Annotated in this window: 56 protein-coding genes (1 of these 56 running past the window's edge); 34 read left to right on the top strand and 22 right to left on the bottom strand. The window is 64.9% G+C overall.

What is annotated here, in order from left to right:
* Positions 1–667 carry the 5' portion of a sigma-70 family RNA polymerase sigma factor gene (locus tag AC4D2Q_RS11815; protein WP_490946632.1) on the bottom strand. Its footprint begins 383 nt before the window's first position, so the window shows 667 of its 1,050 coding nt (coding positions 1–667); its start codon is at positions 665–667; its stop codon lies beyond the left edge, outside the window.
* A gap of 144 nt (positions 668–811) precedes the next feature.
* Between AC4D2Q_RS11815 and AC4D2Q_RS11810 the strand changes: the two genes are divergently transcribed.
* The 3 genes from AC4D2Q_RS11810 to AC4D2Q_RS11800 all read left to right on the top strand — a co-directional run bounded on the left by AC4D2Q_RS11810 (position 812) and on the right by AC4D2Q_RS11800 (position 5,173).
* Complete coding sequence (locus tag AC4D2Q_RS11810) at positions 812–1,402, top strand: GNAT family N-acetyltransferase (protein WP_490946631.1); 591 nt, start codon at positions 812–814, stop codon at positions 1,400–1,402.
* Between the two features lie 231 nt (positions 1,403–1,633).
* Positions 1,634–4,132, top strand: coding sequence for a leucine--tRNA ligase (gene leuS, locus AC4D2Q_RS11805; RefSeq protein WP_490946630.1), 2,499 nt, complete (start codon positions 1,634–1,636; stop codon positions 4,130–4,132).
* 63 nt (positions 4,133–4,195) lie between these two features.
* Positions 4,196–5,173 carry a DegV family protein gene (locus tag AC4D2Q_RS11800; RefSeq protein WP_490946629.1) on the top strand — a complete coding sequence of 326 codons (978 nt, stop codon included), beginning with the start codon at positions 4,196–4,198 and terminating at the stop codon, positions 5,171–5,173.
* Positions 5,174–5,211: 38 nt separating this feature from the next.
* On the opposite strand, the gene AC4D2Q_RS11795 is transcribed toward AC4D2Q_RS11800, so the two are convergent.
* A complete protein-coding gene (locus AC4D2Q_RS11795; protein WP_490946627.1) occupies positions 5,212–5,706 on the bottom strand; it encodes a hypothetical protein in 495 nt (164 codons plus the stop codon).
* A 396-nt stretch (positions 5,707–6,102) separates the two neighbouring features.
* Between AC4D2Q_RS11795 and bsh the strand changes: the two genes are divergently transcribed.
* The 5 genes from bsh (at position 6,103) to holA (ending at position 12,148) form a co-directional block, all read left to right on the top strand.
* A complete protein-coding gene (bsh, locus tag AC4D2Q_RS11790) occupies positions 6,103–7,050 on the top strand; it encodes a choloylglycine hydrolase (RefSeq protein ID WP_490946626.1) in 948 nt (315 codons plus the stop codon).
* A 123-nt stretch (positions 7,051–7,173) separates the two neighbouring features.
* Complete coding sequence (locus AC4D2Q_RS11785; protein WP_490946624.1) at positions 7,174–8,124, top strand: ComEA family DNA-binding protein; 951 nt, start codon at positions 7,174–7,176, stop codon at positions 8,122–8,124.
* Between the two features lie 176 nt (positions 8,125–8,300).
* Positions 8,301–8,489 (top strand): hypothetical protein, encoded by a 189-nt coding sequence (locus AC4D2Q_RS11780; protein ID WP_490946623.1) that lies wholly within the window; start codon positions 8,301–8,303, stop codon positions 8,487–8,489.
* Between the two features lie 5 nt (positions 8,490–8,494).
* Positions 8,495–11,044, top strand: a complete 2,550-nt coding sequence (locus AC4D2Q_RS11775) for a ComEC/Rec2 family competence protein (RefSeq protein WP_490946622.1) — start codon at positions 8,495–8,497, stop codon at positions 11,042–11,044.
* A 69-nt stretch (positions 11,045–11,113) separates the two neighbouring features.
* Positions 11,114–12,148: a DNA polymerase III subunit delta gene (holA, locus tag AC4D2Q_RS11770; RefSeq protein ID WP_490946621.1), complete on the top strand. Its 1,035-nt coding sequence runs from the start codon at positions 11,114–11,116 to the stop codon at positions 12,146–12,148.
* Positions 12,149–12,295: 147 nt separating this feature from the next.
* Here the strand turns inward: holA and rpsT are convergent, their stop codons facing one another.
* Entirely contained in the window at positions 12,296–12,556 is a 261-nt protein-coding gene (gene rpsT, locus AC4D2Q_RS11765) for a 30S ribosomal protein S20 (protein ID WP_490925646.1), read from the bottom strand.
* A 240-nt stretch (positions 12,557–12,796) separates the two neighbouring features.
* The gene (locus AC4D2Q_RS11760; protein ID WP_490946619.1) at positions 12,797–13,471 is read right to left on the bottom strand and encodes a type II toxin-antitoxin system PemK/MazF family toxin; all 675 of its coding nucleotides are present in this window, start codon (positions 13,469–13,471) and stop codon (positions 12,797–12,799) included.
* A 177-nt stretch (positions 13,472–13,648) separates the two neighbouring features.
* On the opposite strand from AC4D2Q_RS11760, the gene lepA reads away from it, so the two are divergent.
* Entirely contained in the window at positions 13,649–15,502 is a 1,854-nt protein-coding gene (gene lepA, locus AC4D2Q_RS11755; RefSeq protein ID WP_490925644.1) for a translation elongation factor 4, read from the top strand.
* Positions 15,499–16,731, top strand: a complete 1,233-nt coding sequence (hemW, locus tag AC4D2Q_RS11750) for a radical SAM family heme chaperone HemW (protein ID WP_490946618.1) — start codon at positions 15,499–15,501, stop codon at positions 16,729–16,731. Before lepA ends, hemW begins: the two co-directional genes overlap by 4 nt.
* Positions 16,732–16,855: 124 nt before the next feature.
* Here the strand turns inward: hemW and AC4D2Q_RS11745 are convergent, their stop codons facing one another.
* Positions 16,856–17,272, bottom strand: a complete 417-nt coding sequence (locus AC4D2Q_RS11745; RefSeq protein WP_490926018.1) for a DUF4870 domain-containing protein — start codon at positions 17,270–17,272, stop codon at positions 16,856–16,858.
* A gap of 159 nt (positions 17,273–17,431) precedes the next feature.
* Entirely contained in the window at positions 17,432–18,274 is an 843-nt protein-coding gene (locus AC4D2Q_RS11740; RefSeq protein WP_490946617.1) for a DUF3097 domain-containing protein, read from the bottom strand.
* 201 nt (positions 18,275–18,475) lie between these two features.
* On the opposite strand from AC4D2Q_RS11740, the gene hrcA reads away from it, so the two are divergent.
* From hrcA to AC4D2Q_RS11725, 3 genes are all read left to right on the top strand, one after another.
* Positions 18,476–19,489: a heat-inducible transcriptional repressor HrcA gene (gene hrcA, locus AC4D2Q_RS11735; protein WP_490925641.1), complete on the top strand. Its 1,014-nt coding sequence runs from the start codon at positions 18,476–18,478 to the stop codon at positions 19,487–19,489.
* 134 nt (positions 19,490–19,623) lie between these two features.
* Positions 19,624–20,769 carry a molecular chaperone DnaJ gene (gene dnaJ / locus AC4D2Q_RS11730; protein WP_490946616.1) on the top strand — a complete coding sequence of 382 codons (1,146 nt, stop codon included), beginning with the start codon at positions 19,624–19,626 and terminating at the stop codon, positions 20,767–20,769.
* Between the two features lies 1 nt (position 20,770).
* Entirely contained in the window at positions 20,771–21,535 is a 765-nt protein-coding gene (locus tag AC4D2Q_RS11725; RefSeq protein WP_490946615.1) for a 16S rRNA (uracil(1498)-N(3))-methyltransferase, read from the top strand.
* Between the two features lie 61 nt (positions 21,536–21,596).
* Here AC4D2Q_RS11725 and AC4D2Q_RS11720 read toward each other — a convergent pair whose 3' ends face one another.
* Complete coding sequence (locus AC4D2Q_RS11720) at positions 21,597–22,538, bottom strand: GerMN domain-containing protein (RefSeq protein WP_490946614.1); 942 nt, start codon at positions 22,536–22,538, stop codon at positions 21,597–21,599.
* Between the two features lie 249 nt (positions 22,539–22,787).
* Between AC4D2Q_RS11720 and AC4D2Q_RS11715 the strand changes: the two genes are divergently transcribed.
* From AC4D2Q_RS11715 to AC4D2Q_RS11680, 8 genes are all read left to right on the top strand, one after another.
* Positions 22,788–23,837, top strand: coding sequence for a PhoH family protein (locus tag AC4D2Q_RS11715; protein WP_490925637.1), 1,050 nt, complete (start codon positions 22,788–22,790; stop codon positions 23,835–23,837).
* Complete coding sequence (gene ybeY, locus AC4D2Q_RS11710) at positions 23,834–24,307, top strand: rRNA maturation RNase YbeY (RefSeq protein ID WP_490925636.1); 474 nt, start codon at positions 23,834–23,836, stop codon at positions 24,305–24,307. Before AC4D2Q_RS11715 ends, ybeY begins: the two co-directional genes overlap by 4 nt.
* Positions 24,304–25,641: a hemolysin family protein gene (locus AC4D2Q_RS11705; RefSeq protein ID WP_490946613.1), complete on the top strand. Its 1,338-nt coding sequence runs from the start codon at positions 24,304–24,306 to the stop codon at positions 25,639–25,641. Before ybeY ends, AC4D2Q_RS11705 begins: the two co-directional genes overlap by 4 nt.
* Complete coding sequence (gene era / locus AC4D2Q_RS11700; protein ID WP_490925634.1) at positions 25,634–26,563, top strand: GTPase Era; 930 nt, start codon at positions 25,634–25,636, stop codon at positions 26,561–26,563. Before AC4D2Q_RS11705 ends, era begins: the two co-directional genes overlap by 8 nt.
* 124 nt (positions 26,564–26,687) lie before the next feature.
* Positions 26,688–28,211 carry an LCP family protein gene (locus AC4D2Q_RS11695; protein WP_490946612.1) on the top strand — a complete coding sequence of 508 codons (1,524 nt, stop codon included), beginning with the start codon at positions 26,688–26,690 and terminating at the stop codon, positions 28,209–28,211.
* Between the two features lie 165 nt (positions 28,212–28,376).
* Positions 28,377–30,119 carry a 2-isopropylmalate synthase gene (leuA, locus tag AC4D2Q_RS11690; RefSeq protein WP_490946611.1) on the top strand — a complete coding sequence of 581 codons (1,743 nt, stop codon included), beginning with the start codon at positions 28,377–28,379 and terminating at the stop codon, positions 30,117–30,119.
* Positions 30,120–30,195: 76 nt separating this feature from the next.
* Complete coding sequence (gene recO, locus AC4D2Q_RS11685) at positions 30,196–30,948, top strand: DNA repair protein RecO (protein WP_400928740.1); 753 nt, start codon at positions 30,196–30,198, stop codon at positions 30,946–30,948.
* 3 nt (positions 30,949–30,951) lie between these two features.
* Complete coding sequence (locus AC4D2Q_RS11680; RefSeq protein ID WP_490946609.1) at positions 30,952–31,746, top strand: isoprenyl transferase; 795 nt, start codon at positions 30,952–30,954, stop codon at positions 31,744–31,746.
* On the opposite strand, the gene AC4D2Q_RS11675 is transcribed toward AC4D2Q_RS11680, so the two are convergent.
* Positions 31,743–32,744 carry an alpha/beta hydrolase gene (locus AC4D2Q_RS11675; RefSeq protein WP_490946608.1) on the bottom strand — a complete coding sequence of 334 codons (1,002 nt, stop codon included), beginning with the start codon at positions 32,742–32,744 and terminating at the stop codon, positions 31,743–31,745. The two genes, AC4D2Q_RS11680 and AC4D2Q_RS11675, sit on opposite strands and share 4 nt — an antisense overlap.
* Before the next feature lie 104 nt (positions 32,745–32,848).
* On the opposite strand from AC4D2Q_RS11675, the gene AC4D2Q_RS11670 reads away from it, so the two are divergent.
* Entirely contained in the window at positions 32,849–33,928 is a 1,080-nt protein-coding gene (locus AC4D2Q_RS11670; RefSeq protein ID WP_490946607.1) for a quinone-dependent dihydroorotate dehydrogenase, read from the top strand.
* Between the two features lie 119 nt (positions 33,929–34,047).
* Here the strand turns inward: AC4D2Q_RS11670 and AC4D2Q_RS11665 are convergent, their stop codons facing one another.
* The gene (locus AC4D2Q_RS11665) at positions 34,048–34,647 is read right to left on the bottom strand and encodes a DUF3043 domain-containing protein (protein WP_490925627.1); all 600 of its coding nucleotides are present in this window, start codon (positions 34,645–34,647) and stop codon (positions 34,048–34,050) included.
* Between the two features lie 150 nt (positions 34,648–34,797).
* Between AC4D2Q_RS11665 and AC4D2Q_RS11660 the strand changes: the two genes are divergently transcribed.
* The 7 genes from AC4D2Q_RS11660 to AC4D2Q_RS11630 all read left to right on the top strand — a co-directional run bounded on the left by AC4D2Q_RS11660 (position 34,798) and on the right by AC4D2Q_RS11630 (position 41,738).
* A complete protein-coding gene (locus AC4D2Q_RS11660; protein WP_490946606.1) occupies positions 34,798–36,207 on the top strand; it encodes a dipeptidase in 1,410 nt (469 codons plus the stop codon).
* Between the two features lie 174 nt (positions 36,208–36,381).
* On the top strand, positions 36,382–36,774 hold the full coding sequence (locus AC4D2Q_RS11655; protein ID WP_490925625.1) for a HesB/IscA family protein: 393 nt from the start codon (positions 36,382–36,384) through the stop codon (positions 36,772–36,774).
* A 209-nt stretch (positions 36,775–36,983) separates the two neighbouring features.
* Positions 36,984–37,838: an aa3-type cytochrome oxidase subunit II gene (gene ctaC, locus AC4D2Q_RS11650; RefSeq protein WP_490925624.1), complete on the top strand. Its 855-nt coding sequence runs from the start codon at positions 36,984–36,986 to the stop codon at positions 37,836–37,838.
* Between the two features lie 9 nt (positions 37,839–37,847).
* The gene (gene ctaD, locus AC4D2Q_RS11645) at positions 37,848–39,569 is read left to right on the top strand and encodes an aa3-type cytochrome oxidase subunit I (RefSeq protein ID WP_490925623.1); all 1,722 of its coding nucleotides are present in this window, start codon (positions 37,848–37,850) and stop codon (positions 39,567–39,569) included.
* Positions 39,566–39,967 (top strand): cytochrome c oxidase subunit 4, encoded by a 402-nt coding sequence (locus tag AC4D2Q_RS11640; RefSeq protein WP_490925622.1) that lies wholly within the window; start codon positions 39,566–39,568, stop codon positions 39,965–39,967. The genes ctaD and AC4D2Q_RS11640 overlap by 4 nt, the downstream gene beginning before the upstream one ends.
* A 232-nt stretch (positions 39,968–40,199) precedes the next feature.
* Complete coding sequence (locus AC4D2Q_RS11635; protein WP_490925621.1) at positions 40,200–40,997, top strand: GntR family transcriptional regulator; 798 nt, start codon at positions 40,200–40,202, stop codon at positions 40,995–40,997.
* A 180-nt stretch (positions 40,998–41,177) separates the two neighbouring features.
* A complete protein-coding gene (locus AC4D2Q_RS11630) occupies positions 41,178–41,738 on the top strand; it encodes a hypothetical protein (protein WP_490925620.1) in 561 nt (186 codons plus the stop codon).
* 98 nt (positions 41,739–41,836) lie between these two features.
* Here the strand turns inward: AC4D2Q_RS11630 and qcrB are convergent, their stop codons facing one another.
* The 4 genes from qcrB to ctaE form a co-directional block, all read right to left on the bottom strand.
* The gene (gene qcrB, locus AC4D2Q_RS11625; protein ID WP_490925619.1) at positions 41,837–43,522 is read right to left on the bottom strand and encodes a cytochrome bc1 complex cytochrome b subunit; all 1,686 of its coding nucleotides are present in this window, start codon (positions 43,520–43,522) and stop codon (positions 41,837–41,839) included.
* Positions 43,523–43,524: 2 nt separating this feature from the next.
* Positions 43,525–44,556, bottom strand: coding sequence for a cytochrome bc1 complex Rieske iron-sulfur subunit (qcrA, locus tag AC4D2Q_RS11620; RefSeq protein ID WP_490925618.1), 1,032 nt, complete (start codon positions 44,554–44,556; stop codon positions 43,525–43,527).
* A gap of 86 nt (positions 44,557–44,642) precedes the next feature.
* Complete coding sequence (gene qcrC / locus AC4D2Q_RS11615) at positions 44,643–45,434, bottom strand: cytochrome bc1 complex diheme cytochrome c subunit (protein ID WP_490925617.1); 792 nt, start codon at positions 45,432–45,434, stop codon at positions 44,643–44,645.
* Between the two features lie 81 nt (positions 45,435–45,515).
* Complete coding sequence (gene ctaE, locus AC4D2Q_RS11610; protein ID WP_400928784.1) at positions 45,516–46,154, bottom strand: aa3-type cytochrome oxidase subunit III; 639 nt, start codon at positions 46,152–46,154, stop codon at positions 45,516–45,518.
* 159 nt (positions 46,155–46,313) lie between these two features.
* Here ctaE and trpD point away from each other — a divergent pair, with 159 nt between their 5' ends.
* Positions 46,314–47,360: an anthranilate phosphoribosyltransferase gene (trpD, locus tag AC4D2Q_RS11605; RefSeq protein WP_490946605.1), complete on the top strand. Its 1,047-nt coding sequence runs from the start codon at positions 46,314–46,316 to the stop codon at positions 47,358–47,360.
* Between the two features lie 149 nt (positions 47,361–47,509).
* On the opposite strand, the gene AC4D2Q_RS11600 is transcribed toward trpD, so the two are convergent.
* From AC4D2Q_RS11600 to AC4D2Q_RS11580, 5 genes are all read right to left on the bottom strand, one after another.
* Complete coding sequence (locus tag AC4D2Q_RS11600; protein WP_490925615.1) at positions 47,510–47,791, bottom strand: Lrp/AsnC family transcriptional regulator; 282 nt, start codon at positions 47,789–47,791, stop codon at positions 47,510–47,512.
* Positions 47,792–47,872: 81 nt separating this feature from the next.
* The gene (locus AC4D2Q_RS11595) at positions 47,873–48,310 is read right to left on the bottom strand and encodes a DUF3054 domain-containing protein (protein ID WP_490946604.1); all 438 of its coding nucleotides are present in this window, start codon (positions 48,308–48,310) and stop codon (positions 47,873–47,875) included.
* Positions 48,307–48,912, bottom strand: a complete 606-nt coding sequence (locus AC4D2Q_RS11590; RefSeq protein ID WP_490925613.1) for a TetR/AcrR family transcriptional regulator — start codon at positions 48,910–48,912, stop codon at positions 48,307–48,309. The genes AC4D2Q_RS11595 and AC4D2Q_RS11590 overlap by 4 nt, the downstream gene beginning before the upstream one ends.
* Positions 48,913–48,945: 33 nt before the next feature.
* Entirely contained in the window at positions 48,946–49,641 is a 696-nt protein-coding gene (locus AC4D2Q_RS11585) for an ABC transporter ATP-binding protein (protein ID WP_490946603.1), read from the bottom strand.
* Positions 49,638–50,783 carry an ABC transporter permease gene (locus AC4D2Q_RS11580; RefSeq protein ID WP_490925611.1) on the bottom strand — a complete coding sequence of 382 codons (1,146 nt, stop codon included), beginning with the start codon at positions 50,781–50,783 and terminating at the stop codon, positions 49,638–49,640. The genes AC4D2Q_RS11585 and AC4D2Q_RS11580 overlap by 4 nt, the downstream gene beginning before the upstream one ends.
* Before the next feature lie 173 nt (positions 50,784–50,956).
* Here AC4D2Q_RS11580 and AC4D2Q_RS11575 point away from each other — a divergent pair, with 173 nt between their 5' ends.
* A complete protein-coding gene (locus AC4D2Q_RS11575) occupies positions 50,957–52,168 on the top strand; it encodes a lysylphosphatidylglycerol synthase transmembrane domain-containing protein (protein ID WP_490946602.1) in 1,212 nt (403 codons plus the stop codon).
* Here the strand turns inward: AC4D2Q_RS11575 and AC4D2Q_RS11570 are convergent.
* Together AC4D2Q_RS11570 and AC4D2Q_RS11565 are read right to left on the bottom strand one after the other, a co-directional pair.
* Entirely contained in the window at positions 52,071–52,859 is a 789-nt protein-coding gene (locus tag AC4D2Q_RS11570) for an SDR family oxidoreductase (protein WP_490946601.1), read from the bottom strand. The genes AC4D2Q_RS11575 and AC4D2Q_RS11570 overlap by 98 nt on opposite strands.
* 154 nt (positions 52,860–53,013) lie before the next feature.
* Entirely contained in the window at positions 53,014–53,361 is a 348-nt protein-coding gene (locus AC4D2Q_RS11565; RefSeq protein WP_490946600.1) for a UBP-type zinc finger domain-containing protein, read from the bottom strand.
* Between the two features lie 224 nt (positions 53,362–53,585).
* On the opposite strand from AC4D2Q_RS11565, the gene AC4D2Q_RS11560 reads away from it, so the two are divergent.
* A complete protein-coding gene (locus tag AC4D2Q_RS11560) occupies positions 53,586–53,783 on the top strand; it encodes a PLDc N-terminal domain-containing protein (RefSeq protein WP_490946599.1) in 198 nt (65 codons plus the stop codon).
* 32 nt (positions 53,784–53,815) lie between these two features.
* Here AC4D2Q_RS11560 and AC4D2Q_RS11555 read toward each other — a convergent pair whose 3' ends face one another.
* Both AC4D2Q_RS11555 and AC4D2Q_RS11550 read right to left on the bottom strand, forming a co-directional pair.
* On the bottom strand, positions 53,816–54,664 hold the full coding sequence (locus tag AC4D2Q_RS11555) for an SDR family NAD(P)-dependent oxidoreductase (RefSeq protein ID WP_490925606.1): 849 nt from the start codon (positions 54,662–54,664) through the stop codon (positions 53,816–53,818).
* 134 nt (positions 54,665–54,798) lie between these two features.
* Positions 54,799–55,383, bottom strand: a complete 585-nt coding sequence (locus AC4D2Q_RS11550; RefSeq protein WP_490925605.1) for a TetR/AcrR family transcriptional regulator — start codon at positions 55,381–55,383, stop codon at positions 54,799–54,801.
* 56 nt (positions 55,384–55,439) lie between these two features.
* Between AC4D2Q_RS11550 and AC4D2Q_RS11545 the strand changes: the two genes are divergently transcribed.
* A complete protein-coding gene (locus AC4D2Q_RS11545) occupies positions 55,440–56,921 on the top strand; it encodes an MFS transporter (protein WP_490946598.1) in 1,482 nt (493 codons plus the stop codon).
* Between the two features lie 340 nt (positions 56,922–57,261).
* Positions 57,262–57,671: hypothetical protein (locus tag AC4D2Q_RS11540; protein ID WP_490946597.1), on the top strand; the 410-nt coding region annotated here is incomplete at its 3' end.

Below are 57,671 nucleotides of genomic sequence, written 5' to 3'. Positions count from 1 at the left end.
CTTCGGTCAGCCGGCGCAGCAGCAGTGCATGTTCGGCCGGCTGAGCGGTGCCGGTTCCAGTCCCGGAATCCGCGGAAATCGCAGCCAAGCCGGCCCCGGTGCGGGCTGCCTGCAAAGTTGCCCGGCCGCGGTGCAGGGCCGACTTCACCGCCCCGGTGCTCGTATCCAGCATCCCGGCCACCTCAGCCAGCGGATAGGCAAACACGTCCTTGAGGACCACGCACGCACGTTCACGCGGCGGCAGCAGCTGCAGCAGGTGCCGCAGCGCTGCTTCCACCTCCAGGCTCACCAGCGGGTCCGCGGCCGTATCGTCCGGAAGGTCTGCGCCGGAGCCGGTCCACTCCAGCGCGGTCCTGCTGCTGCGGCGCAGGGAGTCTATCCAGGTGTTCGTGGCAATCCGCACCAGCCAGGCCTGCGTATTCCGAATCGGTTCGTGCCGCTGTGACGCCTCCGCCAGGGCCTTGGTCAGAGTTTCCTGCAGCAGGTCCTCGGCATCCCACACCGTGGAAGTCAGGCTGCGGCAGTACGCGTACACCGAGGCCCGCACCGGCTCCAGTGCTACCAGGAAATCGCGGCGTGCCTGCCGCAGATCCCTCCTGTTTTCCGCGAAAGCTGCGCTCTCTTCCGCCGTTCCGGTATCCAAGGCCGTTCCCGTTCCGAGTGTCATTGCCGGTATCCCCTCTCTCCCCGCCGAGGCGGTGCCTGATGCAAAGCATGGCACTGCGCCATGTTCTTAACCGGTAGACGCACTGGGCGGCCGAAAAGATACGGAGCGGACGGAACCTCTGTGAAGGCATGGCAGAATCGCCGGATGGAACTGCACACGCCCCGCCTCCTCCTGCGCCCTTACCGGGAAGCGGATGTGGCTGCCGTGCACCGCTTCGCCTCCGACCGGCGGCTGACCGAATACGTCGAATGGGGTCCCAATACCCTGCAGGACAGCCGCGACTTCCTGGCTTCCTGCCTCGCCGAGGAGCAGCAGACTCCCCGGCTGGCCTTCACCTTTGCGCTGACAGCGCCCGACGGCGGCGAAGGATTTCGCGGCGACGGAGCCGGCGGCGAAGGATCCGGCGAGCCGTTCGGCTCCGTGGGGCTGACACTGAACGGGGCCGGTACAGGTACCGGATCCGGCACCGCAGGGTCCACGGGGGAAGTCGGGTACGTCCTGGCCGCCGACCACTGGGGCCGAGGCTACGCCACGGAAGCCGCGGCCGCCGTCGTCGGCTTTGGCTTCGGCACGCTGGGACTGAACCGGATCACCGCCACCTGCCGGCCGGCCAACGCTGCTTCGTCCCGGGTGCTGGAGAAGACCGGAATGGTGCTGGAAGCCCGGCTGCCCGCGCACAAACTCATCCGGGGCCGGTGGGAAGATTCGCTGCTGTATGCGATCGCTTCGTCATAGGCTGTGGCGCGGCTGCCGCAAAGGGGCGGCTGTTGTAAAGTGGAAAGATGAACGTTTCCCTCCTCCTTAGGTAGCCGCGCACCGTCCGTGCGCGGCCCAGCCCCTTGCCTGCCGAGGGGCTTTTGTGTGTCTGGGGGAGAGCGTGGCGAAACTTGAGTTTTAAGCGGCGGGACCGGCACGGACCGGCGACCGCGGATCAACAGGATTTCTTTGAGGACAGAGGCGACAACAGTGAGTACGCAGTCACAGACGGATGAGTCTGAAGAGGCCGTATACAGTTTTGCGGACATCGAGCAGAAGTGGCCGGCGGTCTGGGACGAGCTCGGTGTGTTTCAGCCCGCCGACGACGGTTCCAAGGAACGCCGCTACGTGCTGGACATGTTCCCGTACCCCTCCGGTGACCTGCACATGGGCCACGCCGAAGCGTTTGCCATGGGCGACGTCGTCGCCCGGTACTGGCGCCAGCTCGGCTACGACGTGCTGCACCCGATCGGCTGGGACTCCTTTGGCCTGCCCGCTGAAAACGCGGCCATCAAGAACAACGCGCACCCCAGCGACTGGACCTACCGCAACATTGACACGCAGGCTGCGTCGTTCAAGCGCTACGCCATCAGCGTTGACTGGTCGCGCCGGATCCAGACCTCAGACCCGGAGTACTACCGCTGGACGCAGTGGCTGTTCAAGCGTTTCTACGAGCGGGGCCTGGCCTACCGCAAGAACTCCCCGGTCAACTGGTGCCCGAAGGACCAGACCGTGCTGGCCAACGAACAGGTTGTCAACGGAGCCTGTGAGCGCTGCGGCACCCAGGTCACCAAGAAGTCGCTGAACCAGTGGTACTTCAAGATCACTGATTACGCGGACCGCCTGCTCGATGACATGGAGCAGCTCAAGGGCCACTGGCCCGAGCGTGTGCTGGCCATGCAGAAGAACTGGATCGGCCGCTCCGAAGGCGCGCACGTCCGGTTCACCATCGAGGCCGACGGCGACAAGCCGGCCGAGCAGGTCACCGTCTTCACCACCCGCCCGGACACCCTGGCCGGAGCCACGTTCTTCGTGGTGGCTGCCGATGCTCCGCTGGCGGTTGAGCTGACCACCGACGAAAACATGGACGCCCTGCAGGATTACCGCGAGCAGGTCAAGGCCCTCTCGGACATTGAGCGCCAGTCCACCGAGCGCACCAAGACCGGTGTCTTCACCGGCCGCTACGCCGTGAACCCGCTGAACGGTGAAAAGCTGCCCGTCTGGGCCGCCGACTACGTGCTGGCCGACTACGGCACCGGCGCCATCATGGCCGTGCCCGCGCACGACCAGCGCGACCTGGACTTCGCCAAGACCTTTGACCTGCCGGTCAAAGCCGTCCTGGACACCGGCGAAGAGGATCCGGCAGAGACCGGCATCGCCACCACCGGTGAAGGTACCCTGATCAACTCCGGCAAGCTGGACGGGCTGCCCAAGTCCGAAGCCATTCCCGCTGCCATCGAGATGCTCCAGGAGCAGGGCACGGGCGAAAAGTTCGTGAACTTCCGGCTGCGTGACTGGCTGCTCTCCCGCCAGCGCTTCTGGGGCACGCCCATCCCGATCATTCACTGCGAGAACTGCGGCGAGGTTCCGGTCCCGGACGATCAGCTGCCCGTCACCCTGCCCACCGGGCTGAAGGGCGAGGCGCTGGCGCCGAAGGGCACCTCCCCGCTGGCTTCCGCCGAGGACTGGGTCAACGTTTCCTGCCCCACCTGCGACGGCCCGGCCCGCCGCGACACGGACACCATGGACACCTTCGTGGACTCGTCCTGGTACTTCATGCGCTTCGTTTCCCCGCACTACACCGACGGACCGTTTGATCCGGAGGCTGCGAAGAACTGGATGCCCGTGGGCCAGTACGTGGGCGGCGTCGAACACGCCATCCTGCACCTGCTCTACGCGCGCTTCTTCACCAAGGTGGTCCATGACATGGGCCTGCTGGAAGCCAGCGAGCCCTTCAGCTCGCTGCTGAACCAGGGCCAGGTCCTGAACGGCGGCAAGGCCATGTCCAAGTCCCTGGGCAACGGCGTGGACCTGGGCCAGCAGCTGGACAAGTACGGCGTCGACGCCGTGCGCCTCACCATGATTTTCGCTTCCCCGCCGGAGGACGACGTCGACTGGGCGGACGTTTCGCCGTCGGGCTCCGCGAAGTTCCTGGCCCGCGCCTGGCGCCTGGGCCAGGGCGTCACCAGCGAACCCGGCGTCGACTTCGCCAAGGGCGACAAGAAGCTGCGCGCGCTGACGCACCGCACGGTTGCCGACGCCACCGAGCTGCTGGAGAACAACAAGTTCAACGTGGTGGTGGCCCGGACCATGGAACTGGTCAACGCCACCCGCAAGGCGATCGACTCCGGTGTCGGCGGAGCGGACCCCGCGGTCCGCGAAGCCGCCGAGACCGTGGCGATCATCCTGAGCCTGTTCGCCCCGTACACCGCCGAGGACCTGTGGGCGCTGCTGGGCCGTCCGGCCTCCGTGGTCAACGCCGGCTGGCCGGCCGTGGATGAAACGCTGCTGGTCCAGGACACGGTCACCGCCGTCGTCCAGGTGCAGGGCAAGGTCCGCGACCGCCTCGAGGTGTCCGCAGACATCAGCGAGGAAGACCTGCGCGAACTGGCGCTGGCCTCCGACGCCGTGCAGAAGGTTCTGGACGGGCGCGGAATCCGCACCGTGATTGTGCGCGCGCCGAAGCTCGTGAACATCGTTCCGGCGTAGGCTGGCGCTTCAACAGGAAGCACGGCGCGGCTGCAGCGCGGCGCGCGGCGATACGAGGGGCGGATGAACGTGGACTGGCTGGACAAGCTGAGTGCGCGCGCAAAACGGAGGCGGCTTCGGGAAACCGGTGCCGCCCCCGTGCCCCGCGTGGGCGTAGTTACGGATTCCGCCGCCGCGCTGCCGGCTAACTGGGCACGTTCCGCCGAGGTCACCGATCTGGTGCGCGTGGTGTCCATGCCGGTCATGATTGGCGACCAGATTTACAGCGAGGGCACCGACCGCCTGGTCGGTGCCCTCGCGCTGGCTTTGGCGCAGGGTTCCGACGTGCGGACCTCACGTCCGGCTCCGGGCCAGTTTGAGGCTGCCTACGCAGAACTCGCCGCCCTGGGCTGCAGCTCGGTGGTTTCACTGCACATGTCCGGGGAATTGTCCGGAACCGTGGATTCCGCCCGGCTGGCGGCCCGCTCCGCCCCTCTCCCGGTCACCGTGGTCGATACGGCCAGCGTGGCGATGGGTCTGGGTTTCGCCGTGACGGCAGCTGCCGAAACAGCGCGCGACGGAGGTTCGGCTGCGGCTGTGGAGGCCGCGGCCCGCGCCGCCGCCGCCTCCAGTGCCATCCTCTTTTACGTACCCAGCCTCGATCAGCTGCGCCGCGGCGGCCGGATCGGGGCAGCAGCAGGCTGGTTCGGCACCCTGTTTGCCGTCAAGCCGATCCTGGTGGTGAAGGCGGGCAAGGTGGTTCCGCTGGAACGGGTACGTTCAGCGCCCCGGGCACTGGCCCGGCTCACCGAACTGGTCCAACAGGAAATCGCCGCACGGACTGTCCCGGTGCGCGTGGCCGTGCACCACTTCGGGAATGAATCCGAGGCCGAACGGCTGGCCGGGGCCATTGAGGAAACATCTCCGGACGTTGAGCTGACGATCTGCTCGCTGCCGGCAGTCCTGGCCGCCCATGCAGGACTGGGGGTTTTGGCGGTGGCGGTATCCGGGGACTCCGGCGTTTCACCGCAGGTACGGGCTGCCGGGCCGGATCCGGGGTAGGGCGCTCTGCCTTCGCCGCGGGCCTTCAGACAGCGGTCTTAGCCGCGGGCCTGAACCGGGTTGGCGAACGGCAGCCTGCCGTGAACCTGCAGGAACTGCGCATGGTAAGCAGCCAGCGCACCGTTGAGTTCCTCCGCCGGCAGTTCCTTCCACGCCAGCAAAAGGTCCTCCGCATCCGCTAGCTGCCAGATCAGCCTCCCGTCCCAGTGCCCGGTGGGCCGGCCGTTTCCGAAGTCCACAAATTCGGAGATCTGGCGGCGGAGCCCGCGGTTGCCCTTGCTGCCCGGGCTGGCTTTGCCGATGAACAGGACATCTGCGTCCGGCACCCATTCGGCCGCGAGCCGGCCCTTCGGAAGGGACGGGTTTTTCTTCTTGAAAGTCCCGGCAGTGCTTTGGGGAAGGAACCGGGGCTCAAATCCGGCGGGCCGCAGCACCATGAAGATCCCCTGACGCTGCGGAATCCGGTTGATGTCGAGGGCCGCAATGGGCCGGAATCCGGTGAACCCGTCGGCGGTGAGGGATTTCTTGTTCAATGGCTGGGGGCTCCTGGATCTGGACGGGTGGGTTCTGGACGGGTGGGTTCTGTACGCGGGATGTGGCTGGCGGAGCGCCTTTGCTGCGGGGCGATTCGCACCTTCGATGTTACCGGGCCGTGCCCTGCCCGCTTCCACTGATGGCGTGTAGCTTCGTGGCCCCTGGCCCCTGCCACTCGCGATCCAGGAACGCACTCGGTGAATACGATCCGTCGGGTCCGCGTTTGACCCATCCCTCTGACACCTGCAGGGGGTCCGGACCTAAGCTGAACGGGGCAGGACGGATACGGGTTGGACGCCGGCCCGATCATTTCTGATTACCCTCGAGCGCCCTGCGCAGGGCCAACGGACAAGCGAGGCTTTGGTCAGAGTTTCGCGCTAACAGGGAGCATCAATATGTGCACAGGCATCAGGTACACAGACGGCAACGGCAACCTCTATTTCGCCCGCAACCTCGACTGGACGTCGGACTTCGGGGAACGGGTGGTGGTGACCCCCACCGGTTATGCCACCAAGTCTCCGTTCGGTGCGGTGCCGCGCATCCAGCACGCCGTGATCGGCATGGGCATCGTGCAGGAGGATACCCCGCTGTACTTCGACTGCGGCAATGATGCGGGCCTGGCTGTCGGCGGCCTGAATTTTCCGGGATACGCGCAGTACGCTCCGGGGCCGGTTGAGGGCAAGACGAACGTTCCCGCGTTCGAGTTCCCGCTCTGGGTTGCCTCCCAGTTCACCACTGTTGACGAGGTAGAGGCGGCGCTGGAAAACGTCGTCATCGTGGACCGGCCGATCAATGACAAGTACCCCAGCTCGCTGCTGCACTGGCTAATCGTCGACAAGACCCGTGCCATCGTGGTGGAGCACACGCGCGAGGGCATGAATGTCTTCCACGACGACGTCGACGTCCTCACCAACCAGCCCGGGTTCGGCTGGCACCATGAAAACCTCCGCAACTACCTCAACACGTCCCCGGACTTCCCGGAGGAGGTTGTGATTAACCAGGCGCATCTGACGCCGTTCGGATCCGGGTCCCTCATGCGCGGGATACCGGGCGATTACTACTCTCCGTCACGGTTTGTGCGTGCGGCCTATGTCAACGCGCACTACCCGCGGAAGACGACTGAGGAAGAGAACGTCAGCCGTGCCTTCCACACCCTGCAGCAGATCGCGATGGTGGAGGGCAGTGCCGCCATGGGTTCCGGCGAGTTCGAGAAGACCACGTACACCGGGCTCTTCTCCTCCCGGACCATGACCTATTACTGGAACACGTACGACGACCCGGCTATCCAAAGCGTGGCCATGGCGGACCACAAGACAGACGGAACGGAGATTGTGGTCGTTTAACCTGGAGTTCTCCGATGCAAGGCATCCTGCACAGGGCGCCTTGCATCCAGGCAAAGCAGTTGATCTGCACAGGTCACGTCCGCGCCGTTTGGGGCAGCTCAGTGCCGCCCTAACTTTACCTGCATGGCAGAACACCGCTGGGACACCGCCCCCTCCGCATCGAGGCTGAACCCTCCGTGGCCGGCTTCCGGGGCTGGGGAGCAGGAACCGCCTCCGGTCTCTGTAGCCGAGGAATCTCCGGGTGAAGCGGACGCCCCGGGTAATGTCCCTGCACCGCGGCGCTGGATGATGTCCTTCCGTGCCGCTGCCCTGGCGGTTTGTCTGCTGGTGGGGATTACCGCCGGCCTGGCGGTCTTCAAGGGGGCCGGGGCGGATACCGAGGTCAGCAGTGTTAATCTGGCTGCTGACGGTCCGGAGGCCGGAGACCCCTCAGCAGGTACCGGTACGGGCTCCGCCGCAGATGCCGACGGGGATGGAACCGCCGGAGGTCCCGCCGGTTCCGGAGCCGGCGCTGAGGGCGCGTCCCGGAGCGAGCCGACGGGGGTTTCCACTGAATCGGCAGCGGGGGAGTCACCCACCGGTCCATCGATCCTGGTCATCCATGTCGCCGGAGCCGTGGGCCGGCCCGGTGTCGTCCAAGTGCCCTCCGGCAGCAGGACCGTCGACGCCGTGGATGCTGCCGGGGGAGCAGCGGCTGATGCGGACCTCACTGCGGTGAACCTCGCGGCGCCGCTGCAGGACGGGATGATGGTCATCGTTCCCCGGGAAGGTGAAACCCTTGAAAACCCGGCACCCGTCGCCGCTCCGCCGGCTGGCGACGCAGCCGGCAACGGAACGGGGCCAGGCGGAACCGGGGGTACGGCGCCGATTCCCGGATCGGGTGCCCTGGTCAACATCAACTCGGCATCCCTGCAGGAACTTGATGCCCTCCCTCGGGTGGGACCCGTCATCGCGCAGCGGATCATCGACTGGCGGGCCGATCACGGGAAGTTTGCCCGGCCTGAAGACCTGGATGCAGTTCCCGGCATAGGAGAAGCGATGCTGGCCGCGCTGCTTCCTCTCATCGCGGTCTGACAGCTGCCCGGTGACAAGGGGACACGGGTCTCAGGGGCCCGGAGAAGCTGCCCGCACAGGAACAGGGCAACCGCTGCGGCGTGATCTTCACCAGTCCAGCCGGTGGCAGCGATACACCAGTGCAGCTATTCGCGGTCCCGGATCGGGCGAAACAGGGCCGGGCGAAGCAGGATCGGGTGAAACACGAACGCCTTCTGCGGACAGCCCGCTACCCGCGGGACACCCTGGATCCGGCATCCGGCCCCCGCGATTCCTCCACGGAGTACTTCGACACCAAGACCGCCTCGCGGGCCTTGGGCAACACCTTCGTGCCCGGGCACCGGAGCGGCCGGCCGAGAGCCGAATCCGTCCGCTGCTGGAGTTGAGGCTTGTGCCGGCAGCGGCAGCGTCGTGGGGCACGGCGGCGCTCGCGGTCCGTTCAGACAGCGGCGACGCCAAGACTGTTGGGGCCGTCCTCGCCGCCGTGTCGCTGATCCTTGTGGTGCTCGTTCTCGTTTCGGGGAGAGATCAGGTCCCGGGTGTGAGAACCAGCGGCTGGCGTCTCATCTTCGGAACTGCTGCCCGGGCTGCCGCGGTACCTCTGGCAGCCGCGGCGCTGGTCTGCGTGTGCTCCGGCATTCTGCTCGCTGAGCGCACTGCCGGTCCCGTGGCGGCCGCCATAGCTGACGGTAGTTCGATCACAGGCACATTCCGGGCGACCACAGACTCGCGTGCCACAGCGGCCGATCGTTTCAGCGGAGGCCCCCGGTACGTCACGGAGGCCGTGCTGGAGGAAGCAAACGGAGACGGCAGGAAGTTCTCCGCCGCGGCAACCGTCCTGGTCCTGGGCGGCAGCGGTTACGGACAAGTTCAGTTGGGAGACCGGTTCCGTGCAGCCGGGACCCTGCAGGCCACCGAACCCGGGGAACGGTCAGTGGCACTGCTGTTCGCGAACGGGCAGCCGGAGGTGCAATCGGCAGGCGGCTGGTACGGAGAGACGGCGCGCATCCGGGCAGCCTTTACCGCTTCTGCCCGGCAACGTGCGGGGAGCATCGGCATTGATGCGGCCGGCCTGCTCCCGGGTATGGTTCTGGGGGACCGGAGCGCCCTGGATGACTCGGTGGCAACCGCCATGAAAAACACGGGCCTGACTCATATTGTTGCCGTCTCCGGAGCCAACTGTGGATATCTGCTGGCCTTCGTTTTTCTCCTGGCCAGGGCGGCGAGACTACCGCGCGGGGTGGCTGCTGCCGCCGGTGTCACAGCCCTGCTGGGATTTGTTCTGGTGGTACGCCCTGATGCCAGCGTCCTGCGGGCGGCGGTCATGGGCAGCCTCGGTACGATCGCTGTGCTGTCCGGGCGAGGAAAGCTCCCCGCTGCGCTGCTGAGCCTTTCCATCACGGTCCTGCTGGCCGTTGATCCCTGGCTCAGCGGCAGCTACGCGTTCATCCTCTCGGTTTTGGCGACGCTGGGGCTGGTGCTGCTCGGACCGCGGCTGACCGAGGTCCTCGCCCGCGGCCTGCCGTGGCCGGTGGCAGCAGCCCTGGCCGTGCCGCTGGCCGCCCAGTTTTTCTGTTCTCCGGTCCTGGTGCTCCTGCAGCCGCAGGTTCCGGCGTTCTCCCTGCCAGCCAACGTGGCCGTCGCGCCTGTGGTGCCCCTGGTGACAGTGGTCGGCATGCTCGCAGCGGTCGCCGCGGCGTCAGTGCCGGCAGCGGCGGGGCCGCTGGTGGTCCTCTCAGGGGGCGGTGCAGCATGGACGGCCGGGGTCGCGAAGTTCTTCGACGGGCTGCCCGGATCGCTGTTGCCGTGGCCGCCGGGCACAGCGGGGGTGCTCCTCATGGCGGCCGCCGCCGGTGCCGGTGTCTGGCTGTTGTGGCGTGTCGGACCACCCGGTGAGGGGAAACAGGGTGCTGTGGCAGCGGTGGCAATGACCCGCCGCGGCGCAGCCTCCGCGACACACCCGGCGCGCGGGGCAGCAAACGCCGGGCAACAGGCCGTGCTGCGGGCAGCGCCAGCACGGATCCGGGCGGCACGGCCGCGCTGGCTCGCTTTCGCAGCAGCGTTCCTGGTCCTGCCCGCGCTGGGTGCCGCTGCGTGGACGCATCTGCGACCCGGTGCGGTGTCTGCCGAATGGATAGTCGCCGCCTGTGATGTGGGGCAGGGGGACGGGTTGGTGGTGCGCACGGCGGAGCACCGAGCCGTGGTCATTGACGCCGGGCCCGATCCGGAGATGATGGACCGCTGCCTCACCCGGCTGCAGGTGGAGGTCGTCGACCTGTTTATCCTTTCTCATGCCCACTTGGACCATTACGGCGGAGCCTCGGGTGTGCTGCGCGGCCGCACGGTACAGCAGATCGCCTATTCGTCGGCGGAGCCGGATCTGCCCGCCCCGCTTCAAGAAGTTCTGGAAGGCTCAGGAGCCGAGATGACCCGGTTGACCGAGGGCATGGGAACCCGGACCGGTGCTGCTGACTGGGACGTCCTGTGGCCGGAGGTTGGCAGTGCGCCCGCCAACGAAAACGATGCCAGCTCCGTGATTCTGATGACCGTGGACCCCGCGGCGGCACTGACTGAGAACGGCCAGCAGACGCCGGCTGATGACGGCACCCGATTAACGATTCTGCTGACCGGAGACATTGAAGAAGATGCGTCCGCCGTCCTGCTCTCCCGGCATGCCGAGTTACGAAGTGCGGACGTGGACGTCCTCAAGATTCCCCATCACGGTGCCCGCAACGGCGGTACAGCACTGATCGATGCGCTGGCCCCGCGGCTGGCGCTGATCTCAGTCGGTGCAGACAACGACTATGGGCATCCCGGACCGGAAATCCTTCAAGCGCTGAGTTCAAACGGGACGGTTGTGGCCCGAACGGATCAGCTGGGCTCGGTCAGCCTCACAGTGGACGGGTCTACGCTGCACATTGCCCGGATGGCCGGGCCGTGAAGGCGGGCGGGTAATCTTGAAGTGTTTCCGTTTCCCTAAACGTTTCCCCATCCCAGGAGTCTGTTCGCTGTGAATCCGGCCGTCCCGTCCAAGCGCAGCCCCGCGAAATCCGCCGGCAAGTCCGCAGGAAAGATCGTTTCCTGGCGCGAGGTGGAACCGGCGCCCGTGGTGCTGCTCAGCGGTCCCGAGGACTATCTGGCCGGGCGGGCCCTGGAACGGATCCGCGCCACACTCCGCCAGACGCAGCCGGACACGGAAATCGTCCGGCTGGATGCTTCTGCCTACGCCGGCGGGGAACTGACGCTGCATTCCAGCCCGTCGCTGTTCGGCGAGGCAAAGCTGATCGAAGCCTCCAACCTGGCCGCGATGAACGATGAATTCCTGACGGACACTCTTTCTTATCTGACCGATACCGCACCCGATACCGTGCTGGTCCTGCACCATGGCGGCGGCAACCGCGGCAAGAAACTCCTGGATGCGGTCAAAGCCGCCGGCGCTCCGGTGGTGGAATGCCAGCCGTTCAAGAAAGACGCCGAGAAGCTGGACTTCGTCTCCCAGGAATTCAAAGCCGCACGCCGCCGCATCGATCCTGCTGCCGCGCGTGCCCTGGTTGCCGCAGTGGGTTCAAAGCTGGCGGACCTGGCAGCAGCCTGCCGGCAGCTGATCAACGACGCCACCGGGGAGATCACCGAGGAACTTGTCGAGAAGTACTACGGCGGCCGGGTGGAAGCGACAGCCTTCAAGGTTGCCGATGCGGCGCTGGCAGGCCGCGGCGGACAGGCTCTGTCCATGCTCCGCCACGCGCTGGACACCGGCGTGGACCCCGTGCCGCTGGTCGGTGCGCTGGCCATGAAGGTCCGCGCCGTCGCCAAAGTGGCAAACCTGCGCGGTTCCTCCGCCTCCATGGCCAAGGAACTGGGCATGGCACCGTGGCAGGTGGACCAGGCCCGGCGGGATGCCCAGCACTGGTCCCAGGAGTCGCTCATCAAGGCCGTGCAGGTGCTGGCCGAAGCAGATGCCCAGGTCAAGGGTGCCGGACGCGATCCGGTGTACGCCGTCGAGCACGCGGTTACCGTGATTTCCCTGGCCGCCGCCGGCCGCTGAGGCTGCAGGGCCGGCGGAAACGCCGGTCCTGCCGGCGCCTGCCCGTCCCGGCCCGCCAAACGGGTGGCAACACGGCCGCTTAAAGCAGTCTGGCCGGCCCCCGAGGGGACCGGCCAGACTGATGAAGACTAAAGCAAAAACAACGGCTTAGAGCGCGCGGACCTTCTTGGAGATGGCCGACTTGCGGTTGGCAGCATTGTTCTTGTGGATGACACCCTTGCTGACAGCCTTGTCCAGCTTGCGGCTGGCAGTGGCCACAGCTGCTACTGCTGCATCCTTGTCGCTGGCCTTGATGGCTGCGTCAACGGAGCGGATTGCGGTCTTCAGCTCGGACTTCACCGAGTTGTTACGCATGCGCGCCTTCTCGTTGGTGAGGATGCGCTTCTTCTGGGACTTAATATTGGCCACTTATATAAACTCTCTTTGTATTGCGGACTTGGTCGGTGAGGGAATTTCAGCCCAGACATTGACTGAGCGGCGTGGGGATACCGTAATGGCGCCTGAACTGAAGTGCCCGTCGACCTGCGCGGACACACAGCAATAAATGTTAGCAGAACTTAGCCCCGAAGGCCCATTGACGGTGGAGGGCGGCCGACGGCGTTTCTCCTCCCGGGTGCGCGGCCGGGCTCCGCGGCGCATCTCTGCGGGTCAGTTCCGGGCGGAGAAACGCTGGGCAACGCGCTGAAACGCAGCTGCAGACATCACGGAACCCTGCCGCCGGACAGCGGCCGGATCCAGCTGCAGCACGCGGTCCAGCTTGACCTCGCTCGGCCGGCCCTGGGCATCCCAGGGCCCGGATCCCACATCCACATAGTCCGGATCCGATTCCCGGGCATTGTTGCGGTCACGGGTGGTCATCATCAGGGCCAGCAGTTTCGAGCCGCTGCGGCCGATCAGCAGCACCGGACGGTCCTTGCCCTGCGAGTAGTCATCCTCGTAGGGAACCCACGCCCACACCACTTCGCCCGGATCCGGTGCCCCGTCCGGCGAGGGAGCATAAACAGGGGTGACCTTGCCCCGGTAGTCGCCGGGGTAAGTGCCCGGGGCAGCAGGCTTGCCGGCAGGGGAGGACGTGGTGCCGGCGGATCTGCCGCCGGATTTTGACGCAGGCTTCGGAGGCGCCGACCTCGGAGCGGAGGACTTCGGAACAGAAGACTTCCGAGCAGGGGATGAAGGTGCGGACTTAGGCCGGGCGGGCGTGCTCCGGGTGCGGGGCTGTCCGGTCCGGGGAGAAGTCCCCGTCCCGGAACCGGTTTCGGGACGGGTCAGCAGGCGGATGGCCGTGCGGGCCAGGGAAAGAAGGGAGCGGCTTGAGAAGGGCATCACCCCACGCTATTACGTTCTGCGGTTCCAGCGCGGGCTGGCATTCGTGGGAGACTGTTAATTCAGTAGATAACCCACCAGGAAAAACCGACGAACCGCGCCCTATCCGGTTCCGGCACGCGGCCTCCGCCGCCGCGGCCGCCGTGAAGTCCTGTGAACAGTAAAGGAACCGCCACAGTGTCACCTATGGCCCGCTTCTCACCGGTGCCTGCCGCGACGGATCCGGCGATCATCAGAAACTTCTGCATCATCGCCCACATCGACCACGGCAAGTCCACCCTGGCCGACCGCATGCTCCAGTCCACCGGCGTCGTTGAGCATCGGAACATGAAGGCCCAGTACCTGGACCGCATGGACATTGAGCGTGAGCGCGGCATCACCATCAAGTCCCAGGCCGTGCGCATGCCGTGGGAACTCGACGGCAAGTCCTACGCCCTGAACATGATCGATACGCCCGGCCACGTCGACTTCACCTATGAAGTATCGCGTTCCCTGGCGGCCTGTGAAGGCGCGATCCTGCTGGTGGACGCCGCCCAGGGCATCGAGGCCCAGACACTGGCGAACCTGTACCTGGCCATGGAAAACGATCTGACGATCATTCCGGTCCTGAACAAGATTGACCTCCCGGCAGCGCAGCCGGAGAAGTACGCCGAGGAACTGGCGAAGCTCATCGGCGGCGATCCGGCGGACGTCCTGCGGGTTTCCGGCAAGACCGGCGTCGGCGTCGAGGCCCTGCTGGACCAGATTGTCCGCGAGATTCCGGCACCGCAGGGCGACCCCAACGCTCCCGCCCGCGCCATGATCTTCGACTCCGTGTATGACACCTACCGCGGAGTGGTCACCTATGTCCGCGTGATTGACGGTTCCCTGTCGCCGCGCGAACGCATCCAGATGATGTCCACCCGTGCCAGCCACGAACTCCTGGAAATCGGCGTCAGTTCCCCGGAACCCACTCCCTCCAAGGGACTGGGCGTCGGCGAGGTGGGCTACCTGATCACCGGTGTGAAGGACGTTCGCCTCTCCAAGGTCGGCGACACCGTCACCAACCTGGCCAAGCCGGCCACGGAATCGCTGCCCGGCTACGCAGATCCCAAGCCCATGGTGTTCTCCGGGCTGTACCCCATCGACGGCGCGGATTACCCGGTGCTGCGCGAGGCGCTGGAAAAGCTGATGCTCAATGACGCCGCGCTGGTCTATGAACCCGAGACGTCGGCGGCGCTGGGCTTCGGTTTCCGCGTGGGCTTCCTGGGCCTGCTGCACCTGGAAATCACCCGTGAACGGCTCGAGCGCGAGTACAACCTGGACCTGATCTCCACCGCGCCCAACGTGGAGTACGAGGTGACGCTGGAGGACAAAAAGGTGGTCACCGTGACCAACCCCAGCGAGTACCCCGAAGGCAAGATCAAAGAGGTCCGCGAGCCGATGGTCTCTGCCACCATCCTGGCGCCGAACGAATTTGTCGGCGCCATCATGGAGCTGTGCCAGGCCCGCCGCGGAGTCCTGGGCGGCATGGACTATCTCTCCGAGGACCGGGTGGAAATCCGGTACCGCCTCCCGCTGGCCGAGATCGTCTTCGACTTCTTCGACATCCTCAAGTCCAAGACCCGCGGCTATGCCTCGCTGGACTGGAAGGCCGACGGCGACCAGGTTGCCGACCTGGTCAAGGTGGACATCCTGCTCCAGGGCGAACAGGTGGACGCTTTCAGCTCCATCACCCACAAGGACAAGGCCTACGCCTACGGCGTGATGATGACCGGGAAGCTGCGCGAACTCATTCCGCGCCAGCAGTTCGAGGTGCCCATTCAGGCTGCCATCGGCTCCCGGATCATTGCCCGCGAATCCATCCGCGCCATCCGCAAGGACGTGCTCGCCAAGTGCTACGGCGGTGACATCAGCCGTAAGCGCAAGCTGCTGGAAAAGCAGAAGGAAGGCAAGAAGCGCATGAAGATGGTGGGACGCGTTGAAGTTCCCCAGGAAGCTTTTGTGGCTGCACTTTCCTCCGACGACTCCAAGGACAAAGCCAAGAAGTGACACCCAGCGCATTACCCCTCGGAGACCCGGCACCGGCCGACGGTCTCCTGCCCGCACAGGCCGCGGACGGAGCCGCGGACCGGAACTTTGGGCTCTACGTCCACATTCCGTTCTGCTCCGTCCGCTGCGGCTACTGCGATTTCAACACCTACACCGCCACGGAGCTTGGCGGCGGCGCCTCGCAGGACGCCTACGGCGCCACAGCCGCCCGTGAAGTGGTTTTCGCCGCGGACGCACTGCGCCGCTCCGGGATGCCCGAGCGGCCGATGGGCACCGTCTTCTTCGGCGGCGGCACGCCCACCCTGCTGCCCGCCGAGGACCTGGCCGGCATCCTGAAAACGGCCGTCGACGCGTGGGGCCTGGCGCCCGGCGCCGAGGTCACCACCGAGGCCAACCCGGACTCCGTCACTCCGCAGTCCCTGCAGCTGCTGGCCGACGCCGGATTCACCCGCGTGTCCTTCGGCATGCAGTCGGCCGTTCCGCACGTCCTGGCCGTCCTGGACCGCACGCATACGCCGTCGCGCGTTCCGGAGGCCGTGAAATGGGCGCGCGACGCCGGACTGAACGTGAGCGTAGACCTCATCTACGGGACGCCCGGGGAGTCGATGGAGGACTGGAAGGTCTCCGTCAATGAAGCCCTGAGCTACGAGCCGGACCACATTTCCGCCTACGCCCTGATCATCGAGGAGGGCACCAAGCTCGCAGCGCGCATGCGGCGCGGCGAAGTGCCGCCCATCGACGATGACGACCACGCGGACAAATACCTGGTGGCGGATGAAATGATGGCGGCCGCGGGCCTGTCCTGGTACGAGGTCAGCAACTGGGCCCGGACTCCGGCTGACCAGTGCCGCCACAACCTGGCCTACTGGCGCAGCGACGACTGGTGGGGGATCGGCCCCGGTGCCCACTCCCACGCCGGCGGCGTGCGCTGGTGGAACGCCAAGCACCCCACGGCCTACGCCCAGCGCATCGCGGCAGGGGAGTCACCCGCCGTCGGGCGCGAAACGCTCGACGCCGAAACCCGGTACGTGGAAGACATCATGCTGCGCACGCGGCTGGCCGAGGGGCTGGAACTGTCCCGGCTGATGGAAGCAGGCCGGCTGGCCGTTGCGGGCCTGATGGCGGACGGCCTGGTGGACCCCAAGGCTGCGCTGACAGGCCGCGTGCTGCTGACAACCAAGGGCCGCCTGCTCGCGGACGCCGTCGTGCGCCGCCTGCTGCCGGACTGACCTGCGTGCTAAAGGCACAGCGCTGACACAGTCCTGAACGCGGAAAAGGGCCCCCGGGCCGGCAAAACTGCCGGCCCGGGGGCCCTTTTCTCTGCCGCGGGCAGTTGTCCGCCGGCAGCGCAGGCTAGGGGATGCGGCGCAGGTTCCAGCGGTAGCGGTACGGGCGTCCGCGGTTAACCTCAATGCCGGCGATCATCGAGGACACTGCAATGGCAACCCACAGCAGGGCGTTCACAAGGGCGAAGAACCCGCCGATCACCGGAATGAAGGACAGCAGCCACGCCAGCAGGGCAATGAGGGTGGGAGGCAGGGTGAAGTTCAGCGCCTCCTTGGACTCCTGTGCCGTGAACGGTCCGCGGTAGCGGAAGACCAAATAGATGATCATTGACGGAATGAAGCCCAGGATCCCGCCGAAGTGGGCCACGGTTGCCCACTGCCGGTCCTCGGACGCGGTCAGGGGCAGTGCATTTGCCGGGGCGCCCTGATATGCGGGACGCTCCCCGCCCCGTTCACTGGGCTGGGGCTGGGGATTGGAACGGATATTCGACACTGCTGTTTCCTTTTGACTCTGGACTCGTGGGTCTTCGCCTCTGGTTCCCGGTGAGACTGTACGGATCGGGGTCGGCCGGCTGCGGTATTTCTCATCTAGGGTAGCGGCTCCGGAGCCCGCAGCCCGCAACGGCGCGGCGGCTGCCGGCCGCTAGGGGACGGTCAGGAAGTCAATGACTTCCTCCACCCGCCCCAGCAGCGACGGTTCCAGATCGGAATAGGAGCTTACGCTTCCCAGGAGTTTTTTCCAGCCAACCGCCACGTCGGTGTGGTCGCGGTGGGGCCAGCCCAGGCCCTTGAGGATTCCGGTTTTCCAGTCCTCGTGCCGGGGCACCACCGGCCAGGCGGACAGCCCGATGGTTCCGGGCTTGATGGCCTGCCAAACGTCCACATAGGGGTGGCCCACAATCAGCACGTTGCCGCGTGCACCCGGAACCGCCATGGCTTCGGCGGCAATCCGGGATTCCTTGGAGCCGGCCACCAGGTGATCCACCAGGATCCCCAGCCGGCGGCCCGGTCCCGGAGCAAAGTCGCGGACCGCGGCCTGCAGGTCATCCACGCCGTGGAGCGGCTCAACCACGATTCCCTCCACGCGCAGGTCATCGCCCCATACTTTTTCCACCAGCTCGGCGTCGTGCTTTCCTTCCACCCAGATGCGGCTGGCCCGGGCGGTCCGCGCCCGCACATTGTCCACCCGCACCGAGCCCGACGCCGTCCGCCGCGATACCGGCGCCGCGGCCTTCACCGCGGGAACCACCTCCACCGGCTCGCCGTCGAGCAGGAACCCGAAGCCCAGCTCAAAGGACTTGGTCTTGCCGCGGCGGTCCTCCAGCACCATCAGGTGCAGTCCGCCGGATTTCTCCACCCGCACGACGGCGCCCACCCACCCGGTCTGCACGTCCTCGAGCACCAGGCCCATTTCGGCTCCCACCTTGGGCAGCACGCGCCGGGCCGGGGCGCTGATGTCCTGCGGCCCCCACGAAAAATTCGACACGGGTGTAGTCCTCACTCTGGGTGCTCCGGCTGGTTTCCGAGTCCGTTCCGCGGACGCGGGCACGGGAGCTTCAATGCTAGCAACGCCGCCGATCCGTATTAGACTTAGCACTTGAGCATGGTGAGTGCTAACCGCCGTTCTTCAGTGCAATGTTAATCCGGTGGTGCTAATCCGTTGGCCGTCAGCGAGGGAGGGAAAACCATGAGTGAACCACGCAGACTCGAGGTGCTCCGGGCCATTGTTGAGGACTACGTCCATTCGCGCGAGCCGGTGGGTTCCAAGGCACTGGTGGAGCGCCATCAGCTGGGGGTCTCCAGCGCCACTATCCGCAATGACATGGCCGCCCTTGAAGAAGAGGGCCTGATTGTTGCGCCGCACACTTCGGCCGGCCGCATCCCCACTGACAAGGGCTACCGCCTGTTCGTGGACCAGATTTCAGACGTCAAGCCGCTGTCTGCGGCTGAGCGCCGGGCCATTCAGTCCCTGCTTGAGGGTGCGGAAGACCTTGACGACGTCATGGAACGGACCGTCCGGCTGCTTTCGCAGCTGACCAACCAGGTGGCGGTGCTGCAGTATCCGCATCTGGGCAACGCCCAGGTCCGGCACATCGAATTTGTCCTCCTGGCCCCGGCGCAGGTGCTGGTGGTCCTGATCTCCACCACCGGTCGGGTGGAGCAGCGCGTCATCACCGTTCCGGAGCAGGTCACCGAGCCGGACCTGCTGGAGCTGCGCCAGCACTTCCTGTCTACGCTCGGCGGAACCCCGCTGACCCGCATCACCGGCCAGCTGGCCGACTGCCTGGCCCTGGTTCCGGCCCGCAAGCGCCGCAACGCCGCCGCGCTGGCCCACGCCCTGGAACAGCTGGCCGGAATCAACCGCGAAGACCGCATGGTCATGGCCGGCACCGCCAACCTGGCGCGCTCCACAGTAGACTTTCCCCTGACAATCGGTCCGATTCTGGAGGCACTTGAGGAACAAGTCGTCATGCTCCGGTTGTTGTCGGAAATGGAGCAGGACGCCCGGGGTGTCTCTGTCCGGATCGGGCGTGAGAACCCGCACGGTTCCCTCTCCGAAGCATCGGTGGTTGCCACGGGTTACGGACCCGATGCTTCGGCAAAGGTGGGGGTGCTCGGCCCCACGCGCATGGACTACCCCAACACCATGGCCACGGTCCGGGCCGTGGCCCGTTATCTTTCCCGGATCTTGAACAACTAGAAAAGCGTTAGAGAATACATCAGCAGTACACCGGCTGCGGCCGCCAGCGGGCGGCACCGGCCGGCGGACGCCTTCGAACCGAGGGCGGCGCGGAGAACGCGGATACTGCCAATTACAGGAAGCGATGTGCACGAGTGAGCGATCACTACCAGGTCCTTGGCGTCGAACGCGATGCCACGGGAGAAGAAATCAAGAAGGCGTACCGGAAGCTTGCCCGCAAGCTGCACCCGGACGTCAACCCGGCTCCCGGAGCGCAGGACGAGTTCAAGGCCGTCACCCACGCATATGAGGTCCTCGCCGACCCGCAGAAGCGCCGGATCTATGACACCACCGGAAACGAAAACGGCAATGACAACGGTTTCGGCGGCGGGGGCGCCGGCTTCGGCGGCCAGGGCTTCGGATTCCAGGACATCTTCGACACGTTCTTCGGCGGAGCAGCCGGCGGCGGCGGCCGGGGCCCGGCGTCCCGCACACGCCGCGGCCAGGACGCCCTGATCAACGTTCGCATCGACCTGAAGGATGCCGTTTTCGGCACCAACAAGAAGATCGAAGTGGACACGGCCGTCACCTGCCCCACCTGCGACGGAAGCTGCTGCCAGCCGGGCACCTCGCCGCGCACCTGCGACATCTGCCACGGCACCGGCCAGGTGCAGCGCGCCGTGCGCTCCATCCTCGGCCAGGTCATGACCACCGCGCCCTGCGGATCCTGCCAGGGCTACGGAACGGTCATTCCGGACCCGTGCCACGAGTGCGCCGGCGAAGGCCGCGTCCGCAGCCGCCGCACCCTGAACATCAAGATCCCCGCCGGTGTTGCCACCGGTACCCGCATCCAGCTGGGCGGACAGGGCGAAGCCGGCACGGCCGGCGGGCCCCAGGGCGATCTGTACGTGGAAATCCGGGTCAATGCCGATCCCACGTTTGTCCGTGAAGGCGATGACCTGCACGCCACCTTGACGGTTCCGATGACGGCGGCCGCCCTCGGCTCCAACATCAATTTTGAAACGTTCGACGGCGACCGCGAGATTGCGGTCAAGGCAGGCACCCAATCAGGGGAGATCACCACCCTCAAGGGACTCGGCGTGACGCACCTGCGCGGTTACGGCCGCGGCGACCTGCTGGTCCACCTGCACGTGGAAACCCCGCAGAAGCTGGACGGCGAGCAGGAGGAACTGCTGCGCAAGCTGGCACAACTGCGCGGCGAGGAATACGCAGAGGGCCGCCTGGCCGGAAACGGATCCGGCGTCTTTGCCCGGCTCCGGGACCGCCTCGGCAACCACTGAGATGACCAACCCCATTTTCTTCGGTGAACCGGATGCTGTCCGCTCCGCCGGGCCCGGCTCCGTGTTTGTGCTAGAAGGACCCGAGGCGCACCACGCCGTCGCCGTGAAGCGGTTGGCCCGGGGCGAGCAGGTGGACATTGTGGACGGCGCCGGCCGCCGGCTGACAGGCACCGTTGCCGCCGCTGAACCGTCCAGGCTGGAGGTCTCCGTGGAGGCCGTCACCGAGGAAAATGAGGCCGCGGACAGGCTGCTGCTCGTGCAGGCCCTCGCCAAGGGCGGCCGGGACGAGCAGGCCATTGAAGCGGCCACCGAGCTGGGCGTGCACGGGGTCATCCCCTGGCAGTCCGAGCGCAGCATTGTCCGCTGGCGTGCGGATAAGGCGTCCAAGGGCCGGATGAAATGGCAGGCAATCCTCACGGCGGCGGCCAAGCAGTCCCGCCGCTCACAGATTCCCGAGGCTGAGGAGATGCTGGACACCAAGGCCCTGGTCCGGAGGCTGGCGGACGTGGATCTGGTCCTGGTGCTTCATGAAGAAGCCGACGGCGCCCTGGTGCCGGCGGTGGACGAAGCACGCCGCCAAAACGGCGGCCGGCCGCTGAGCATCGCGGTCGTTGTGGGCCCCGAGGGCGGCATCAGCAGCGCCGAAGTTGATCTGCTCCGCGCAGGCGGCGCCGTGGCGGTTCGGCTGGGATCGCATGTGCTGCGCTCCTCCACGGCCGGACCGGCGGCGCTGGCCGTCCTGAACCACGCGCTCGGCCGCTGGTAGGCGAACTCGGGCCGCCGGTCCGGCGGCCCGAGTCACTGGGCTGTTACTGGGCTCCGGGCTGTTACTGGGCCGGGGAATGGATGGTGACGCGCTTGGAGTCCTCGTCCTGCCGGCCTGAGCCGTGGAAGACGCTCACCTTGTACTCGCCCGGCGGAAGCTCGGCGGTAAAGCTGAACAGGGAGGTTCCTCCCGCGGGGTCCTGCAGTTCCGCATAACCGGTCTGCACGGCGTCCTCGGCCGGACGGCCGTCCACAATGGGTTCCGCCCGCCAGGAGAGCTGGCCGCCCTCGGACAATGCGGTGCCGTGGACCGTCAGGGCGGACTGCGACGAAGACCCTTCCTGCGGATCAATAATCCAGATGGGGGCCATCAAAGCCGGGTCACGCTCGATCTGCCCTTCCAGGACTTCATGGCCGAATGCCCGGTAGCCCGCCATGCCGTCCACCAGCAGCACCACCTGCGGGTCATGGCCCACCGTGGTGAGACCTGCATTTGATGCCGCAGCAGTGGCCGTGTAAACGAGCTGCTGGACGGCACGGTGGGCGATTCCGGCATCCAGCGAAGCCTTGAAGGCGTCGGCGGAGATGTCCACGGTAATGATGTTCTTGCCGGAGATGGAGGCGGTTACTCTTCCGGCCTTGTTCCAGGGGTTGAAATAGTCCGAATCCAGCGGGCTGCCTGCGGTCATCGCCAGGACCGCCTCAACAATGGGGTCGCTGCTGGACTCGGCCGGCAGGAACTCGCGGTAGAGGAAGACGTTGTCACCGTTCAGGCCGAGCCAGTACACGGGCAGGCGGCCCGGAGCAGGCTTTCCTTCGGACGGGGGAGTAGTTCCCAGCGGGGCGGCCAGTGAGCCCGCGGCCTCGCTGAACTGGGTGGGCATGGTGGTGGTGGGAGTAACCGCAACCACCCCGCAGCCACTCAGAAAAAGGGAGGAAGCGGCCGCCATGCCCAGAAGATTCCTGGGACGCAACAGATGCCGGTGCTGCGAAATTGCGCGCACGTATTTCCTCCTTTCGCCGATGGGTCGCTTTCCAGCTTGGCACACCGGGAACCCCGGACCGGCGGTCTTAACCGTCCTGCGACCGGACTGAGACCTGATTGAGACGTGCCGGTTCCGGCTCAAAGCGGAATAAATGGGAGCAGACGAGCGCTGAGGCATCAAGTAATATTGAGGTGACTGTCTATTGACACACTGCTTCTCCAACACACTCTGCAAAGGGGCGATGAAAGGCCTGGGAAGGCCGAACATATGACTGAATCCTCAGGAATTGGCACTATCGGGCTGGATCGCCAGACCATCATCTTTGATTCAACCGAGCACATGGTCCAGTCGCTGGGCGCCAATGACGAGGCACTCAAGATTATTGAGGCCGCTTACCCGGAGGCCAGCCTGCACGTACGCGGCAACGAGCTTTCGATTTCGGGTCCGGCCCCGGTGGTTGAACTAACGCTCCGTCTCGTCAATGAAGTCCGGGTGCTCGCCCGCAGCCAGACCAAGGTCACCCCGCAGCTCATGGAGCAGTTGATCACCATGCTCCGGGACCAGAGTGCCCAGCGCCCCGCGGAGGTCTTGACCCAGAACATCCTCTCCACGCGCGGCCGCACCATCCGGCCCAAGACGCTGAACCAGAAGAACTACGTGGACGCCATCGATGAGAACACCATCGTGTTCGGGATCGGGCCGGCCGGTACGGGAAAGACGTACCTCGCCATGGCCAAGGCGGTCCAGGCGCTCCAGCAGAAGGAAGTCAGCCGGATCATCCTGACCCGTCCCGCAGTGGAGGCCGGAGAACGCCTGGGCTTCCTCCCCGGAACGCTCAGCGACAAGATCGACCCCTACCTCCGTCCGCTGTACGACGCACTGCACGACATGATGGACCCCGATTCCATCCCGCGGCTCATGGCCGCCGGAACCATTGAAGTTGCTCCGTTGGCGTACATGCGCGGCCGCACCCTCAATGACGCGTTCATCATCCTGGACGAGGCCCAGAACACCACCCCCGAACAAATGAAGATGTTCCTGACCCGCCTTGGCTTCGGCTCCAAGATGGTGGTGACCGGCGACGTGACGCAGGTTGACCTGCCCGGCGGAACCGCTTCGGGGCTGCGGATCGTGCATGACATCCTCGGCGACATTGATGACGTGCACTTCTCCGAACTGTCGGCGTCCGACGTCGTCCGGCATTCCCTGGTGAGCAGCATCGTCACCGCCTACAGCGAATGGGATGAGTCGCGCCGCGGCAGCGCGCAGGGCTCCGCCCCGGCCGGCCGCGGTGCAGGACGGGGAACCGCCAAATGAGCATCGAAGTAAACAACGAGTCCGCGGTTGCCGTGGATGAAGAAGAGCTGTCCCGGCTGGGACGCTTCCTGCTGGAAAACCTCTACGTGCATCCGGAAGCGGACCTCTCCATCATCCTGGTGGACGAGGACGCCATGGAAAAGCTCCACATCGAGTGGATGGACATCCCCGGTGCCACCGACGTGCTGTCCTTTCCGATGGACGAGCTGCGTCCCGGTGTTCCCGGCCGTCCGACGCCCGCCGGAGTCCTCGGGGACATTGTGCTGTGCCCGCAGGTGGCTGCGGACCAGGCCAAAACAGCCGGCCACAGCATGCAGGAAGAACTGCTGCTGCTGACCACCCACGGCGTGCTGCACCTGCTGGGGTACGACCACGCCGAACCCGAAGAGGAAAAGGAAATGTTCGGCCTGCAGCGTGAGCTCCTGTCCTCCTACCTGGGCCGTGACGCCCCGAAGGAGACCCGCAGTTGAGCGTTGCCCTGCTGATTTTCATGGCCGTGGCTTTCATGGTCCTGGCCGGGCTGCTGACTGCGGCGGAATCCGCCTACGGCTACCTGCCGCGGCATGAAGCCGAAGCACTGCTGCACGGCAAGTCCGGCAAACCGCTGCGCAAGATCCTGCAGCACCCGGTAGCCCACATGCACGCGCTGCGGTTTTGGCGCGTCTGGTTTGAAATGGCCACCGCCGTCTCGGTGGCCACCCTGTTCCAGATGCTCCTGGACAACATCTGGCTGGCCGGCCTGCTGGCCACAGTGGTGATGGCAGGCATCGGGTTTGTCCTGGTGGGAGTCTCTCCGCGGCAGATCGGGCGCAAGCACGTCACCGCCGTCGTTGTCCTGACAGCGGGCATGGTGCGCTTCCTGCGGGTGGTCCTGGGCCCGGTTCCGGGCTGGCTCGTCCGGCTGGGAACCGCTGTGGCCCCCGGCACCCAGGGACCGGACGCGGCCTTCTTCACCGAAGAGGAGTTCCGTGAACTGCTGGACCGTGCCTCCGAGGCGGACATGATCGAAAACACCGAGGCGGAACTCATCCACTCGGTGTTCGAGCTCGGCGACACCAAGGTGCGCTCCGTGATGGTGCCCCGCACGGACATGGTCTGCATCGACGCCGGATCCAACCTTCGGCAGGCCATGTCCCTGTTCCTGCGCTCGGGCTATTCCCGCGTTCCGGTGATCGAGGACAGCGCAGACCAGATTGTGGGCATCCTCTATCTCAAGGATGTGGCTGCCCAGATGCATTCCAACCCCGGGGAGGCCGCCATCAGCCGGGTGGAGGATTTTGCCCGCGGCGTCCGCTATGTACCGGAGTCCAAGGCAGTCAGCGAACTGCTGCAGGAACTCCAGCGCGAATCTACCCATGTGGCAGTGGTCATCGACGAATACGGCGGCACCGCCGGCCTGGTGACCCTCGAAGACCTCATCGAGGAAATCGTGGGCGAGATCGTGGACGAGTACGACTCCGAGCGCCCCGAAATCGAGAACCTCGGCGAAGGCCGCTACCGCATCAGCTCCCGTGCCGGCATCGACGACCTCGGTGAACTGTTCGACGTCGACCTTGAAGACGACGAAGTGGACACCGTGGGCGGCCTGCTGGCCAAGGCCCTGGGCCGGGTGCCGATCGTCGGCAGCGAAGTGGTGATCGACGGCGTCGTCCTGCACGCCGAGCGCCTGGAGGGCCGCCGCAACCGGGTGTCCCACATTATTGCCTGGAAACAACCCGGCGACACAGACACAGATACATCCTCCGACGACGGCAGGTCATCCTCCCGCGTCGCCTCAACAGAATTGGTACCACGCAATGACTGATCCACAGTTCCGAGCCGGCTTTGTCTCCCTGGTCGGCCGGCCCAATGCCGGCAAGTCCACGCTGACCAACGCCCTGGTGGGGCAGAAGGTTGCCATCACCTCCGCCAAGCCGCAGACGACCCGGCACACCATCCGCGGCATTGTGCACCGCGAAGACTCCCAGCTGATCCTCGTGGACACCCCGGGGCTGCACCGTCCGCGGACCCTGCTGGGCAAGCGCCTGAACGACCTGGTGGCTGACACCCTGGCCGAAGTTGACGCCATTGGATTCTGCCTTCCGGCCAACGAAGCCGTGGGCCCGGGCGACCGGTACATTGCCAAGCAGCTTGCCGCGCTGAAGAAGAAGCCCGTGATAGCACTGGTGACCAAGACGGACCTGGTGGACCGCGCCGCCCTGGCCAAGCAGCTGATGTCCGTTACCGCACTGGGCAACGAGGTCCTGGGCGAAGCCGGCTGGGCCGACGTCGTTCCCGTTTCCGCTGCCGATGGTTTCCAGGTGGACACCGTGGCCGAGGTCCTGGCCGGTTACATGCCGTCCTCGCCGCCCCTGTACCCGGACGGGGAACTGACGGACGAGCCCGAGGCCGTCATGGTGGCCGAACTCATCCGCGAAGCCGCCCTGGAGGGCGTCCGTGATGAGCTTCCCCACTCCCTGGCCGTGGTGGTGGATGAAATTGTTCCGCGCGAAGGACGCCCGGAAGACAACCCGCTGCTGGATGTCCGCGTCAATCTCTACGTTGAGCGGTCCTCCCAGAAAGCCATCATCATCGGCAAGGGCGGCGCACGGCTGCGCGAAGTCGGCACCAACGCGCGCCTGGCCATCGAAGCGCTGCTGGGTACCCGGATTTACCTGGACCTGCACGTCAAGATCGCCAAGGACTGGCAGCGCGATCCCAAGCAGCTGGTCAAATTGGGGTTCTAGCATTAGCTGCTGAGCCGGCCCCTGAATACGTTTTTCAGGGGCGCCGCGTACACTTTGAACAGCCGCTGACTGCACCACTGCCGTTTAGCAAGACCTAATCCGAATTCTTGAAGGGGACCGGCCCATGTCATCTCGCCCTGCCGATACGGGTGCCGGTGCCTCCGGAAACTCTGCTTCCGGACCCAAGGTGCCGTCCGCCCCGGGCGGGCGCCACCTTGGCCGCAGGAACGCCCCGCACCCCGTGCTGCGGGCAGTTGCCCTGATCCTGTCCCTGACCCTGGTGTCCGGACTGGTGTTTGTGGGCGTACAGCTGGTCCGGCTGCAGCAGAACTTCGAGACAAAGCCGCTGAACCTGGGCTCCAACCAGGAGTCCGCCGCTCCGGTGGACACCAACACCGACCCGCTCCAGATCCTCATTCTGGGTACGGACAACCGTGAGGGCCAGGACAGCAACAACTCCGACGTCATGATGCTCGCCAACATGTCTGCGGACCGCTCCCACGTCACGGTGGTCAGTTTCCCCCGTGACCTGCTGGTGCCCCTGCCCGAATGCAAGGATCCGGAAAGCGGAAACACCTACCCCGCCGTCGACCTTGGCCAGCTCAACGGGGCCCTGGGCAACGGCGGCCCGGGCTGCACCGTAGCGGCCATCAACGAACTCACCGGCCTCAGCATTGACCACTTCATGATGGCCGATTTCAATGCCGTCAAGGAACTGTCCAGCACTCTGGGCGGCGTGGAAGTCTGCGTGAACCAGCCCATCGAGGACGATCTGTCCGGACTCAGCCTCCCCGCCGGCGTCAGCAGCATCAAAGGCGACCAGGCCCTGGCCTTCCTGAGGACCCGCCACGGCTTCGGCAACGGAGGAGACGAGGGCCGCATCCGCGCCCAGCAGAGCTTCCTGGCCTCCATGGTCCGCAAGGTCAATGATGAAGGCACGCTGAACAACCTTCCGAAGCTGTACTCCATTGCGGAAACGGTGACCCGCAACCTGACGGTGGACAAGGATCTGACCGAGGTTTCCTCGCTGATCGCCCTGGCCGGACGGCTCAAGGACGTTGACCTGAGCCGGGTCGCCTTTGTCACTGCGCCGGTGGTTCCGTACGAATATGACAACAACCGGCTGGTCCTGGATGAAGCAGCCGCGCAGCCCCTCTTTGAAGCTCTGGTGGAGGACCGGGACATCACCGAGCCCGAACCTGCGCCGGAAAGCACCACGCCGGGGGAGACCCCCGCACCGTCCGCTCCGGTGGAGGAAGCTCCGCTCTTCTCGGCGGCCGACATCCCCGTGACCATCCTCAACGCCACCGGGAACGCCAAGGGTTCCGAAACCCGCGACAAGGCCCTCGCCGCACATCTGCTGTCGCAGGGGTACACGCAGGCCGTGGCCGGCGGGCAGACGGACGCAGCCAGCCCGGCCACGCAGATCTTCTATGCTCCCGGGTACCTTGAAATGGCGCAGCAGGTGGCCGAAGCACTGCACATCCCCGCTGTCCAGGTGGTTGCCAGCAACCTGGTTGCCGGTGTCAGCGTCCAGGTGGGCCAGGACTTCACCAGTGGAACCGCCATGCCGGATGAAGGCGACGTCGGCGGTTTGTCCGGCCAGACGGCAGCCCAGGTTACGTGCCAGAGCGCCTTCGGAAATTAACAATTGGGTAGGGTCCACCCGCACTGTTAGGGTGGTCACGTGCGCGCAGAGCTCCTTCTCCTTAGCTGCCGTGGCGAGGCCATAACTTACGTATAGGCCGCCCCTCGCTGCGGCGTTTGTGTTGCCCGGCCGCTCTCTGATCTCCTAGAAAAGGCCCCACCAAACATGCGAAATGCACAGCAGCCCTCGGGAATGCCCGTCTCCAAGTACACGCCGTTCCAGGATCAAATCAGTTTTGAACTCCCCGACCGGACGTGGCCGGACAAACTCATTACCAAGGCCCCGCGCTGGTGCGCAGTGGACCTGCGGGACGGCAACCAGGCCCTGATCGATCCCATGACGCCGGACCGCAAGCACAAAATGTTCGATCTCCTGGTGCAGATGGGTTACAAGGAAATCGAGGTGGGCTTCCCGTCCGCGTCGCAGCTGGACTTCGATTTTGTCCGCCAGCTGATCGAGGGCGACCGCATCCCCGACGACGTCACCATCCAGGTCCTCACCCAGTCCCGTGAGCACCTGATCGAGCGGACCTATGATTCCCTCGAAGGTGCGGACCGCGCCATCGTCCACCTGTACAACTCCACCTCGGTGCTGCAGCGCAGGGTCGTGTTCAACACGGACCAGGACGGAATTGTGGACATCGCGCTCTCCGGAGCCCGGTTGTGCAAGAAGTATGAAGAGCAGCTGCGCGGCGTGGACGTCACCTACGAATACTCGCCCGAGTCCTACACCGGCACCGAACTGGATTTCGCCCTGCGGATTTCCAACGCCGTCGCCGAAGTCCTCGAGGCCTCACCGGACCGGCAGATGATCCTGAACCTGCCCGCCACCGTGGAGATGGCCACGCCCAACGTGTACGCCGACTCCATCGAGTGGATGCACCGCAACCTGGCCAACCGCGATTCCATCATTCTGTCCCTGCATCCGCACAATGACCGCGGCACCGGCGTGGCCGCAGCGGAACTGGGCTACCTGGCCGGTGCCGACCGCATCGAGGGCTGCCTCTTCGGCAACGGGGAGCGTACCGGCAACGTGGACCTGGTGACCCTGGGCTTGAACATGTTCAGCCAGGGCATCGACCCGGAAATCGACTTCTCCAATATCGACGAGGTCCGCCGGACCGTCGAGTACTGCAACCAGCTGCCCGTGCCGGAGCGTTCCCCGTACGGCGGTGACCTGGTGTTCACGGCGTTCTCGGGTTCCCACCAGGACGCCATCAAAAAGGGTTTCGAGGCCATGGAGAAGGATGCGGCGGCCGCCGGCACCACGGTGGACGGCATTCCCTGGGCGGTTCCCTACCTGCCGATCGATCCGAAGGACATTGGCCGCAGCTACGAGGCCGTGATCCGGGTGAACAGCCAGTCCGGCAAGGGCGGGGTGGCCTACCTGCTCAAGAACGAGCACAACATGGACCTGCCGCGCCGCGCCCAGATCGAATTCTCCGGCGTCGTCCAGCGCCGCACCGACACCGCAGGCGGGGAGGTCACCGGAGCTGAACTGTGGAAGGTGTTCCAGGACGAGTACCTGCCGCACACGCCGGAGTCCGACGGCGAGCCTTGGGGACATTACGCCCTGTCCTCGGTCAACGCAGACACCGCTGAAGACGGCTCCTTCAAGCTGACGGCTTCCCTGCGGGCCGGCGGAGTGCAGCAGAGCCGCACCGCCTCGGGAACCGGCCCGATCGATGCGCTGCTGAAGATCCTCAGCGAAGACGGCATCGATGTCCGCCTGCTGGACTACACCGAGCACGCGCTCTCGGCCAGCGGAAACGCTGCCGCGGCTGCCTACGTGGAACTGGCTGTGGGAGAGCGGGTCCTCTGGGGCGCCGGCATCGATTCCAACACCACCATGTCCGCGCTCAAGGCCGTGGTTTCGGCCGTCAACCGGGCAATTCGGGACCGGGCCTAGCCTCTGAAGCAGGCGCGCCCGGGCCTAAGGGCCCGGGTGCGCCGCAGCAGGGGCAGGCCGTGGGAAAATAGGAGACGTGGCAGGAAAATCATTTGCTTCCCGGACCTACCGGGACGAGGGCGTCATCCTGCGCACCCACAAGCTGGGCGAGGCTGACCGCATCCTGGTGCTGCTGACCCGCAGCCACGGACAGGTGCGGGCGGTAGCGAAGGGAGTGCGCCGGACTTCCAGCAAGTTCGGCGCCCGGCTGGAACCGTTTATGGTGGCCGATCTGCAGCTCTCCTCCGGGCGCAACCTGGATATCGTCACGCAGGCGTCAACCCTCGGTGCGTACGGGCACGGAATTGTGTCGGACTACGCCCGGTATACGGCGGCCGCCGCCATCGCCGAAACCGCAGAGCGGCTCACCGACGTCGACGGCGAGTCCGCCAACGCCCATTACCACCTGGTCATCGGGGCACTGGCAGCACTGAACCGCGGAGCGCACGCCCCCGAACTCATCCTGGACTCCTACCTGCTGCGCGCGCTGGCCACCGCCGGCTGGGCGCCGAGCTTCACCGTCTGTGCCCGCTGCGGCGCGCCGGGACCGCATACGGCCTTTTCCGCAGCTTTGGGCGGTGCCGTCTGCTCTGCCTGCCGGCCTCCCGGCTCTGCATCGCCGTCACCGGAAACCATGATCCTGCTGGCTGCGCTGCTCTCCGGAGACTGGGCCACCGCCGACGCCGCGGGTCAGCAGTCCCGCCGCGAGTCCGCCGGCCTGGTGGGCAGCTATCTTCAATGGCACCTGGAACGGGTCGTCAAGTCACTTCAACATGTGGAGCGTGTCTAAGCTTTGGCTTCAAAGTCCCCCTCACCGGTCCGTCCCGAACCGCACCCCTCCGGAGCTGTTCCGCCGCCGGTACCTGCAGATCTGGTGCCCAGGCACGTGGCAATCGTCATGGACGGCAACGGACGCTGGGCCAACCAGCGCGGCCTTCCCCGGACCGAAGGGCACCGTGCCGGCGAAGCTGCACTCCTGGACGTCATGGCCGGTGCGGTGGAAATGGGAATCCGGCATGTCTCGGTATATGCCTTTTCCACCGAAAACTGGAAACGGTCACCGGAGGAGGTCCGCTTCCTCATGGGCTTCAGCCGGGACGTGCTGCGCCGGCAGCGGGACCAGCTCAGCGAATGGGGCGTGCGGATCCGCTGGTCCGGCCGGCGTCCCCGGCTCTGGCAGTCCGTGGTGAAGGAACTGGAGATCGCCGAAGAAGTGACCAGGGACAACACCGTGTGCACCCTGAACATGTGCGTGAACTACGGCGGCCGGGCGGAGATCACGGACGCCGTGTCGGCCATTGCCGCGGACGTGGCACGGGGCAAGCTGCGTCCGGGATCCATCAGTGAAAAAACCATCCAGAAGTATCTGGATGAACCGGATCTGCCGGACGTTGACCTGTTCCTGCGGACCTCCGGCGAGCAGCGGCTGTCCAACTTCATGCTGTGGCAGTCCGCCTACGCGGAGATGGTCTTCATGGACACGCTGTGGCCGGATGTTGACCGCCGGACCCTCTGGGAAGCAGTGGAAATCTATGCCCGCCGGGACCGGCGGTACGGGGGAGCGGTGGACCAGGCCGCTCCGGCCTAAGCCTGCACGCCCTTCAGCGGCTTCAGGACAAAGGCCCGCGACCACTGCTCGAGCTTGTCGTAAACGTGCCGCCGCACCGGCAGCGCCGAGAGCAGCACGTCGTGCAGGGCACCAGCGAACCGGAACACCGTCACCTCAGGACCCAGCAGCACTCCGCGCTGGACCATGAGGAACACATCGAGGACGCTGTCCGAGGTTTTCATGGCTTCGGTCCAGGAAAGGGCCACCGTTGAGGTTGCTGATGCCATCAGCAGGACCGGCACCCGGATATCCAGTCCCCGCGCCACGTGGGCGTGTCCGGCGAGCACCGCCTTCATCCAGCCCGCCCGGACCGGCCAGCTGGACGGCGGCCTCATCCCGGGATGCAGATCCCATTCGCCGTCTCCTTCACGGCTGATGCTGCGCCAGTAGTTGGTCAGCTCAGGGACCTTCAGCCGGGCCTTTGGCCGCAGCCGGGCCATTGGCTCCAGCAGCCCGGCAGTGGCATAGCGGACGATCCACGAGCCGCGCAGCTCCAGCCAGGGACTGTTCAGGATCAGTGCTTCAATACGGCCCGGATTCCGGTGGGCCCACAGCGAAGCAACCAGCCCGCCGGTGGAGTGGGCCATGATGCTGAGCCGCACCGGGGTATCCGCTCCGCGGCCGGAGCGCAGATGCTCGGTCAGTGCGGAAATCGCCGCTTCGATGTCCGCGTCATACTCCTGCAGATTGGTGACGTAGCCCGGTGTCTGCCCGGGCCGCAGGCTGCGGCCGTACTTGCGAAGGTCAAGCGCGTAGAACGCCACCCCGAGCCCGCTCCAAAACTCTGCCAGTTCGGTCTGGAAAAAGTAGTCGGTCCAGCCGTGGAGATACAGGACGGCCTGCGTGGGTGCCGTTGGATGCTCCGGGGTGTAGGACACCAGTGTGGCTGTCACCGGACCTTCGTCATCTTCACCGAGTTCCAGGGTCAGGAACCGGTAGCCGTCGCCCAGAAAATCAGGTTTCCACGCAGCACCCATGCCCCTATCCTCCCCTAACCGGGCTCAACCGGCCTGCAAAAGATCCGCAAACCCCTCGCGACACCTGATTTGGTCGCGGGGCACCGCAGTGGAAGCATGAAATCATGCGCCTCTACCCTGCCTTCTTTCGTGTCGTATTTGCCGGCATGGACCCCGAAAAGGCCCACCGAATCGGCTTCGACCTGATCAAGTTGTCCGCGGCAACGCCCGCCGGCCCGCTGATGAGGCGGCTGATGCGGCCGTCGCCGTCGCTCCGCGTTTCCGCCCTGGGGCTGGACTTTCCCTCGCCGTTCGGTTTGGCTGCGGGCTTTGACAAGGAAGGTTCCGGCATTGTCGCCCTGACCAACATGGGCTTTGGACATGTGGAGGTGGGCACCGTTACCGGCCGTGCGCAGCCCGGCAATCCCAAACCCCGGCTCTTCCGGCTGGTCGAGGACCGTGCAGTGATCAACCGGATGGGCTTCAACAACGACGGCGCCGCCGCCGTCGCACCCCGCGTGGCACGTGCCCGTGCGGCGCTTCGCAAGACCTGGGGGACCAGCAGGCCCGTTATCGGCGTCAATATCGGCAAAACCAAGACCGTTGATCTGGCCGACGCGGTGGACGACTATCTGATCAGCACACGCGAGCTGGCCCCGCAGGCTGACTATCTGGTGGTCAACGTGTCCTCACCCAACACGCCCGGGCTGCGGCAGCTGCAGAACATAGATTCCCTGCGCCCCCTGCTCACTGCTGTGCGGGAAACGGCGGACGGCGCGGCGGGCCGGCATGTGCCGCTGCTGGTGAAGATCGCCCCGGACCTCACGGATGCGGACGTCGACGACGTGGCGCGGCTGGCCCTGGACCTGGGGCTCGACGGCGTCATTGCCACGAACACCACCATCACCCGCGAAAACCTCGTCACCGACCCGCACCGGGTGACGGCCTGCGGAGTCGGGGGACTGAGCGGAGCTCCGCTGCGCAGCCGTTCCCTGGAAGTGCTCAAACGCCTGCACGAAGCTCTTGGCTCCGGCGGCCCAGTCATCATCTCGGTGGGGGGCGTGGAATCGGCAGCCGACGTCCGGGAGCGCCTTGCCGCCGGAGCCACCCTGGTGCAGGGTTACACCGCTTTCCTCTATGAGGGCCCGTTCTGGGCCGCCCGGATCAACCGGCAGCTTGCCCGCACCCTGAAGAAGAAACCCTGACGTTGAGGAATAAACCCAGGCGTGACGCACAACTGGGGCACTAAGCACAAACAGAAGGGCCGCTCCGGCAGGAGCGGCCCTTCTGTTTGACGCAAGATTATTGTGACCCCGCAGCGGGCCTATGCGGGCTTCTGGCCGCGCTTGACCTGGGCCTTGGGAAGGCGGAAACGCCGCAGCTGAATGGAGCGGGAAATTCCGTACCAGACGTCACCCGGGTTGGGGCCGTCGAACTTCTCATTCAGACGGCGGCGGATGATCGCCCGCAGAATGAAGCTGTCCACAACAACCGCAAGGATCAGCACCCAGAAGGCCAGCATGACGATGCTCTGCACGGTGAGGTCCTGGATGAAGCTGACCACCACGAACACGAGGGCGGCGATCATGACAAACTCACCGATGTTCCAACGCGAATCCACAACGTCCCGGATAAACCGGCGCCGGGGACCCTTGTCGCGCAGGGGCAGGTAGCGCTCATCTCCCGTGTCGAGGGCAGCGCGGGTCCGCAGCCGCTCCTCACGCAGCGCATCGCGGCTGGCGTTCTTGGCTGCCTTGCGGTCCGTGGGGACCAGCGGGCGCTGCCGGGCAGCAACCTGGTCCCGGCGCTTGGGAGTGGGAGTTCCCTTCCCCGCGGCCGTACGGGCTGAGCTCGTCTGGGCCGCCGCAGCAGCCTGGTCCACAGTTTCCTGCGCGGTGGGCGCTTCATTCTTTCGTCCGAACACCTTTAAAGGATACCTTGGTGCGGCCGGGCGCCGCCCATCAGCGCGCTGCCGTGACCCGCGGGAGCACCGGTGTGCCGCGAAGATCCGTCTTCTGCGCCGGAGAACGTTACGGACGGCCGCGCACCGGCAGCCCGCATGTACTGTTTTGTTATGACTTTGAATTCAGAATCTTCTTCTTCAGCCGTGGACGTTGATGCCCTCCGGTCCGCAGTGGCCGCAGATTTCCCCCGCACGGTGGAGCAGCTCAAGTCCCTCGTTTCCATTCCCGGGATCGCCTGGGACTCCTTTGACCCGGAGCGGTTGAATGAGAGCGCCGAAGCGGTGGCCGGCCTGATCCGCGGAGCAGGGCTTTCCGACGTGCAGATCCTGCGGGTGGATAACAACGGCAAGCCCGGCGGCCCCGCCGTCGTCGCCCGCCGTCCGGCGCAGGCCGGCAAGCCCACCGTCCTGCTCTATGCCCACCACGATGTCCAGCCGCCGGGCGATCTGTCTCTGTGGGAGTCGGAGCCCTTCACCGCCACCGAACGCAACGGGCGGCTCTACGGCCGCGGCGCGGCAGATGACAAGGCCGGCATCATGGCCCACATCGGCGCCATCCGGGCCCTGGATGAGGTACTGGGTGAGAATTCCGGCGTCGGCATCACGCTTTTCATAGAAGGGGAGGAAGAAGCAGGTTCGCCCACGTTCCGCGATTTCCTCGAAACGTACCGCGACCTCCTCGAAGCGGACGTCATTGTCGTGGCTGACTCCGGCAACTGGAAGGTGGGCGTACCCGCGCTGACCACCAGCCTGCGCGGAGTGGTCGACGGAACCTTCGAAGTCCAGGTGCTGGACCACGCAGTGCACTCGGGCATGTTCGGCGGACCCGTCCTTGACGCTCCCACGCTGCTGGCGCGGCTGATTGCCACCCTTCACGACGACGCCGGGGACGTGGCAGTCGAGGGCCTGGTCGCCTCCGACACCGCCGCCGTGGAATATGACGAGGCGGACTTCCGTGCCGATTCCTCAGTGCTCGACGGCGTCCGGCTGGCCGGCACCGGATCCATCGCTTCCCGGCTCTGGACCAAGCCTGCCCTGGCCATCATCGGGATGGATGTGACGCCCGTTGATGTGTCCTCCAACACCATTGCCCCCAAGGCACGTGCCCGGTTCAGCCTCCGTCTGGCGCCGGGACAGGATCCCGCAGCGGCCATGGCCGCCGTCGAGCGCCATGTCCTGGCCCACGCTCCCTTTGGTGCAAAGGTCACCTTTACCCCCGGTGAACAGGGCCAGGCCTTCGCCACCGACACCTCGGCACCCGCTGCCCGCACCGCTCTCTGGGCACTGCGTGAAGCCTGGGACGGAGTGGAGCCGGTGGAATCGGGCATGGGCGGGTCCATTCCGTTTATTGCCGACCTGACGGAACTGTTCCCTTCGGCGCAGATCCTGATCACCGGCGTCGAGGACCCTGATTCGCGCGCCCACAGCGCCAACGAATCCCTGGACCTGGGTGATTTCCGTAACGCCGTCCTCGCTGAAGCGCTGATGCTCGCCAGCCTGGGACAGGTGTCCGGCTCCTAACGGATCCTCTGACCGAAGAGTCAGTGCAGCCGGGACCGGGAAATCTTTTCGGGCCCGGCTGCGTTGCGTCTGGGTGTAGGCACAGACGTACCATTGAGAAGGACCTGGCCCGGAGCCTTCGGGGGAGCGCAACTGCCCTCCCGTGCACGGTCCAAGCGAGGAAAGAGAGAAGCAATGAGCACTTCCACCAGCGAAACCGGCACCAGCGTGGACACGGCGGCCCCGGACACTGAGCTGCCCACCCACGAAGTTGCCCTCTCCGAGGTTGCTGCCGGCAAGGTCCGCAGCCTTCTGGAGCAGGAAGGCCGCACCGATCTTCGGCTCCGCGTGGCCGTCCAGCCCGGCGGCTGCTCGGGCCTGATCTACCAGCTGTACTTCGATGAGCGCGTCCTCGACGGCGACGCCGTACGGGATTTCGACGGCGTTGAGGTCATTGTGGACAAGATGAGCGTGCCGTACCTGTCCGGTGCGTCCATCGACTTCGAAGACACTATTTCCAAGCAGGGTTTCACCATTGACAACCCCAACGCAGGCGGCTCATGTGCCTGCGGGGACTCGTTCCACTAAGCTGCGTTCCAAGGCCCCGTTTCACTGACGGGGCCTTGTAGCCGGAGGCCGTGGAATCACGGTTTTTTGCCGGGACGCGGTGCGGTCTGTCACTGGATGGCCACGCGTGCGGGTAAGCTCTACACGTAGTAGTAAAACTGATCGTGCGCAGTGGGGAATTCGTTTGCCTGCTGTGCCGCACTTGCACGTAACAAGAGGAAGGGCCGTCTGTGAGTTCGCAGGACCGAACCAGCAGCCGACGCGCCAGGATCTTTAAGATCTCAGCCGTAACGTCGGCCGGCGCGTTGTTTTTATCGGGTTGTTCGTCAGAAGTCCAAAGAGGCTGGTTGCCCACGGAGCGCGACATGACCAACCACACCGGCCGAATCATGGACCTCTGGGTCAATTCATGGATTGCGGCGCTGGCGGTTGGCGTGCTCACCTGGGCACTGATCCTTTGGTGCATCATTGCTTACCGGCGCCGGAAGAATGAGACCGGTTACCCCCGGCAGCTGAGCTACAACCTGCCCCTGGAAATCTTCTACACAGCCATTCCGCTGTTCATGGTGCTGGTGCTCTTCTACTTCACCGACCAGGACATCCGCGCCATCAATGAGCGCGTAGATGACCCCGACGTCGTTGTGGACGTCCGCGGAAAGCAGTGGTCCTGGGACTTCAACTACGTCAATGAGGACAAGTACGACGTCAACGTCCAGGTAAACCTGGACGGCACGGAAAAGACCGAGGCAGATATGCCCACCCTTTACCTGCCGGTCAACAAGACCGTTGAGCTTCAGTTGAACTCCCGCGACGTGCAGCACTCCTTCTGGGTTCCCGCCTTCCTTCAGAAGATGGACCTTTACCCGGGACGCACCAACTACATCAATCTCACTCCCGGAGTTGAGGGCACCTACGAAGGTAAGTGTGCCGAACTCTGCGGCGAGTACCACTCGGAAATGCTGTTCAACGTCAAGGTGGTTTCGGAGGCCGAGTACGACGCGTACCTGGACACCCTGCCCCAGGGCCAGGCCGGCGCCGAGTATGACCGCGTGTACAACTCAGATTCAAGCGAAGTAAGGAGGTAGGAGGAAGCTGTGACTACTCTCGAATACACTTCGGAAGATACTCAAGTTGCACCACGCGTCGTCCCCGTCTCCAAGGGACGCATCATCGTCAGTTGGATTACCTCCACTGACCACAAGACGATCGGGTTCATGTACCTGATCGCATCATTCATTTTCTTCTGTCTCGCAGGCGTGATGGCACTGGTCATCCGCGCAGAGCTGTTCGAACCCGGAATGCAGATCCTGCAGACCAAGGAACAGTACAACCAGCTGTTCACCATGCACGGCACAGTCATGCTGCTCATGTTCGCAACGCCGCTGTTCTCGGGCTTCGCCAACGTCATGATGCCGCTGCAGATCGGTGCTCCCGACGTTGCCTTCCCGCGGCTGAACGCACTGGCCTTCTGGTTCTTCCTCTTCGGCAGCACCATCGCCGTCGCCGGCTTCATCACCCCGCAGGGTGCCGCCTCCTTCGGCTGGTTCGCCTACGCACCGCTTTCCAACACCACGTTCTCACCGGGCGTCGGCGGAGACCTCTGGGTCTTCGGCCTGGCACTGTCCGGTTTCGGAACCATCCTTGGTGCGGTCAACTTCATCACCACCATCATCTGCATGCGTGCCCCGGGCATGACCATGTGGCGCATGCCGATCTTCACCTGGAACACCCTGGTGACGGCCATCCTGGTCCTTATGGCCTTCCCGCCCCTGGCGGCAGCGCTGTTTGCACTGGGTGCGGACCGGCGGTTCGGAGCACATATCTTTGACCCCGAGCGCGGCGGTGCCATCCTGTGGCAGCACCTGTTCTGGTTCTTCGGCCACCCCGAGGTATACATCATCGCCCTGCCGTTCTTCGGCATCGTCTCGGAGATCTTCCCGGTCTTCAGCCGCAAGCCGATCTTCGGCTACAAGGGCCTGGTTTACGCAACGATCGCCATTGCAGCCCTGTCCGTCACCGTGTGGGCACACCATATGTACGTCACCGGCGCCGTGATGCTTCCGTTCTTCGCCTTCATGACCATGCTGATCGCAGTGCCAACGGGTGTGAAGTTCTTCAATTGGATCGGCACCATGTGGCGGGGTTCAATTACCTTTGAGACCCCCATGCTGTGGAGCATCGGCTTCCTCATCACCTTCCTCTTCGGTGGCCTGACGGGCATCATCCTGTCTTCGCCGCCGCTGGACTTCCACGTTTCCGACACCTACTTCGTGGTGGCTCACTTCCACTACGTGATCTTCGGAACCGTTGTCTTCGCGATGTTCGCCGGCTTCTACTTCTGGTGGCCCAAGTGGACCGGAAAGATGCTCAACGAGCGTCTGGGCAAGATCCACTTCTGGATGCTGTTTGTTGGCTTCCACGCCACGTTCCTGATCCAGCACTGGCTCGGCGTCATCGGCATGCCCCGCCGCTACGCTGACTACCTGCCGGAGGACAACTTCACTCTGATGAACCAGTTCTCCACCTTTGGTTCCTTCCTGCTGGGTGCCTCGATGATCCCGTTCTTCTGGAACGTCTACATCACCTGGCGCCACGGCAAGAAGGTTGAAGTTGATGACCCCTGGGGCTTCGGCGGATCTCTGGAGTGGGCCACGTCCTGCCCGCCGCCGCGCCACAACTTCACCTCCCTGCCCCGCATCCGTTCGGAGCGTCCTGCACTGGACCTGCACCACCCGGAACTGCAGCAGAAGGTAACTGACGTGTCGGCCGCCGGCAAGGTTATGGGCGCCGCTGATCGTACGGAGGCAGTCAAGTGAAGGTAGAGTCCAAGCTCTTCGCCTATATGGCACCGTTCTTCCTGGTAGTCGGTGTTGTCTACGGCTTCATGGTCGAGTGGATGGAACCGGTAGGCTACCTGGCCCTGTTCCTGACAGCTGCCATGTCCGCAATGATCGCCTTTTACATCGGCTTCACCGGCCGCCGCGTCGGTGCCCGTCCGGAAGACCGCCTTGACGCGGAAATCCACGAGGGCTCCGGCGAACAGGGCTTCTTCAGCCCCTGGAGCTGGTGGCCGCTTCTGCTCGGTGCAGCCGCTGCAGGCGGATTCCTGGGCATGGCCGTGGGTTGGTGGGTCCTGTACATCAGTGCAGGCCTCGCGCTGATCGCACTGGTCGGCTGGGTATTCGAGTACAGCCGCGGAGCCCACGCCCACTAGGGCAACGGCAAGGCACAAAACAACAGGCCGGCACAGAACAACAGCCGGCATCTACAGAGGGTCCGCAGGAAACTGCGGGCCCTCTGTTCGTGTATCCGGACCTGTTCGCAAAGCAGGGCAGGAAACGCGCCTGCAGGGATCAACGGCTATCCTTGGATGAGTATTTGATGAGCTGCAGTGCCAGGGAAAGGAACCGCATGCGCAGGATGACGGACTCCGGGACCGGGCAGAAATGACGGAGCAGGCGCTGCGGCGGTTGCCGGACGTGATCAGCGCCGGAGCCGGCGTGGCCAAGCACCTGCAGCTCCAAGGCATCCTGCGGAAATTCGTGGATGAGCACGCCGTAGCGGGTGCGGCCATTCCCTCCGAGCGGGTGTTGGCCGATCACTTTGGCGTGGCCCGGATGACGGTCCGCCAGGCAATTGATGCGCTGGTGGCAGATGAAGTCCTGGAGCGGGTGGTGGGCCTCGGGACTTTTGTGGCCCGCCCCAAGATGGACCTGCAGGTAAAGCTGACCTCCTACAGCGAGGAAATGGCCCGCCGGGGCATGGTCCCTGACGCCCGCGTGCTGAGCTTCGAGCAGGTCGGTGCTAGCCATCTGGTGGCCCGGGAGCTGCAGATCGACCCCGGCACCCCGGTCATCCGTTTCCGGCGTCAGCTGCTTGCCGACGGTGAACCGATGAGCGTGGATGAAAACTTCATTCCGGCGGTGCATGTTCCGGGAATGCTCGACGAAGAGCCTCCCACCTCGCTGTACCGTGTGCTCAGCGAACGCTACGGGATGATGATGGAGTGGGGTGAAGACACCATCGAGGCCACTGCTGCTTCAGCGTCGATTGCCCGGCTGCTCAACGTGGAGCTCGGTGCACCGCTGCTCAAGATCCAGCGCCATGCCTACGTGTCCCGGTCCATGGTGGACTATTCGGTCTCCTATTACCGTGCCGACCGGTACAAGCTCTGGGTGCCCCTCCAGCGCCCCGGAATGCGCACACCGCGCTCGTACCACCCGGGACGGCATCCGGGCTCCTGAGGCGCTGCGGGGAGCGGGGGAGCGGCAGGAAAGGCCGGTCGCCGTCCCGCGCCCAGGCCGTGGTAGGCGATGGATGTCCAAACTCCCGCCTGAGTGCCCCTAAGACCAAATTGAATGTGAGGGACCGGCGCCGCTGCCGTGTCCGTCCACTGACCTAACACCAGCCAGGAAGGCTATGAAATGAGCATCAGCATCATGTACCACCGTGACGGCAAGGGGGTCCTGTATTTCCGCGAGGCCATGTACGACGCGGACTCCGAGGAGTTCATGCTGAACCAGGGCAAAGTCGGAAACATGGGAACCGGCAGTGCGACTGCCGGTGTGGATGAGGCCGCCGCCGAAAAGAAGTTTGCTGCCTTCGCTGCAAAGTCTGCCGAACTCGGGTACGCGGAGATTCCCGCGGAGGAGCAGCACTGGGTGGTTGCCCAGTATGCACTGAAGTCGGCTGAGGGCACCGAGCGTGACCGCTACCTGGAACACAAGGCACGCACCACTCTGGCGTCCTACTTCTCCTGGCGGGGTCTGGGCTCCGTCGAGGAGAGTGAGTTCGCCCCGGGCAAGCTCAACATCTTCATCCTGGTGCCGGACGTACCCAAGGCCGTAAAGGGCGTGCTGGTGGCCCTTCGGGACGCCAACCTTGATTTCACCAAGCTGAGCATCGGCTCCGCACCGGTTGCCGATACGTCACAGTGGAAGCGCCGGCACCCGCTTCCGGCCAAGCAGCCCTTCACCTTGGACTAAGAGCCCGGATATAAAAGAACCCGGACACAAAGAAAGGGAGCCGGTCAGCAGATGCTGGCCGGCTCCCTTTCTTGATGGAGCTGGTTTATCCCAAAGGACTACCGGTTCGTGATCGAAGCCTGGTCGTCCTCAACCGCTTCAATTTCAGCGGGTGACTCGTGGTGGTGCGCTGCTTCCAGCTCACTCGGAGTAACGGGAGCAACCCGATCTTCGAAGAAGAAGCGCGACAGGCGGCCGCGCAGCTTCTCCTTGCCGGAGATCTTGCCGCGGGCATCCGGCTGGGCCGGGGAGACCTGCGGGGACTCGAAGTCCACCAGCTTGTAGCGCTTGTACTCGTCCACAGGTTCGTGGACCTCGATGTACTCACCGTGCGGGAGGCGGACAATGCGGCCGCTCTCCACACCGTGGAGCACAAGCTCGCGGTCCTTGCGCTGCAGCGACAGGGCGATGCGGCGGGCCACGGCAAAGCCGATCAACGGTCCGAAGATCACCAGGAAGCGCAGCCAGTACGTCACATCGTTCAGCGACACATGGAAGTGCGTGGCGATGAGGTCGGAGCTGGCAGCAGCCCACATGGTGCAGTAGAAGATGATGCCGGCAACGCCGACGCCGGTGCGGAACGGAGCGTTGCGCGGGCGGTCGAGCAGGTTGTGGACGCTCTTGTCCTTGGTCAGCCAGGCTTCAATCCAGGGCCAGGTGAACAGGAGAGTGAACACGATGCCGGCCGGAACCAGCGCGGGGAACAGCACGTTCATGGAAAGCGTGTTGGTGCCCCAGGGGAAGGGAATGTTCCATTCCATCGGGATGTTGAAGATCCAACCCGGCATCAGGCGCAGGGCGCCGTCAACCCAGCCGATGTACCAGTCAGGCTGGGTACCGGCGGACACGGGGGAGGGATCGTACGGTCCGTAGTTCCAGATCGGGTTGATCGTGAACAGACCGGCGATGATGGCGATGATGCCGAAGACGATGAAGAAGAATCCACCGGCCTTGGCTGCGTATACCGGTCCAACCGGGTAACCCACCACGTTCATGTTCGTACGGCCGGGGCCGCGGAACTGGGTGTGCTTGTGGATAACCACCATGAAGAGGTGAATGGCGATCATCAGCAGGATCAGGGCGGGAACCAGCAGGATGTGCAGCATGTACAGGCGGCTGATGATGTCCGTACCCGGGAACTCTCCTCCGAAGAGGAAGAAGCTGATGTAGGTACCAACCACCGGAACTGCCTTGATAACGCCGTCGATGATGCGCAGGCCGTTGCCGGAGAGCAGGTCATCGGGGAGGGAGTAACCGGTGAAGCCGGCTGCGAGGGAGAGGATCAGCAGGACGCCGCCCACCACCCAGTTCAGCTCGCGGGGCTTGCGGAATGCGCCGGTGAAGAACACGCGGAGCATGTGCACGGAGACGGCTGCAACAAACAGCAGGGCGGCCCAGTGGTGAACCTGGCGCATGAAGAGGCCGCCGCGGATATCAAAGGAGATGTTCAGCGAGGACTCGTAAGCCACCGACATTTCAACGCCGTGCAGCGGTACGTAGCTTCCCAGGTACTCCGTTTCCGCCATGGACGGATCGAAGAAGAAGGTCAGGAACGTGCCGGAGATCAGCAGGATGACGAAGCAGTACAGCGCAACTTCACCGAACATGAACGACCAGTGGTCGGGGAAGACCTTGCGGCCGAACTCCTTGACCATGGCCGAACCGCTGACACGGGAGTCAACGAAGTTGGTGACGCGGCCCAAACGGGTTTTGGGCTCATAGGGAGTAACAGAGGGAACACTCATGGCTAGCCACGCTCCCAGTAGCTCGGTCCAACCGGTTCATGGAAATCGCTGGTGGCGATCAGGTAGCCTTCATCGTCAACGGCGATGGGCAGCTGCGGGAGCGGGTGCACAGCCGGTCCGAAGATGACCTTGCATTCCTGCGTGAGGTCAAAGGTGGACTGGTGGCACGGGCACAGCAGATGGTGGGTGTGCTGTTCGTACAGGGCAACCGGGCAACCCACGTGGGTGCAAATCTTGGAGTAGGCGACGATGCCGTCTACGTTCCAGTCCTTGCGCTCGGGGGAGGGGTTCAGCGAGTCCGGATCCAGGCGCATGAGCAGGACAACAGCCTTGGCCTTCTCCTCCAGCTTGTGCTCGGACTCATTCAGGCCCTCGGGGATGACGTGGAAGGCTGAGCCCAGGGTCACGTCCGAAGCCTTGATGCGGGTGCCGCTGGGGTCGCGGGTCAGGTGAACGCCGGCGTCCCACATGGTGTGGCGCAGCGTGTCCTTCGGCAGCGGACCCAGGTCGCGGAAAACCGCGATGGCCGGGAGCGGTGCCAGAACCATGGCTCCGAGGAGCGTGTTCCGGATCAGGGGACGGCGCTTGATGCCCGTCTCCTCGATGATGTCCCCAACCATCTTTTCAGCAATGACACGGTCTTCCTCGGGACGGATCTCATGCCGTTCCTCGGTGATTTCGTGGTCCGGCATGAGCGTCTTGGCCCAGTGCACAATGCCGAGGCCGATGCCGAGCATCGCGAAAGCGGTGCCCAGGCCCAGGAGCAGGTTCTGCACCCGGATGTCGGCAATGGTGTGGCCGCCTTCGAGCTTGATCCCGAAGTACCCAACGAAAAACACGAGCGTGCCGATGATGGAGATGACGAACAGTGCCGCCACCTGCCGCTCGGCGCGCTTCTCAGCCTGGGGATTCGTATCGGCCAGGCGAGGGCGGTGCGGAGGAAGTCCGGGATTCCGGAACTTCTCTTCGTCGCCCTGGCCAGCCGTAGCGACGGTGCCCGAGGTGTTCGGACTGCCGTGACTATGGTCGCCCATGATCCCCCTCATCCTTCTCTTGAAACTGCATTTATAGACCTATGTGTAACTGTGATGTCACCCAGGTGGGTGAGCGCGGGTGATGTCTAGGAAGACCGGGAGGTCAACCAAATGGTGAAAGCAATGACGAGGCCGAGGCCTGCGGTCCAGATGAACAGGCCTTCGGATACGGGACCCAGCGAGCCGAGCTCGGCGCCGCCCGGCGAACCGTTGGCTTCGATGTTCTTCAGGAACGCGATGATGCTCTGCTTGTCCTCGGGGGAGATGTTGGCGTCATTGAAGACGGGCATGTTCTGCGGGCCGGTGACCATGGCTTCGTAGATGTGCTTCTCGCTGACACCCTCGAGGGACGGAGCGAACTTGCCCTGCGTCAGGGCGCCGCCGGCGCCTGCAGCGTTGTGGCACATTGCGCAGTTGACCCGGAAGAGCTCGCCGCCCTCGGCTGCGTTGCCCTCTGCTGCATCGGTGGCTTCGGCGTCCGGCACGGCCGGACCGGCGCCCAGGCTTGCTACGTAGGCAGCGAGCTGAGTGGTCTGTTCTTCAGTGAACTGGACCGGCTTCTGCTGGGCCTGCGGGCCCTGCATGGCCATGGGCATACGGCCGGTTCCAACCTGGAAGTCGACCGATGCGGCGCCGACGCCCACGAGCGAGGGGCCGTTGGCGGAGCCGGAGGCGTCCATGCCGTGGCAGGTGGCGCAGTTGGCGATGAAAAGCTTCTCGCCCTGGTTTTCGTCATCAGCCGTGTAGGCGGTGCTGGCAGCCTGGGCTTCGTTTGCGCCGCTGACTGCCGCATAGAGCCCACCTGTAACGAGGAGTCCCAGCAGCAGCAGCGCAACTGCTGCTAGGGGATGACGTCGCCTTTGCGATAGTGCCTTCACTTGGTGGTTCCTAACTTGTGTGGTCTTTGGTGTGCTGGTGCCACTGTGGATATCTGAGGGGGTTGCCGGCTCAAGCAGGTGTTACTTGAGGAAGTAGATGATGACGAACAGGGCAATCCAGACTACGTCCACGAAGTGCCAGTAGTAGGAAGTCACGATCGCAGAGGTTGCTTCAAAGTGGCCAAACCGCTTCGCCGCATAGGCGCGTCCAATGATGAACAGGAAGGCGATGAGCCCGCCCGTCACGTGGAGGCCATGGAATCCGGTGGTCAGGTAGAACGACGAACCGTAGGAGTTCGACGAGAGCGAGACTCCTTCAGTGACGAGCGTTGCGTACTCGAAAGCCTGGACGGCCACGAAGATCGATCCCATGAGGAAAGTGAGGAGGAACCACTCGACCATGCCCCAGCGGGAGACGTTGAACAGTCCCCCGGTGCGGCGCGGCTGGAGGCGTTCTGCGGCGAAGACGCCGAACTGGCAGGTAACGGAACTTAGAACAAGGATCACCGTGTTCGCGAACGCAAACGGAACGTTGAGCTTTTCCGTCTCCATGGCCCACAGATCGCTCGACGTGGAGCGAAGGGTGAAATACATGGCAAAGAGTGCGGCGAAAAACATCAGTTCGCTGGCCAGCCACACAACGGTTCCGACGGAAACCATGTTGGGGCGGTTCAGCGTGGGGTGAGCCGGGGTACTGGGGGCATGGGTCGCTGTTGTCACATAGTCATTATGGACGTAAAAGTACCCAGTTCTCCAACAGATATAGACGCTCGGCGCGTCAAAATAGTGCCGAAAGCCCGCGGATCCCAGTAACGGCGCGGAAGTGGCTCCCCAGAAAGAAATCAGCATTTTCTACGATTCGTAGATAACCTTGGGGATGTGACTACGAATCCGAGCTCTGAACACACCTGGCCAACGCTGATCAACGCCCTGATTTTGCGCGAGGATCTGCGCAGCGACCAGACCCGGTGGGCGATGAACTCGATCATGGCCGGCGAGGCATCGGACGCCCAGATGGCGGGGTTCCTGGTGGCGCTGCGGGCCAAGGGTGAAACGGTTCAGGAACTGGCCGGGCTCGTGGAAGCCATGCTGGAGAATGCCCGGCCCATCAACATCCCCGGCGAGACCCTGGACATCGTCGGCACTGGCGGTGACCGGCACAATACGGTCAACATCTCCTCCATGGCTGCGCTCGTCTGTGCGGGTGCGGGCGCCAAGGTGGTCAAACACGGAAACCGGGCGGCGTCGTCGGCTTCGGGGTCCGCAGATGTGATTGAAGCCCTGGGGGTGCGCCTGGACCTGACGGTGGACCGGGTTGCGGAGGCCGCAGTGAAGGCCGGCATCACGTTCTGCTTTGCCCAGGTCTTCCATCCGTCCATGCGCTACGCCGCTGTCCCGCGCCGGGAAATGGGCGTGTCCACGGCCTTCAACTTCATGGGTCCGCTGACCAACCCCTCGCGCCCCACCGCCTCCGCCATTGGGGTGGCCGACGCCAGGCTGGCGCCGCTGATGGCAGGGGTGCTGGCTGCCCGCGGCGTACGGGCGCTCGTGTTCCGGGGCGATGACGGCTTGGATGAGATGACGACGACGGGCGCCTCCACCGTCTGGGAGGTCCGTAACGGTGCCGTGAGCGTGACGACGGTGGACCCCCTGGATCTCGGCATACCCCGGGCCACGCTTGACGATCTGCGGGGCGGAGACGCCGCCGCCAACGCTGCCGTGGTTCGCAGTGTGCTGGCGGGGGACCGGGGACCGGTGCGCGACGCCGTCGTCCTCAACGCTGCCGCGGCCCTGGTGGCGCTGAGCCCCGAGGCCGAGGGAACGCTGTCCGAACGACTGGCGGCAGGTATCCGGCAGGCGGAGGACTCCATTGATTCCGGCTCCGCCCAGGCGGCGCTGGACCGCTGGATTGAAGTAACCCAGTAAGCCTTATTTCCGGGTGCAGCGGTGATTTTCGCGACGGCCGGCCCGCACTAAATCCAACAAATCAGAGCCCTTTTTCCTTCCGGCGGCGGGAGGAAAAAGGGCTCTGATTTGTTATGGAAGTGTTATCCGGACGCTGTTGATTAGTGCCGTCAGCTGTCGAAACCGAGCGAAAAAGCTGCGTCCAAATCGTGCTGCGAATAGGCCCGGAAGGCAATCTGCGTGGTGGTGCCGATGACGCCTTCCACCTTGGAGAGCCGGTTGGCGATGGTGTCGGCGAGGTCCTCGTGGCGGCGTACGCGCGCGATGGCGATCAGGTCACAATCGCCGGTGACGGAGTAGACCTCGCTGATGCCTTCGATCTCCGAGATCTCCTCGGCACATTCGGGGATGCGGGCGGAGTCGGTCTGAATGAGGACAAAAGCGGTAATCATGGGGAGCCTTTCGTAATGCTGCGGCGGGGCCGCTGCTCTGCTGCAGCCGGCGCACTACAGCGAGCCTATCGGACGGCGGTTCTACGGGCGGATGCGGGCAGCGCGCCTGCGGGCAATGAGTGCCGCTGCAGCCCGGGGAACAAGCAGGAACGCCCCGAGGACGCACAGGGTGACGATCGCAAAGCTGAGGACGACGCCGCCGCCGAAAAGCGCACGGATGCCAAGCCCGGCCACAACCGTGATGATCCACAGCACAACGCCGCCGGGCCAGAGGCGGGCGGGGAAAAGCCTGCGGCTCAGCAGCGCCCAGCCCGCGAGGCAGGCAACCAGGAACGGTGAGGCGGTGATGAGGATTCCGGCCGGATCCAGCCCGTGCCGGTGCGTGTCACGGCCCAGTGCGGCGAAAAGGAGGATCAGGACGACGTCGAGGGCCAGGAACACTGCGGTGCTGCGGCCGGCGCGGTCTGCGCGGGGCGAAGAAGCCGGATGGGGGGCCGAGGGGGTGTCAGGGTGAATCACGGATGCTGCTTTCCGGCACCGTTGCGGCGGTGCTCCCGTACATAGGGTTCCAGAAGTTCGGTGACCCGTGCATTGACCGACTGCTGCGGTGAGCCGGACTCCAGCTGCTTGGTGGCGCTGTGGACGATGCCGTTGATCAGTTCGGCAGTTGCCGCGGGATCCTCGGACCCCAGCTCGCGCAGAGTGCCGACAAGGGGATCCAGCAGCTTCGAATGCATCATGGTGCTTTGGGTGTTGAGTTCCTCACTGGGGGCCACGGCTGCCAGTGCGTTGCCGACTGCATGCTCACCCTCGGCGACCAGTGCGATGTTGGTCAGCACATAGGCGAGGATGCGGTCGGCCGGGTCTGCTTCGGCCTGCATGGCTTCCTCCACCCGCTGGGCCCAGCGCGGAAAGACGTCCAGGACCAGTGCATGCAGGAGGTCCTGGCGGGACTTGTAGTACTGATAGGCGCTGGGACGGGCGAGGCCGGCCAGCGCGGCCACATCGGCCATGCTGGGAGCCTCGCCCGTTTGGGCCAGCAGGGTGCGTGCCGCATCAAGAAGCGCCCGTTGCTGGGCCACACGGTGTTCTGCGACCGTGGGGGCGGTTATGCGGGGCACATGCCCTCCTGTTTGTTACTTGCTGTGTGTCGTCTAGCTGATCAGGCGTCCGTCAACCATTTCCACCACGCGGTGGCAGTGGGGGAGCACGTCATGATCATGCGTCACCATAACTGTAGCAACGCCGCGCTCTGCGGTTTCGCGCGCCAGCAGTGCAACAACTTCCTGGCTGCGGCGCCGGTCCAGGGCGGCCGTCGGTTCATCCACGAGCAGCAGCGGTGGCCGGGTGACCAGGGCGCGGGCAATTCCGACCCGCTGGCGCTCACCGCCGGAGAGCTGATCGGGGCGGCTCTTGAGCTTGTGGTCCATGCCCACGGCGGCCAGCAGCTCCCGCGGGTCGAAGCTCTTCTTTCCAAAGGCCATCCGGTGCACGAGCTCCAGCTGCTCGCCTGCGGTCAGCGCGGGAATCAGGTTTCCGGACTGAAAAACAAAGCCGATGTTGCGCAGCCGGAAACGGGCACGGGCTGCACTGTTCAGCGTTGCCAGGTCCGTCCCGTTGATGGTGATGGTTCCGGCGTCCGGTGTAGTCAGGGCGCCGGCCGCTGCCAGCAGGCTTGATTTGCCGGCCCCGGAGGGGCCGACGACGGCGACGAGTTCGCCGGGGCGCACGGTAAGGAACACATTGTCCAGTGCCTGCACAGTGGCGTCGCCGTCACCCAGGGCAAGGCTGGCTCCTTCAATCACCAGTCCAAGAGTGGTGTCCGGCAGGGTTTCGGTTCGCGTGTTCATCGCTGTCCTCCCAGGGCAGCCAGGGGATCAACCCGGGAAATTCGGATAATAGCGGCGGCTGCTCCGAGCAGTCCCAAAAGGATGGTCAGGGCGGTTGCCAGGCCAATGGGGCCTGCCTCCAGTGCGAACGGCATGGCGGTTCCGGCCAGGCCTGCGCCCATTCCGAGGCCCAGCAGCACGCCCACGGCGGTGAAACCGACGAGGACTATGGCAGCCTGGGCCAGTCCGTCCCGCAGCAGGTAGCCGGTGGAGGCGCCAATGGCACGCAGTACGGCCAGTTCATGCTTGCGCTGGACGGTCCACACGGTGAAGAAGGCTCCGACAACAAGAGCGCAGATGGCGTAGAGGAAAACCTGGATCATCTGCAGGGTCATGGTTTCGGCGCTGTAGCCGGGGGAGGCATTGAAGGATTCCTTCAGCGAGGACGTCACGGTATGCGCGGCTTCGTCTCCGGCTGCGAAGTCGATGTTCTCGCCGTCTTCGGCAAGGAGGGCAACGGTGCTTGCCGTGGCGAAGTCCGTGGCTGCCGTCTGTGCTGTCGTGGGTGCGCCGGGCGCCGCGTCGCCGCCGGCAATGTACTGCCAGGTGCTCAGGGGAAGGTAGGCCACCGTGACATGTCCGAAGGTTGCCTGGTCTGCCGTGTAACCGACCACGGTGAGCTCCGTGCCGATCCGCTCCAGCGTGACAACCGTGCCCAGCTCCAGACCTTCGTCCGCCCCGGTGGGGGAGACAACAATCTCATTCGGTGCTGACGCTGCACGGCCCTCACCGATTTCAGGGGCGAGGAAAGAGTTGCCGTCGATGCCGAAGAGGGACAGGTCCACCTGGGTGCCGTCGTCGGTGGCACCGTTCATCATTGAAGTGCCCATCAGGGTGACGTCGGCGACGCCGGGCTGTTCGCGCCAGGCCTCTGCTTGGGACTCGTCGACCACGCTTCGGGAAAACGCGTTGTCGGTCTTGGTGCCCTCATTGAAGGCAAAGGCAGTGGCGGGCATGCTCTTGAGGCCGGAAACGCCGTCGTTAACAAGGCCCGATGACAAGCCGGACAGCAGGACCATGAGGATGGCGATCAGGGCAATGACGCCACCCATCAAGCCAAACCGTGCCCGGGCGAAGCGCAGTTCACGCAGCGCTAGAAACATGGGAAAACTCCGTGGGTTGTGGGATGTTGATGCCGACAATGTGTCGGCATCATGCCAACATAATGTCAGAAACATCCGGTCCGGGGCAATTTCCCGGTCCCGGTTGGCTTGCGCCCGCCGGTGCGGCGCGGCCGGCTCTGGTCTCCTCTGTGTCGTTCTGCTCTGCTTGAGGCATGACCCTGCACCTGCGCGCGGAGTGGCACAGGGCCGAGCATTCAAGGTGGCTGAAGTGGATCATCGGCATCCTGGCCGTGGTCCTGGTTGTTGAGTACGTTGTCCTGCCCCAGCTGGTTGGCTCCGGAAATGTCATTTCGGCACTGCGCGGACTGCCCGTGATCCTGATCCTGCTGGCAGTGCTCCTGGAAACGGTGTCGCTGGCCAGCTACAGCTGGCTCACGCGCGAGGTGCTCACCGGTGATGCCAGGCCCGGTTTTTTCACTCTGTTCCGGATTGATCTTGCGGATCTCACGGTGAACCACACCGTTCCCGGCGGCGGGACGACGTCGGCCGCCGTCCGCTTTCGGCTGCTCACGCGCTGCGGAGTCCAGTCGGAGGACGCGCTGAGTGCCGCCACCGTCCAGGTGGTTGGTGCGAATCTGGTGCTGGCCGGCCTGTTCGGTGCGGCGCTGCTGAGCGTTCACGGCAGCTTTGCGGGAGGCCAATATCTCAGTACGGCCGGAGCCGTGGTGCTGGTGCTGCTGGGACTGTCCCTTGCGGCGCTGACCGTGCTGGATCAGCATTTGCCCGGTGCAGTCCGAACCGTGCGGGCCATCGCCGGAAAAGTGAGAATTATCTCTCCTGCTTCGGCGGAGGGGTTTGTGCGGACCGTAGCTGCTGAAGTCCAGATGCTCCGGCAGGAACCGCGCCGGCTGGCGGCGGCAGTGGTCCTGGCCGCTGCCCGCTACGTCTTTGATGCGGCCTGCCTGTGGGTTTTCCTCGCAGCCTACGGGCATGTGAGCTCCCCCGCAGAGTTGATGCTGGCCTACTCGCTGGCTTCACTGGTGGCCCTGGCTCCGCTCACGCCTGGCGGGCTGGGCCTGGTTGAGGGAGTGCTGGTGCCTATGCTCGCCGGTTTCGGAGCTCCGGGCCATGTTGCCGTCCTCGGAGTGCTCTCCTGGCGCCTGGTGCAGTTCTGGCTGCCCATCCCCGTTGGCGCGCTGGCCTACCTGTCATTGCGGCTGGGGATCCTGCGGCGGACACAGAAGCGGGGCTCCGGAACAAAGGTTCCGGAGCCGCTTCTGTGTCCTCAGGGCGTTCTTAGCCCCGGGGTCGGGGAGTCCAGGGGGACTATGCGCCCCAGATGTCGTCTCCGCGCAGCGTGGCGTCAGCACCGCCGTCGGTGTAGATCGTCTGGCCGGTGGTGTGCGTGTTCTCTTCGCTGGTGAGCCAGGCGAGCAGCCGTGCAATGACAATTGCCTCGGAGTGGCCGTTCAGCGGCATGGGTACCGAGGAATCCACCATCTTGCGTCCCTCGGGGGTGGACAGCAGATCCTTGGTCATGGCCGAGATAACCGTGCCGGGGGCAACGGCGTTCAGCGGAATGCCGTGGCCTGCCCAGGTGTCGGTGATGCTTGCCCGGCGGACCCAGCGGCTGAGGGCTCGCTTGGAGGAGGGGTAGTTGAGGTATCCCTCAGCCGGTCCCTTTGCAGCGAGCTTGCCGCCGATTTCCAGTGCAAGTGCTTCGTCGCCGGCCAGCATTGCTTCAACGAGCTCCGGGGAGTTCGGCTGCAGCGATGCCATGGAGCTGACCACTGCAGCACGCGGAGCATCACTCTTGGCCAGCGTCGGTGCCAGCAGTTCGAGGAACTCCGTAACGCCGAAGAAGTTGACTGCCACCGTGATGGCTGCCGGTGCGGAGATTCCGGCGCAGGCGATGACTGCGTCCACCTTGCCGCCGGCCAGCTCCAGCGCCTTGTCCGCAGCTGCTCGGCGGCCCTCGGGAGTGCTGAGGTCCGCTTCGACCTCGGCCCCGCGAAGGTCCACTCCCACAACGGTGTTGCCGCGCTCGCGCAGCAGTTCGGCTGTAGCGGCGCCGATTCCCGATCCTGATCCAGTGACTATGTATGTGCGTGCCATGCCTTTAGATTACGCCAGCCGCCGGCAGTTAGCGGGAGAGGACTGACTTGCGCGGCAGATCGTTTTAAGCTCTTGGAGACTGTCTTCAACACCGCGCCGGCCCTGCGTTCCAGACGAAAGCAGCGATCCCGGTTCCGGATGCATGATCCAGCCCCTAGCGCAGTTCGTCCGGCCAGTTTGGGGGAACGCGTCCGGCGGGACCGGGGACTCCCTGGCTCAACGGATGGCTCTGCGGCGGGGCAAGAAGCGGCCCCTCAAATACCGAGTTGGTGCGGTAGTCCCAAAACCATTCCTCGCCGGGCTCGTAGCTGCGGATCACGGGATGTCCGGTTGACTCCTCGTGGCCGGTGGCATGCTGGCCCGGTGAATTGTCGCAGCAGCCGATATGGCCGCATTCGGTGCAGCGCCGCAGGTGGAACCACCAGCCGTCCTGTGCTGTGCACTCCACGCAGCCGGGGCCCGAAGGCGGTACTGAAACGTTGATGCCGGATGAGTCGTACATGGTCAATTACTCCTCGGCAGAGCCACCCCTTTGTCCTCCAACGGTAGCCACCGGTGAGAAGGTGTGACAGATGCGGCGGTGAAAGATGCCGGGGGAGAATGATTGTCCAGCGGCTCAGCTACGGTACAGATCTGCACTGTTAGGGTGGGTGCTTGCCCGGGGAAGCCGGGTATCAACGACGGGGGATTATTGTGCTGTTGGTTGCCGAGGGATCAAATCCGGTTTTGCCTGCCTGGAATTTTCTGGTGCTGGGCACCGGCCTGCTGATGCTGGTCTTCCTGGCGGGTGCACTCATCGGCATAGCCCGCTCCGGTCAGCTGGGGGCCACTGCGAAAGCGGTATGGGTTCTGATCGTGCTCGCGTTTCCGGTTCTCGGCCCCGTCGTCTGGTTCTTCATCGGCCGGCGCCCCGGCACCCCGTAGGCCGGAGCCCCGTAGGCCGGTGCCGTGACGTCTCAGCGGGCAGCCGGAGCCAGCCCCACCATCCGTTCGCTTTCTTCCCAGAGCCGGGAGGACAGGGCGGCGTCGTAGGCATCCTTGTTGGCAGTGGAGATCCGGCATTTGTAGTAATACTTGCCGGACTGCCACTGCGTTCCGGGTTCGGCGGTGGCGAGCCAGACCAGCGTCCGCGCCCCCTCGTCCGGGGAGATCAGGAACCGGTTCAGCACCGAACGGTACATCAGCCGCATCATGCTGGTGGATTCAGAGGCAAAGGACGTGGCAACACCGCCGGGATGGAAGGCTGCGGCGGATATGCCTGCGGTCCCAAACCGGGCGTCCAGCTCCCGGGTGAACAGGATGTTCGCCAGCTTCGCGTTTCCGTAGGCCCGGTTCGGTGTGTATTTTCGGTGTGCTTCCAGGTCTTCAATGCTGAAGCGGGCAAAGATGCTGTTGGCCACGCTCGACGTATTAATGACCGATGCCTGGGATTCCACGAGCCGGTCCATCAGCAGGTTGGTGAGCAGGAAGGGCGCCAAATGATTGACCTGCAGTGTCTTTTCATGGCCGTCCACGGTGTCTGCGCGCTTGGCCATAATGCCGCCGGCGTTGTTGGCCAGGACATCGATGCGCGGATAGCGCTCCAGCAGGGTCTGCGCCAGTGTGCGGACGTCGTCGAGGCGGGCAAAATCCGCCAGCAGATAATCGGCGCCCAGTTCACGGGCCACCGCCGCGGTCTTTTCGGGGGAACGGCCGACGACGACGACGCGGTTGCCCAAGCTGTGCAGGCTGCGGGCCGCTGCGGCTCCGATGCCGTCGCTTGCTCCGGTGATGACGATGGTTCGCTCTGGAACGGACTCAGGCACGGGAGGCCTTTCGGGCAGGTGGCGTGGACTCTCCCAGTATTGCCCCGCCCAGAGGATCCGCCAATGGATCAAGACGCCGTGTTTCGTGACTCGGGTCGGCAGCCAGGGTGTTCTCGGCACCCCTGCCGCGGAGCCTAAACCTGCGGTCTGGGCTCCAGCAGCCGGCAGGCAGCCTCGATGGCGGCCGCCCGGCGTCGGGCACGTGATTCGGTGCAGGTCTCCGACTTTCCCGTAAAGAGAGTTTCCGGGGACTGCGTCCAGGCCGTAGCCATGGAAAAAAGCAGCGTCATCAAGTCATCCGGGTTCCAATGCCCGTCGATGATTCCCTTTTCCTGGGCGCGGACGATGTCTTCATTGCGGGGCCCGGGGCGGCCGCAGGGCCTCTGCGGCAGCAGTTCCGGTTCCTCCTCGAGGCGGGCCCAGTCCAGCATGCGCAGGTGCTCGGGTTCTTCCACCGCATGGTCGAACATCGCGCCCACAAAGCCGGGCAGGTCTTCGACATCCCGCGGAACCTGTTCCGTGGTTTCCTGCAGGTTTTCCGTCAGGACGGCAGCGAAGAGCGAGCGTTTGTCACCAAAATAGGCATACAGCCGCTCCTTGCTGGCCCGCGCCTCAGACGCAATCCGGTCCACGCGCGCGCCGGCCAGGCCATGGGCGGCAAATTCCTTGCGCGCTGCTGCCATGATTCGTGCCCGCGTTGCTTCGCCGTCGGTTCTCATACCTGTAGTATAGCTAAGCCAACCAACCAGTTCGTTTTGATGAGGATTTTCCCTACATGGATCGCACCACCCCCGCCGGATCTCATCCGGCCGTCGATCATTCCGCGCATCCGCACCGCTGGCTGCTGCTGGCCGTGCTGGCCCTGGCCCAGCTGATGGTGGTCCTGGACGGAACCATCGTCAACATCGCCCTGCCCGACGCCCAGCGTGAACTCGGCATGTCCGACGGCGACCGCACCTGGGTGGTCACCATCTATGCGCTGGCCTTTGGATCCCTGCTGCTCCTCGGCGGACGCATCGCCGATTACTGGGGCCGCAAGCGCACCTTCATGGTGGGCATGGCCGGCTTTGCCATCGCCTCCGCCATTGGCGGCTTTGCCACGAGCACTGAAATGCTGTTGGCCGCCCGCGGCCTGCAGGGCGCATTTGCCGCCCTCCTTGCGCCCGCCTCGCTGGCCATCCTGACCATTACCTTCCCCACCGGCAAGGACCGCATCAAGGCATTTGCCGTCTACGGCGCCATCGGCGGCGGCGGGGCGGCCATCGGCCTGCTTCTCGGCGGAGTGCTGACCCAGTACGCCAGCTGGAACTGGTGCCTGCTCGTGAACGTGCCCATCGCCGTCGTCGCCATGATCGCCGGCCTGCCGCTGATCCGCGAGAGCAAGGCACACGGCAACACACGCTACGACCTGCCCGGCGCCGTCCTGGTTGTGGCCGGACTGGCTTCGCTGGTCTACGGCTTCTCGCAGGCTGAGAACGGCTGGGGCCGGGTGGAGACGATCGCCTTCCTTGCCGCCGGCGTCGTTATTCTCGCTCTGTTTGTCTGGGTGGAGAGCCGGGTTTCGAACCCGCTGCTGCCCCTGCGTGTGCTCGCCAACCGCGTCCGCGGCGGAGCATTCCTGACCTCCGCGCTGACCGGCGCCGCCCTGCTGGGCGGCATCCTGTTCCTGATCTTCTACTTCCAGATTGTGCTGGGATACTCGCCGCTGAAGTCCGGTCTGGCTTCGCTGCCGATGACCCTGTCCATCATGGTCGGTGCCGGCGTGCTGTCCAACCTGCTGCCGCGCACCGGCGTCCGCCTGCCCATGACCCTGGGTCCCATTGTGGGTGCGGCCGGCCTGGTCTGGCTGTCCTTCATCTCGGTGGAGGGCAACTACGCCGTAGAGGTCCTGCCCGGCCTGATCCTGCTGGGCTTCGGCCTGGCCATGATCTTTGTCCCGTTGCAGAACGTGGCGCTGGCCGGCATTGATGAGCACGACGCCGGGGTAGCCAGTGCCGCTGTTTCGGCCACGCAGCAGATCGGCGGATCCATCGGCACCGCACTGTTCACCGCCATCTACACCGCGGCCATCACCGCCTACCTGAGCGAAAATGCTGCGCGGCCGGCCGCGCAGCTGGAGGCGCTGGTCAGCGGCTACTCCACCGCGTTCATCTGGGCCGGCGTCGCGCTGTTCCTTGCCGCGCCGATCGGCTTCTTCATGATCCGTCCGGCCAAGGAAGACTTGATGAAGGTTCCGGCTGTGGCTCACGCCGGCTAGTCAGGCAATCTGCCAGTTTTCTGTGTGGATCTGCTTCGCTTTATGCGAGGCAGGTCCACACAGTTGTTTAAGGGGCAGACGTTTGGGGGCCGGGACCGTGTGGGGGTGCATTGGCTTCGTCTGGTAAGTAGGTCAGGACGAAGTTTCAGGGTTCGGGAGCCACCAAAGAGTCCGCCAGAAAGACGGGTATCCGACCCGTACCGGCAGGGCCGATTTTGAGGGCTTTCGGAGCTGTTTTCGGGTCGGGAATGTCAGTGGCGGGTGAAAACCTGAGGACATGGATCAGCACGGATCTTCTTCAGGGAACACATCGGGTGCGTGGACGGCACAGGCGCGGAATGTGGCCGTTTATTCCGCTGAGCCCGGCGCAGTAGAGGGTGTTGCTTTCGGTCCGTCCTACCGCGACGGGTTCACCGGAAGCCTGGCTCTGCAGGGTGTTGAAGTCTTTGACCAGGATGAAGCCGGTGCTGTCCTGGCACGGTTGGACCACCTTGTCCGGTGGGCGCAGGCTCAGCAGGCCCGGGTCCTGAACCGGTTGGAAGGGATCTTCCGGAACGGCTTTCTGCCGGAAACAGGCTTGCAGGAGTCCGGGGCAGAGGATGCAGGCATGCCGGAAGGCTGGGCACTGGATCCGGGTCTGGCTTTCAGCCTCGCCGCGGAGGAAGCAGCAGCAATCCTGCATCTTCCTACCGGGACCGCGAAGATGCTCATGATGGACGCCGGAACCCTCTGCGACACCCACACGGCCAC

The organism is Arthrobacter sp. TJ-178, from assembly GCF_058269275.1.
Note: the sequence above shows the minus strand (reverse complement) of the source record. Positions and strands in the feature narration are given on the sequence as shown.

Coding starts and splice junctions, on each gene's coding strand:
- AC4D2Q_RS11675 (WP_490946608.1), bottom strand. CDS start 32,744: ATGGGTGCTGCGTGGAAACCTGATTTTCTGGGCGACGGCTACCGGTTC.
- AC4D2Q_RS11655 (WP_490925625.1), top strand. CDS start 36,382: ATGAGCACTTCCACCAGCGAAACCGGCACCAGCGTGGACACGGCGGCC.
- ybeY (WP_490925636.1), top strand. CDS start 23,834: ATGAGCATCGAAGTAAACAACGAGTCCGCGGTTGCCGTGGATGAAGAA.
- AC4D2Q_RS11565 (WP_490946600.1), bottom strand. CDS start 53,361: ATGTACGACTCATCCGGCATCAACGTTTCAGTACCGCCTTCGGGCCCC.
- AC4D2Q_RS11585 (WP_490946603.1), bottom strand. CDS start 49,641: ATGAACACGCGAACCGAAACCCTGCCGGACACCACTCTTGGACTGGTG.
- AC4D2Q_RS11760 (WP_490946619.1), bottom strand. CDS start 13,471: ATGCCCTTCTCAAGCCGCTCCCTTCTTTCCCTGGCCCGCACGGCCATC.
- leuA (WP_490946611.1), top strand. CDS start 28,377: ATGCGAAATGCACAGCAGCCCTCGGGAATGCCCGTCTCCAAGTACACG.
- AC4D2Q_RS11630 (WP_490925620.1), top strand. CDS start 41,178: ATGAGCATCAGCATCATGTACCACCGTGACGGCAAGGGGGTCCTGTAT.
- bsh (WP_490946626.1), top strand. CDS start 6,103: ATGTGCACAGGCATCAGGTACACAGACGGCAACGGCAACCTCTATTTC.
- AC4D2Q_RS11600 (WP_490925615.1), bottom strand. CDS start 47,791: ATGATTACCGCTTTTGTCCTCATTCAGACCGACTCCGCCCGCATCCCC.
- AC4D2Q_RS11785 (WP_490946624.1), top strand. CDS start 7,174: ATGGCAGAACACCGCTGGGACACCGCCCCCTCCGCATCGAGGCTGAAC.
- hrcA (WP_490925641.1), top strand. CDS start 18,476: ATGAGTGAACCACGCAGACTCGAGGTGCTCCGGGCCATTGTTGAGGAC.
- AC4D2Q_RS11550 (WP_490925605.1), bottom strand. CDS start 55,383: ATGAGAACCGACGGCGAAGCAACGCGGGCACGAATCATGGCAGCAGCG.
- AC4D2Q_RS11695 (WP_490946612.1), top strand. CDS start 26,688: ATGTCATCTCGCCCTGCCGATACGGGTGCCGGTGCCTCCGGAAACTCT.
- AC4D2Q_RS11575 (WP_490946602.1), top strand. CDS start 50,957: ATGACCCTGCACCTGCGCGCGGAGTGGCACAGGGCCGAGCATTCAAGG.
- AC4D2Q_RS11715 (WP_490925637.1), top strand. CDS start 22,788: ATGACTGAATCCTCAGGAATTGGCACTATCGGGCTGGATCGCCAGACC.
- AC4D2Q_RS11570 (WP_490946601.1), bottom strand. CDS start 52,859: ATGGCACGCACATACATAGTCACTGGATCAGGATCGGGAATCGGCGCC.
- AC4D2Q_RS11580 (WP_490925611.1), bottom strand. CDS start 50,783: ATGTTTCTAGCGCTGCGTGAACTGCGCTTCGCCCGGGCACGGTTTGGC.
- qcrA (WP_490925618.1), bottom strand. CDS start 44,556: ATGGGCGACCATAGTCACGGCAGTCCGAACACCTCGGGCACCGTCGCT.
- AC4D2Q_RS11670 (WP_490946607.1), top strand. CDS start 32,849: ATGCGCCTCTACCCTGCCTTCTTTCGTGTCGTATTTGCCGGCATGGAC.
- era (WP_490925634.1), top strand. CDS start 25,634: ATGACTGATCCACAGTTCCGAGCCGGCTTTGTCTCCCTGGTCGGCCGG.
- AC4D2Q_RS11660 (WP_490946606.1), top strand. CDS start 34,798: ATGACTTTGAATTCAGAATCTTCTTCTTCAGCCGTGGACGTTGATGCC.
- AC4D2Q_RS11800 (WP_490946629.1), top strand. CDS start 4,196: ATGAACGTGGACTGGCTGGACAAGCTGAGTGCGCGCGCAAAACGGAGG.
- qcrB (WP_490925619.1), bottom strand. CDS start 43,522: ATGAGTGTTCCCTCTGTTACTCCCTATGAGCCCAAAACCCGTTTGGGC.
- AC4D2Q_RS11725 (WP_490946615.1), top strand. CDS start 20,771: ATGACCAACCCCATTTTCTTCGGTGAACCGGATGCTGTCCGCTCCGCC.
- AC4D2Q_RS11545 (WP_490946598.1), top strand. CDS start 55,440: ATGGATCGCACCACCCCCGCCGGATCTCATCCGGCCGTCGATCATTCC.
- AC4D2Q_RS11635 (WP_490925621.1), top strand. CDS start 40,200: ATGACGGAGCAGGCGCTGCGGCGGTTGCCGGACGTGATCAGCGCCGGA.
- AC4D2Q_RS11810 (WP_490946631.1), top strand. CDS start 812: ATGGAACTGCACACGCCCCGCCTCCTCCTGCGCCCTTACCGGGAAGCG.